This window comes from Roseibium sp. RKSG952 (assembly GCF_009711355.1).
This window is the reverse complement of sequence record NZ_SMMF01000952.1, coordinates 1-56,441: the sequence shown is the minus strand read 5'-3', so window position 1 is coordinate 56,441 and position 56,441 is coordinate 1. Positions and strand designations below refer to the sequence as shown.

The window sequence follows — 56,441 nt, the reverse complement described above, 5'->3', positions numbered from 1 at the left end:
CGGAGCCAATTCGGATGGCTACGACATGGTTGCTCCGTCAGGTGAAGGCGGCGAGCGGTGCATGCGTATCGCGCTGGAAACCCTTGGTGACCGCAAAGTCGACTACATCAACACACACGGCACTTCGACACCGGTTGGCGATGTCGGCGAAATCGAAGCTATCCGTCGTGTCTTTGGAGACAAGCAACCGCCGGTCTCCTCTACCAAGTCATTGACAGGACACAGCCTTGGCGCCACCGGCGTTCAGGAAGCCATTTATTGCCTCCTGATGCTGCAAAATGATTTTATCACCGCATCGGCCAATATTACCGATCTGGACCCGTCTCTTTCAAAGGAAGAGATCGTGACCGAGCGGATCGACAATGCTGGCCTCGACACCGTTCTGTCCAATAGCTTCGGCTTTGGCGGAACGAATGCAAGTCTGGCACTTTCGCGCTATCACGGTTGAGGAGACCAGAATGTCAGGAATTATGAGTGGCAAGCGCGGGCTTGTCATGGGGGTCGCAAATGACCACTCGATTGCCTGGGGCATCGCGAAAACCCTTTCAGATCATGGAGCGGAACTGGCCTTCACCTACCAGGGGGAGGCCTTTGGCCGCCGGGCCAAGCCGCTTGCCGATTCCGTTGGTTCCAAACTGCTGCTGCCGTGCGATGTGGAAGACATCTCATCTGTCGATTCGGTCTTCGACAAGCTGGAGCAGGAATGGGGGTCGATAGACTTTCTGGTGCATGCGATCGCTTTTTCCGACAAAACGGAACTGCGTGGTAAATATGCAGACACAACCCGGGAGAATTTCGCCCGGACAATGCTCATTTCCTGCTTCTCCTTCACCGAGATTTCCAAGCGCGCGGCCCGGCTGATGCCAAACGGCGGCTCGATGCTGACATTGACCTATGGCGGATCAACCAAGGTCATGCCGAACTACAACGTCATGGGCGTAGCCAAGGCCGCCCTTGAGTCCTCGGTTCGCTACCTTGCGGTTGACTATGGCGAGCAAAACATCCGCGTGAACGCGCTGTCGGCCGGTCCTGTGCGCACGCTCGCCGGATCCGGCGTCTCTGACGCCCGGCTGATGTTCAATTACCAGAAGCGGAACGCACCGCTTCACCGGACAGTGACCCTTGAGGAAATCGGCGGCAGCGGGCTCTACCTTCTGTCCGATTTATCCGGCGGGGTCACCGGTGAAGTCCACTTTGTAGACAGTGGCTATAACATCATGTCGATGCCGCGGCTGGATGAATTGAAAGTTCAGGAACAAAAAACGGAAGCGTAAAGCCGGTCTCCAGATCCGAAAAAGGCGGCCAGTGGCCGCCTTTTTTAATGCAAACTAGTCTACGTCTTCATCCGGATAGACCCCGAACAACCGGGTCTGGTCAAGCCAGCCGTCATATTCCGGTCCATTCACCCTGCACCAGCCGTCCGAACACTCCTGAACTGTTGCCAGAACTTGTGGCTCAAGCTCGGCGACAATCGCAGCGTCTGAAGATGCGCGTGTCCGCAGGGGCGTCCGGTTGTCCTGTTCCCATGGTGTTACGAGAGCGGTCCTGCGCCCGGAGAGCAAGGAATGAAAAACCCAGCCTTCATTGCCTTCCCAATCACGAATTCGCCTCCAATTGTCGAATTCCTGGACAATCTCGACCGGCAAGCCTGCAGCAACAAAGGTCCACGCTACGTCATGTTCGCGCGAGGGACCGATGCGGACATTTACCCTGTCGGATTTCAGACTGACAAATCGCGGGACAGGCAATCCTGTTGCACCGGTTTGCGTGCTTTGTGCCTGGGCATCCGGAAAGGCAAAAACCGATAATCCGAGGAGAAGGACGGCCGCGCCAAGACCGGTTATCCATTTCAGTTTTCTTGTCATATTATTCGGTTGTCCAATTGTGTACCCAACCCGTAATCATGCAAAGCTCTAACGAAATTGGCGCTGAAAAGCCAGATCGAAGGTGAGCTTCAATCTGGCTGGTTTCCCAAGGCACCTCCACTTGTTTCTCCCGATCCATCTGGTAAGGAGAAAGGGAAGTGGTGGTGCCTTGAACGGCAAACCGCGCTGAGGTGGAACCGTTGTGGTTATCGAAGCCCCAACACTGCACAAAAGGCAAAAGGCATGGCGAAAAAGAAGCCTGTTGTTGTTGTGACCCGGAAACTTCCGGAGGTTGTCGAAACCCGGATGCGGGAGTTGTTTGAAACACGCCTCAACGAAACGGACCGGCCCTTCAGCCAGGCGGAACTCGTTGAAGCGGTCAAGACCGCCGACGTTCTGGTTCCGACCGTTACAGACCGTATCGATTCCTCCGTCCTGTCCCAGGCTGGTGAGGATCTCAAGTTGATCGCGAACTTCGGGACGGGTGTCGACAATATCGACGTTGTCACGGCCAACAATCGGGGCATTAACGTCACCAACACGCCAGGTGTCCTAACCGAAGACACCGCCGACATGACAATGGCCCTGATCCTCAGCGTCCCACGGCGCCTGGCATCCGGCATCAAGGCGCTTGAAGACGGCAGCTGGGCAGGTTGGTCACCAACATGGATGCTCGGCCGCCGAATTTGGGGCAAACGCCTTGGAATTATCGGAATGGGCCGGATCGGACAGGCCGTTGCCCGGCGCGCACGCGCCTTCGGCATGTCGATCCATTACCACAACCGCCGAAGGGTCAGCCCGGGCATTGAGGAAGAACTCGAAGCGACATACTGGGAAAGCCTTGACCAGATGCTCGCGCGCATGGATGTGGTGTCCGTTCATTGCCCGCACACACCGGGCACTTTCCATTTGCTCTCGGCGCGCCGCCTGAAGCTGATGAAACCAGACGCCTATATTGTCAACACGGCACGTGGCGAAGTCATCGACGAAAATGCACTTGTGCGAATGCTTGAGACAGGCGACCTTGCTGGCGCGGGTCTTGATGTGTTCGAACACGAACCTGCGGTCAATCCGAAACTGGTCAAGCTGGAAAACGTCGTTCTTCTCCCGCATATGGGATCGGCGACCCTGGAAGGCCGGATCGAGATGGGCGAGAAAGTCATTATCAACATCAAGACTTTCATGGATGGTCACCGCCCGCCGGACCGCGTTTTGCCTTCCATGCTCTGAGGCGCTGTGGGCTTTAGACGTCCCACATAATTGACGTTCGATTCGAAACCGAAACGGCCGGTGCAAACTGGCCGTTTTTTGTTTGTCCCGCATAAACAACTGCAATTCTTCGATAGTTTTCCAGCTGCCTTTTTATGGTCACTTCGCCTGTGCTTCTAAAGGTTGCATTTTTCAGTCCTACAAAACCACCTCGCACAGCCTGCAGCGAAGAAACGGACGGTTGTTATTTCCAGCTGCGTCGGTCCATTGGACCGGTTGTGTGCCGGCACAACAAGGAACACGCATTCAATGGCTCGGCTGATTGTCAGAGGAAACAAGACCCTGTCCGGAACCCTGCAAGTTTCAGGAAACAAGAATGCCTTCCTGCCGATGATGTGTGCCAGCTTGCTCACGGACGAAAAGACGGTTCTGACAGGCTGCCCGCCAATCACCGATGCGAAGAAGATCGCCCGGTATTTTCTGGATCTCGGCTCATCGGTGGGCAGCTGCCCGAATTCCAAACTCATGGAGCTTCATCACGGCAATGCCGACGCCCACCTGAGACAGGCTGTTCTCCCGGCCGGCATACGATCGGCAGTGCTCCTGATCGCTCCGATGCTGCACCGGTTCGGGGAGATCTCGATTGATATCGGATCGAAAGGATGCGCCCTCGGGATCCGGGAAATCGACCCGCATGTCCATATCGCCGAGGCCTTTGGCTGCCGTGCCGAGGTTGAGGGTGGTCTGTGCCATCTCAGACGTCCGAAGACATTCCAGCCTGCGGACATCTGGCTCGATTATCAATCGGTCACCGCGACCGAAACCTTTGTAATGATGGCAGCTTTGACGCCCGGGCGATCACGGCTCAACAACGCTGCCTGCGAACCACATGTGCGCGACCTGTGCCTCATGCTGGAAAAAATGGGCGCCAAAATCAGTGGCATTGGCACCTCGGCCCTTGAAGTCGAGGGGGTAGGCAATCTCTCCGGTATCGAACATGCGGTACCCGAAGACCACCATGAGATCGCGACCTATGCGGCCATCGGCGCCGCAACCGGAAGCGACCTGAAGATAGAAACCCGGGTGTCGGACGACCTGCGGCTGATCGTCCGTCAGTTCCGCAAGGTCGGACTTAATGTTTGGATCGATAGCGAAACGATCCGGACCGGTGTGAGCGACCATATCGTTGCCGAGCCTTTCACTCCTGAAGGCGTAACCAAGGTCGAAGCGGCGCCCTGGCCGTATTTTCCTGCCGATATTCTGCCCCAGATCATTGCAGCCAGCATTCAGGCGCGCGGCGAAATCCTTTTCTGGAACAAGGTCTATGAAGGCGCATTGTTCTGGTCGCCGGAGCTCGCCAAATTCGGGGCCCGTACCTATCTGAGCGACCCTCACAGACTGGTTTTGTTGCCTGCATCTCGTTTGCGCCCTGCGGTCGTGGAAGCACCCTATATCATTCGAGTTGTCATCGGATTGGTTATTGCAGCCCTTCAGATCGACGGCACGTCCGAAATCCGACATGCCGATCCGATATCCCGCGCACATCCCGACTTCATCGAAAAGCTGACCGCCCTCGGCGCCGACCTTGAATGGGCTGACTGACCAGTAGAGACATCTATCGGACTACCGGGTTGGCGCAAAAATCCGGCAGTCATGCGATACGTCACCGCTCCCGGATGCTCAAGGCATAGAAACCGAGGGCAATCGAAATAGCTCCGCCAATGACGAAGGACACTCCGATCGTCGTTGCCTGTGCGATAAATGCTCCAATGAAGGGTGCCGTGAGCAAGGCGACCGTGTTTACGGCCTCGCTCAAGGACGAAACCCTGGCCATCTTGTTCGGATCGGTCTGATTTTGCATGACCGTCCGGATCGGAACTGTCGCCATGGCTGTAAACAGCCCGATCAGCAAGAAGATCATGAAAAACGGAATTGCGGATACAGACGTTTCGAACATATCGAATGCTCCGAGACAAGCAGTCAATGCACCCGAAAACACCAGTCCTGCCGCGACAAAGCGAAATGGCTTTTCCGTGGCCTTGCCCATTCCGAAGTAAAGCGACCCGGCCACTCCGCCGGCCCCGACTGCGGCGAGTGAATAGCCAAGGTCCGCTTCGGTAAACCCAAGCTGTTTAGTCAGCGGCGCAATCAACGTGTCATAGAAAAAGATTGCAAAATAGCCCCCGGCCATCAGCACAAGAGTGGACAACAGAACCGGTTTGCCGGCAACTTCCCGGTAACCTTCCTTCAAGCTCGAAAAGACCGAGCCGTCCCCATCCTCCTGTTGTCGAGGACGGGGAACCGGTTTGAGCGTCAAAAGCATGGCCGCAGCCAAAACGGATATGCCCGCGTTGAGCAGAAAAACATTTTCCGGATCAAACAGGATCATCAAGGATCCGCCAAGCGCCGGAGCGACAATTTTCGACGACTGATTGATGGCATGACTGATGCCATTCGCGGACAGGCGATTGCCCTCGTGTGTCAGTGCCTGAAGCGCCGATTGTTTCGCTGGCGAATAAAAGGCGTCGACGCAGCCACGAAGGAACACAAGGGCCAGAAGCATTTGCCAGTTGGCCGCGAAGGCCAGACCTGCCGTCATCGCGGCACGGCCCAAGTTGCTCAGGACCAACGTTGATTTGATACCGGTCCTGTCAACCAGAACACCCGCAAATGGCCCCACAACCAGATAGGGCAGGCCAAACGCAACCGCCAGCAAGGCAAACACATAAGGGTCAACGCCCCAGACGAATGCCAGCAAAACACCAATGGCAACAAAATCGAGCCAGTCAGAAAAATCTGCAGGGATCTGAGCCGCGAGCAGCTGGATCAGCGGTCCCTCAAAACGGGATATGGACACGGTAGACATGCGCGAACCGTAGTCATCGTACACGCGACACGCTAGTTATTTTTCACAATCTTCAATTGTGTTGAGATGCGCCCGTTTTCTCAATCCTCGGAAGGACCACCGACATATTTTCCCCAAAGTGCCTTGTCTCCCATGCCGTCGACAAAGGCCTTGTGGGCCGCGAACTCCTCAGCCGTGATCCGGGCTGCCAGAGGTTTCGGGCGCGGACGTGCGGAAAAGGGCCCGAGTTGTCCGAATTCGGCCGCCCCGTTTTCGCCCCCCCCACCCGATGCAAGCTCTTCATCCGGAACAAGGCTCAATGCGGTTTGCTTGCCACCGATCAGTTCCAGATAGACTTCCGCCAGAATTTCCGCATCCAGCAACGCGCCGTGCTTCACACGCCTTGAATTGTCGATCCCATAGCGATTGCAGAGTGCATCAAGCGAATTGGGCCCTGTCGGGTGTTTGCGCCGGGCGATTTCCAGAGTGTCGATGACTTGGGAGTTTGGAATGACTCGCTTTCCAGCACGCTCAAGCTCCATATTTATGAAGCCCATATCGAAGGCTGCGTTGTGGATTACCAGAGTGGCGTCGCCGACAAATTCCAGAAACGCGTCGGCCACTTGGGCAAATAGCGGTTTGTCACTCAGAAACTCTTCAGACAGGCCGTGGACGTTGAAGGCCTCGATCGGCATGTCCCGTTGCGGGTTGATATAGACATGGTAGGCATTGCCGGTTGGAACGTGATTGATCAGTTCCACACCGCCAATTTCGACCAGCCGGTCACCGCCGCGCGGATTCAGCCCCGTCGTTTCCGTATCAAATGAAATTTCGCGCATGTCTGTCCGTTCACATTCCTGATCTCATCAGGCCCCGCTGATGATATGCTTGACCTTAACAGTGAGACATTCCGGGGGAGGATTCAAATGCGCACCTGTTGGATAGTGGGGATTGCGGCCCTGCTCGGGTTTCCAGTGCCACATGCAAACGCTCAAAGCAACGAACCGGAAACCTGGTCTGCCACCTGCATGCGGCTCAAAGGGTCCGATATGCAGAAGGTCGGTCCCTGCGACATCACGGTAACGGCAAATGCGGTGGGTGCCACGGAAACGTGGCAATGGAGCGACGGCGTTCAAACGATCATCAAGACCGAAGCCGAAACGAAGGCGACAATCAACGGTCTTCCGGCTGTCGAAACCACCGTTCCCGGTGGCATCGACAAGAATGCGTCTTGCATGAGACTCGAGACGGAAGGGCTGCTTTACTGTTCGGTCCTGAAGCCTTGAATCGCGTTATCTTGCCGCGAGGGCTTTCAGGATCGCCGCGACCGAGCGCTTCGCCGGCTCCAGCCCGTGTCCGGTGTCGATCACAAAATGGGCCCGGCGGCGTTTTTCGGCATCCGGCATCTGTTTTGTCCGGATGGCAACAAACTTTTCGAGCGTCATCCCGGGCCGTTCCATCACTCGTTCTTGCTGAATGTCCGGCGATGCGGTGACAACCACATTCATGTCGGTCCGCTGACTTTCCCCGCTTTCAAACAGAAGCGGGATGTCCAGCACAACGATGCGATGTCCTTGCCGCCGGGCCGTTTCCAGAAAGACCGCCTCTTCCTCCTTCACCAGAGGATGGATGATTGCCTCCAGCTGCGCCATGGCCGGCGGTTTTCCAAAAACCAACGGCCCCAGCAGCGCACGATCAACCTTTCCATCGATCACGGTTCCGGGAAATGCCTGTTCAACAAGAGGAGCGGCCCGGCCTGCATAAAGCGCGTGGACAGCGGCATCCGCATCATAGACCGGAACGCCCTGCTCTGCGAAAAGCCTGGCTGTGGTCGATTTGCCCATGCCGATTGACCCTGTAAGGCCGAGCCGGATCATGATGCCAATCCAAGATCAGCCACAACAAGGTCCCGAAGCACTTCGTCGACGACAGGACGCACGCCGAACCATTTTTCGAATCCGGGCACCGCCTGATGCAACAACATCCCTAGCCCGTCCACAGTGGGGTGACCACGTTCCCGCGCCTGCCGGAGAAGGTCCGTTTCAAGCGGTGCGTAGACGATATCGGTCACAAACGCCCCTTCGGACAACGGAGACAGGTCGATCAGAAGCGGATCCTTTCCACTCATGCCCAGACTTGTCGTGTTTACCAACACACAGGCAGCCCCCAGAAGATCAGCAAGCTTGTCAAAGGTGTGTGCACTTGTTTTGGGACCGAATTCGGTGGCGAGTCTCTCAGCTTTTTCGAGGGTCCGGTTGACGATATGCACAGCCTCGAAGCCGCGATCAAGCAATGACCAGACAATGGCTCGCGATGCTCCGCCCGCCCCCAGAACAACCGCGGATCCTTTCTGCTTGTCCCATTGCGGAAATCCCTGATCAAGATTTGCGACGAAGCCCAGACCATCCGTATTGGCGCCGCACAATCTGCCGTCTTGATCCAGCCACAACGTGTTGGCCGCCCCCATTGCCCGGGCCGCTGGATCGAGCCAGTCACATGCGGAAGCTGCAACTTCCTTATGCGGAACCGTGACATTGCAACCAATTAATCCGGACTGCGCGAAGTTATTGTAAAACCCGGCAGCCTTTTCCGGTTCCACGGCTACGCGTTCGTAACTGCCTTCAAGACCATGTGTCTTCAACCAATACCCATGGATCGCCGGTGAACGGGAATGTGCCACCGGCCACCCGGTAATTGCGGCACGCGGAACCTTGCTCATGTTTCAATCACCTTCAGGTCGCGCAATTGCGCCAAAAGCGGCATCATCGGCAGACCCAAAACGGTAAAGTAGTCCCCTTCGATTTTCTCGAACAACTGAATCCCCGGACCTTCGAGCTGATACGCGCCGACACTTGTCAACGCTGCTTCGCCCACTCTTGCCAAATAATGACCTACAAACTCCGGCGTGAATTTCCGCATGGTCAGGCGTGCGATGGAAACAGTGCGCCAAATGGCCTCGCCGTCTCGGGAAATCACCACCGCAGACATCAGTTCATGGGTCCGGCCGGCGAATTCCAGAAGCTGGTGGCGGGCCGCATCCATATCTTCCGGTTTGGTATAACGCTCCCCGTTAAAGGCGAGAATCTGATCCGCGCCGATCACAAGATCGCCCGGCCGTCTTTCGCTGACATTGTCCGCCTTTGCCTCGGCCAGAACGCTCGCAAGATCCTCGGGCGGAAAGCCGCTTTTAAGCAGGGGCTCTTCGACAGCCCGTTCATCGATATTGGCCGGATCGACCTCAAAGGTCAGGCCGGCATTGAGCATCAGATCCGCCCGGATCCTGCTGCCACTGGCAAGCACGAGTTTCATGCTGTCTCCCGGTGTGTGAGGTGAATATCAGCCATTGGCGGCTGCCTGAGATTTGTGATCACGGTAAAGGGTCAGGATTTCCGCAGCCGTTTCTTCAACGGAACGACGGGTCACATCAATAATCGGCCAGCTGTTTTCCGCACACAAGCGCCGGGTCATGTTGATTTCCTGAGCGATTTCCTTCCGGTCCACATAGGTGTCATTGTAGGTTTCGGAAGCCAGAGAAAGAACCCGGTTGCGGCGGATCTGCTGAATGCGCTCCGCCGATGCAACGAGCCCGACGATCAGGGTTTCCTTCAATTCCAACAATTGATGCGGCACCGGAATGTTCGGAATAAGCGGCACATTTGCCGCTTTTATCCCGCGATTTGCCAGATAAATGCAGGTCGGTGTCTTGGATGTTCTCGATATGCCGACCAAGACGATATCAGCGGCCTTCAGTCCATCCCACAGCTGTCCGTCATCATGCATCATCGTGTAGTTGAGCGCTTCCATACGCCGGAAATACTCAGCATCCAGTTCATGCTGGCCTCCAACGCGATGGGTCTGGGTCACATTCAGATAGGACTGAAACACGTCAAACACCGGATCAAGAATGTTCACGAACGGAACACCCAATTCACGGCAGATCCGTTCCAGCCGTTGCGAAATGTCTTCATCCACCAGAGTGTAAAGCACAATTCCGGGTGCTGCCTCGATTTCCGAGACAACACGGTCCAGCTGCTTGTGGCTGCGGACAAGCGGATAGACGTGCTCGATTTCCTGGATGTTCTCATACTGTGCGGTTGCGGCACGCGCGACGGTCATCAACGTTTCGCCCGTTGAATCGGAAACGAGATGCAAATGAAAATAATGACGGGACTTACTCACGCTATCATCCCCATGGCTGTTGATGGATTGGGCAATCAAGGGGTTTTTGCTGCGCCAGGTCCGGTTTATCCGCGTTCACCGTCTTTTATGAACAATTCAAGATTCAAAATCGACTCTTACCGAAACGGATTTTGGTATCGGTGGATTAACATGATATCGGGATCTACCAACAGGGTCTCCACCGGAGTCGGCGGCATCAGCGTTCCATGAATCGGATTGGTAACCGCTTGTAACATCGTTATTTTTCTGGTTATCGACTCCTGTGGAGGGGATCATGTCCAAAACCCGGCTGGACTCTGTCCAACTGAAGCCTTTCGTGTGAGGGTTTGTGGAAGGACAATGATCCCTGTAGTTCACACACAATAAGAAAAAACAGATTCAAAATAAGAATCTTTTTTGGTTTGGAATGTGCGAAAGGGTCACCGCCTCATGAAATCCGAAGACAGAACCGTGATGAGAGTTTTAGCCGGTGAAAAGATCTGGCCACCGCCCGTCTGGATGATGCGGCAAGCGGGCCGTTATCTTCCGGAGTACAGGGAGGTTCGAGCCAAGGCTCCCAACTTTCTGAGCTTTTGTTATAATCCTGATCTTGCAACGGAAGTGACGCTTCAGCCCATTCGACGGTATGGCTTTGATGCATCCATTCTGTTCTCCGATATCTTTGTCGTCCCGGATGCCATCGGATATCCCGTCCGCTTTGAAGAGGGCAGAGGGCCGGTTCTGAAACCTCTTTCCCCGACACTGGTTGAAAACCTCGATCAGGACCGTGCTGAAGATCACTTAAAACCGGTTATAGAAACGGTTTCCCGTCTGCGGGCAGAGTTGCCTGAGGAAACGACATTGCTCGGCTTCTGTGGTGCTCCCTGGACCGTGGCATGTTATTCGGTTGCCGGTCACACCACGCAAGATCAGGTTGCCGCCCGTGTCGGAGCCTATCGGGACCCTGATCTGATGAATGCGTTCATCGAGAAACTGGTGACGGCCTCGATCCGTTATCTTGTCCGGCAGCTGGATGCAGGGGCGGACGCAGTCCAGATTTTTGACACCTGGGCTGGGGTTCTCGACGAAACCGGTTTTGAAACCTGGAGCATTCGCCCGACGAAGGCGATTGTTTCGGCAGTGAAGGCAGCGCGGCCCGGAGCCAAAATCATAGGCTTCCCGAAAGCCTCTTCCGCCCGGACTGCAAAGTATGTTGCTGAAACCGGCGTGGATGCTGTCGGCTTTGACTGGACGGCTCCGGATCAGGTCGCGCTCGAGATCCAGAAGAAAGTGCCGATCCAGGGGAACCTCGACCCGATGCGGCTGGTTGCAGGCGGCAAGGCTCTTGAGGATGGTGTGCGGCATATCCTGTCGACCTTCGACAAGGGCCCGCTGATCTTCAATCTCGGTCACGGCGTAACACCGGATGCGGATCCGGCAAACGTTGCCCGGATGGTCGAGCTGGTTCGAAAAGGGTAAGCGCGGTGGATCTCTATAGCTGGGTCAAGGCCCTTCACGTCATCTCGATCATCGCCTGGATGGCTGCCATCCTCTATTTGCCGCGTCTGTTCGTCTATCACGTCGCCGCCGAGACAGGATCTGTCCAGTCCGAGACCTTCAAGGTCATGGAACGGCGTTTGCTGAAAGCGATCATGACCCCCTCCATGATTGTCGCCTGGGCGACGGGGTTGTGGATGGCGACGCAGATTGATGCGTTCAGCCAGGGTTGGTTTCACGCCAAACTGACGCTGGTCGTGATCATGTCGGCAGTTCACGGATATCTGGCTGGCTGTACGCGCAAATTCGCAAATGACGCAAATACCAAGACGGCGCGCTTTTACCGGATCCTGAACGAGGTTCCGACGCTTTTGATGATCTTCATCGTGATCCTGGTGATTGTGAAGCCCTTCTGAGTGAGGGAAATTTTAAATCGGAGGGCGGATGCCTTGGTTTTCCGCCCTTCTGCATAAATTGCAGGCTTGCACTCTTTCCTGAAAAAGCTTATCGTCGCGCCAACTTCCAACTGGTGCTGTTGTCCTGAGTGTCGAAGTCAGCCGGCACCCGATCTCTTATGGACGATCAACGGTTCTTCCAGTTTTCTGAAAACCAGACTTTGTCGGGTTCGGAAATTCCTTCCAAATTTTCCCATCAACAATACGATCCCAATCGATTCGGGCAATGAAACTCAAAGACCTGAAAGAAAAAACACCAACCGAACTGCTCCAGTTTGCTGAGGAGCTCGAGGTTGAAAATGCCAGCACCATGCGCAAGCAGGAGCTGATGTTCGCAATTCTCAAGAACCTCGCAGCCCAGGACGTGGAAATCGTCGGTGAAGGTGTGGTTGAGGTTTTGCAGGATGGTTTCGGCTTTCTCCGGTCACCGGATGCGAACTATCTGCCCGGTCCGGATGACATCTATGTCTCGCCGTCGCAGATCAGGCGCTTTTCCCTGCGTACGGGGGACACCGTCGAGGGCCAGATCCGCAGCCCGAAAGAAGGCGAGCGCTACTTCGCACTCCTCAAGGTCAATACGATTAATTTCGAGGATCCGGAAAAGGCACGCCACAAGGTTCATTTCGACAATCTGACCCCGCTCTACCCGGATGAGCGGTTCAAGATGGAAATCGAGGACCCGACGCGCAAGGACCTGTCGTCTCGGGTGATTGATCTCGTGGCACCGTTGGGCAAGGGGCAACGCGCCTTGATCACCGCGCCACCGCGCACCGGTAAGACGGTCTTTCTTCAAAACATCGCGCAGTCGATCACCACAAATCACCCGGAATGCTATCTGATCGTTCTTCTGATCGACGAGCGGCCGGAAGAAGTGACAGACATGCAGCGGACGGTGAATGGCGAGGTCGTGTCTTCGACCTTCGACGAGCCCGCATCCCGCCATGTTCAGGTCGCGGAAATGGTGATCGAAAAGGCCAAGCGCCTGACCGAACATGGCCGTGACGTTGTCATTCTGCTCGATTCGATTACCCGTCTGGGCAGGGCCTACAACACGGTTGTCCCGTCATCAGGCAAGGTTTTGACCGGTGGTGTCGACGCCAATGCCCTGCAACGTCCGAAGCGTTTCTTTGGTGCGGCCCGAAACATTGAAGAGGGCGGGTCCCTGACCATCATCGCGACCGCTCTGATCGATACCGGGAGCCGCATGGACGAGGTTATCTTTGAAGAGTTCAAGGGAACGGGCAACTCCGAGATCATCCTTGATCGCAAGATCTCCGACAAGCGTGTTTATCCGGCCATTGATATTCAACGCTCCGGGACGCGGAAGGAAGAACTTCTGGTTCCGGCTGAAAGGCTCAAGAAAACCTTCGTTCTGCGCCGGATCCTCAATCCGATGGGGACCGTGGATGCTGTTGAGTTTCTGCTGGACAAGTTGAAGCAGACAAAGTCGAACGACGAGTTTTTCGACAGCATGAACACCTGATTTTATATCGGATCCGTTTCGATCGAGAAGGCGCAGCTTTGGGAACAATTGCTGCGCCTTTCTTTGTTCTGGTGTTGAATGGGCAGAACGTTTACCGATGCTGTCACGACGAGGTGCGGACAATGAACATTCCGACTGGGACCGAACGTTTGTCAATCCGGCCGTGGAACAAGGGATCGGATTTCCAGAATTTGTTCGATCTTTGTTCTAACCGGGACGTTATGCGTCATTTTCCGGCCATTCTATCGGAGGAGGAAACAAAGTCCTTTTTGGACAGACTGATTTCCAGTCATCAGGAAAATGGATTTTGTTTTCTTCCAATAGAGGATCGGAATACCGGTAAGTTTCTAGGGTTTGCCGGCTTGCATCGTCCCCGTTTCAGCAAGCCCTTGGCCTTTTCACCATGTGTTGAAATCGGTTGGCGGTTGTTGCCTGAAGCATGGGGGCAGGGACTTGCAAGTGAAGCGGCAAGAGCCTGGCTTGAATTTGGTTTCGAGAGTGCCGCTTTGGATGAAATCGTGTCTTTTACGGCAGTTCAGAACATTCCGTCACAGAAGGTGATGCAAAGAATTGGAATGCTGCGCGACCTGGATGGTGATTTCGATCACCCCTCAGTCCCGGATGGTCATCATCTCCAGCGGCATGTGCTCTATAGGTTGAAACGGAACCAGTTCTAGGAGATGTGTTTCACGTGAAACATCACGACGGTTTTTTGGACCGAGTCGAAACAGTTCTGATCTCTGATATCAACAAAGACGGCGATCCCGAGGCTTTGAGATAGAATCATGACCGAAACAATTTATGCATTGTCGAGCGGTTCTTTACCCGCAGGGGTTGCCGTCATTCGTTTGTCCGGTCCACAAACCCGTACTGTTCTTGTGAAACTTGCTGGTCTTTTGCCGGAGCCGAGACAGGCTGTGCTCAGGAGATTGAAAAATCCAGGTTCCGGTGACCTCCTTGATGAAGCCCTTGTTTTGTATTTCCAGGCTCCAAAAAGTTTCACTGGGGAAGACGTCGCCGAACTGCATTGTCATGGCGGGCGGGCTGTCGTTGCCGCTGTTTTGGAAACCTTGTCCGGCCAGACCGGCTGCCGCCCGGCAGAGCCGGGAGAGTTTACGCGCCGCGCATTTTACAACGGCCGGTTGGATTTGACGGAAGTTGAGGGCCTTTCTGATCTGATCGCATCCGAAACGGAAATGCAGCGCAAGCAGGCGCTACGCCAGATGAGCGGAGCGCTTGGTTCTCTTTATGAAGGGTGGCGCAAACGGTTGATCCAAATGCGGGCCATGATCGAGGCGGACTTCGATTTTGCCGATGAAGAAGATGTTCCGGGCAGCGTCGCCGATGAGGTATGGCGCGAAGCGGACGCATTGGCGTCGGAGATAAACATACACCTAAAAAAATCAAGGAATGCGGAACGCATCCGATCCGGAATTCAGGTGGTTCTCATGGGAGCCCCCAACGCCGGCAAGTCCAGTCTTATGAATGCCTTGGCAGGGCGTGATGTCGCGATTGTCACGGAAGAAGCCGGGACCACACGTGATATCATCGAAGTGCATTTGGATCTTTTTGGTTATCCTGTCACCTTGGTCGACACGGCCGGGCTTCGGGAAACGGAAGGTCTTGTGGAACGGGAAGGCATCCGGCGGGCGCTCGACCGGGGGAGGGGGGCTGATCTGGTTCTTTGGCTTGAAGAGCCGGGCGGTTTGGCGTTCACAGATGCTGATCCGGAATTGTTGGGTGGTGTCGAATCTGCAGGTGTTCCCATCTGGAACCTCAAAACCAAACAGGATCATTTAGGCATCGACATGCGCGATCTTGCGGAAGTGGATGCCGGCATCTTGGTATCCACGCAGGCTCAGGATGGTCTGGAAGCTTTGTTGAAGAAGCTCGCGGTGTTTGCAGAGCAATCGATTTCTATCGGGGAATCACCTTTGGCGACACGGGATCGCCACCGTTACCTGTTGGAAGAATGTGGAAAAGCACTGGCACAGGCTGTGGCCAACACGCATTTTCCACCGGAGCTGCGGGCCGAGGACCTTAGAAAGGCTGCGGTTTGCCTTGGAACGATCACCGGCCGGATTGATGTCGAAGATTTGTTGGATGTGATTTTTCGAGACTTTTGTATCGGTAAGTAAACTCTGCTGGCATTTGGGTGTTTCACGTGAAACATGGGGCCCTCAAATCGATGCCGGAACAGCGTTCCTATTCGCGTCACAATGGATCCGGATCAAGACTGTTTTGAAATGATCTTGTGACGGTGGATAAGCTTTGACCCTATGCGCCTTCGCGGGTATAAATTCTTAAGAACGCTGGGTCTGTTGCCCGGCAGAATAGATGTGTGTGCGATCCGGCTGTCAGCTGTTGATCCCCACTGATCATTCATCAAACGGTAAAATTCAGGTGCTGGGCACCGTAAAGGACCCGGGTGTGTCGGTTGTGACTGAAGAAACAAGATCTGATTTGGCATTTGACGTTGTCGTGATTGGCGGCGGTCATGCAGGCTGTGAAGCAGCTGCAGCAGCAGCTCGTACCGGTGCACGAACGGCATTGGTCACACATCGGTTTGAAACAATTGGCGTGATGTCGTGCAATCCCGCCATTGGCGGATTGGGGAAGGGCCACCTTGTTCGCGAGATTGACGCCCTTGACGGCCTGATGGGGCGTGTGGCGGACAAGGCCGGTATTCAGTTCCGTTTGCTGAACCGGCGTAAAGGGCCCGCCGTTCGGGGGCCCAGGGCGCAAGCGGACCGGAAGCTTTACCGTGAAGCAATGCAAACCGAAATCAAGACAGTCTCAAATTTGACTGTGGTCGAAGCGGAGGCCGATCATTTCATCCGCGGCGGAACCGGGGAGATCATCGGGCTTGGTCTTGTTGATGAGCGCCGGATTTCCTGTGGTGCTGTGGTGTTGACCACCGGGACATTTCTCCGGGGAATGATCCATATCGGGGACAAGAAATTCCCCGCAGGCCGCACGGGAGAGCAACCGGCACTTGGCCTGTCGAAGTCTCTGGAGGAAATTGGATTTGATCTTGGCCGGTTGAAAACCGGGACACCTGCCCGGCTGGATGGCCGGACCATCGATTGGGATCGGCTGGAGGTTCAGCCGGGGGATGAGAGCCCGGAACCGTTTTCAACTCTGACCGAGGAGATAACGACGCCGCAGGTGCCATGTCACATCACTCGGACAACACCCGAAACGCATGAGATCATCCGGGCCAATCTGGCCCGCTCGGCTATGTATTCTGGTGAAATACAGGGGAGGGGCCCTCGGTACTGTCCGTCGATCGAGGACAAGATCGTTCGTTTTGGCGACAGGGATGGCCACCAGATTTTTCTGGAACCGGAAGGTCTGGATGATCATACGGTCTATCCAAACGGGATCTCGACATCCTTGCCAGAAGACGCGCAAATTGCATTTCTGCGGTCTATCCCGGGATTGGAAAAGGTTGAAGTGTTTCAGCCGGGGTATGCCATCGAATATGACCATGTCGATCCACGCGAATTGAAAACCACCTTGGAAGCCAAACGGTGCCACGGACTGTTTCTTGCCGGCCAGATCAATGGCACGACGGGTTATGAGGAAGCAGGGGCTCAGGGGTTGGTTGCCGGGATCAATGCGGCCCTGTCGGTGCAAGGGAAACCGTCGTTTATCATTGATCGCTCACAAGGGTATATGGGCGTGATGATTGATGATCTGGTGACGAGAGGGATCACCGAGCCTTATCGCATGTTTACCTCCCGTGCCGAATATCGCTTGTCCTTGCGGGCGGATAATGCGGACCAGCGCTTAACGCCACTCGGGATTGAAGTTGGTTGTGTCTCGGAACAGCGGCGGTTGGCCTATGAAGGCAAGATGGCAGCGATCGTGGAGGCAACGCGGCTTCTGAAGGAATTGACACTGACACCGGCTGAGGCCAGCAAGAAAGGGATTCCTGTCAATCAGGATGGCATCCGCAGGTCGGCTTTTGACCTGTTGTCTTATCCGGATATGAGTTTTCGGCGCTTGTCCGAAGTTTGGCCGGAATTGCTGGCAGTTGATCCCAAGATCGCCGAGCAGGCTGCGACGGACGCGCTTTACGCGGTTTATCTCGAGCGGCAGGCGGCTGACATCGCTGCCCTGAAACGGGATGAAGCCCTGGAGATTCCTGCCGAGTTTGATTTTGAGGCTTTGGCGGGGTTATCGAATGAGCTGAAGCAGAAATTGGCAACAGCCCGGCCGGCGACCTTGGCACAGGCATCGCGTATGGACGGCATGACGCCGGCAGCCCTGACCTTGATCCTGTCGCATCTGAAGCGTCGGCAACTTGCGGGCAGGGGAGCTGCTTGATATGTCCTACGCAAACAAGCATTCGCTTCGGGATCTGGTGCAAGGGTCTGCTGCGATGGTCTCCAAGTATGGAGATGTTTCACGTGAAACACTCGACCGCCTCAAAGTCTTCGTCGATCTTGTTTTGAAATGGCAGCCCGCGCAAAACTTGATTGCACCCTCGACCATTCCCGACATCTGGATCCGCCATGTGGTCGACAGTCTGCAGACACAATGGTCTTTGCCCGATGCCCGCACCTGGGTCGATATCGGTAGCGGAGGAGGATTTCCCGGCATCATCACGGCAATTCTCCTTGCCGATGTCCCCGGTTCTCATGTCCACATGATTGAGAGCAACCAGAGGAAAGTCGCTTTTCTGAGAACGGCCCTGAGAGAAACCGGTTCAACAGGAACGGTTCATGCGGGCCGTATTGAGGCAGTAGCAGAGAATTGGCGCCATGGGGCACCAGACGCTGTCTCTGCCCGTGCCTTGGCGTCTCTCGATCTGCTGCTCAAGCTTTCTGAATCGTTTACGGCGGATGGTGCGACAGCTGTTTTCCACAAAGGGCAAGAATTTCAACGAGAAGTTAATGAAGCGTCTCACGCTTGGACGTTTGATCTGATACAACATAAGAGTATCGTCGATCCATCGAGCCGGATGCTTCTGTTATCCAATATATCTGCCCGGCCCGGAAGCTTGGAAGGTGTTACCGCATGAGCATGCTTCCCGATTCTCCTCGTGTCCTATGTCTCGCCAATCAAAAAGGCGGCGTTGGAAAAACCACCACAGCCATCAACCTTGGAACGGCCTTGGCCGCGATCGGGGAGAAGGTGCTGGTGATTGATCTGGATCCGCAAGGCAATGCTTCAACCGGACTTGGCATCGAGCGGAAAGACCGGAACCTGTCGACCTATGATGTGCTGAGTGGTGATTGCGCTCTTGCTGAAGCCGTGATGGAAACAGCTGTCCCCCGGCTCTGGGTGGCGCCCTCCACGATGGATTTGCTTGGGCTGGAGTTGGAGATCGCGTCGAGCAGTGATCGCGCCTACCGGCTTCGAAATGCAATTACCGGCCTGTCCCGGTCCTCCCTGGCTGAAGAACTCGGCATCACCTATGTTCTGGTCGATTGCCCGCCATCCTTGAATTTGCTGACAATCAATGCCCTGTCTGCAGCCCACAGCATTCTGGTGCCGTTGCAGTGCGAGTTCTTTGCGCTTGAGGGGCTGAGCCAGCTGCTGAGCACGGTGGAGCAGGTGCGTGGCGCCCTGAATTCCGAATTGACCATTCATGGCATTGTTCTGACCATGTATGATAGCCGCAATAACCTGTCGAGCCAGGTGGTTGCGGATGTCAGGGAAACCATGGGCGATGCGGTCTACGAGACGATTATTCCGCGCAATGTCCGTGTTTCTGAAGCACCGTCCTATGGTAAGCCGGCCTTGCTATATGATTTGAAATGCGCGGGCAGTCAGGCCTATTTGCGTCTGGCTTCCGAAATCATCCAGCGGGAACGGGATCTGCGGCCTGTGGCCGCGTGAGCCTGTTCATATTTCAAGTGCATATTGTGTCCGGTTAATCTATGTGGTTTCGGACAAGGCTTGGATTGTATCCAACAAACTGACAAATCGAACAATACCGGGTGCGTGGCATGGCAGAGGAAAAAGGCAAGAACAAACGACTGGGACGTGGCCTTGCTGCGCTTATTGGCGATTCCACGCTTCAACAGGAAACAGCCCCTGCACCGGCTCCAGAGCGCGAGAGTGCACCGCGAGACAGCCGCAAGGTTCCGATTGAGCATATTACGCCCAATCCCCGGAATCCACGCAAGACCTTTACCGAAATCGATCTGTCCGATCTTGCTGAGTCCCTGAAAGCGAAAGGGATTGTGCAGCCCATATTGGTCCGCCCGGCTGTGGGGCAGGTGGATCGCTTCGAGATCATTGCAGGGGAACGGCGGTGGCGCGCTGCACAAAAGGCGGGCTTGCATGAAGCGCCGGTCATTATTCGGGATGTGACCGATCAGGAAGCGCTCGAACTGGCGATTATCGAAAATGTCCAGCGTGCGGATCTGAATCCGATTGAAGAAGCCATGGGGTACGAGCAGCTCGTTGCGGAGTTTCAGTACAGCCAAGGCGAATTGGCGAAAGTGATCGGCAAAAGCCGAAGCCATGTGGCCAACACACTGCGACTTTTGAAATTGCCGAACTCGGTCAAGGATTACCTGGCTGAGGGACTGTTAACGGCAGGGCACGCCCGGGCGCTGATCACTGTGGAAGATCCGGCCGCGCTTGCCGAGTTGATTGTCGAGAAGGGCCTTACAGTTCGCGAGGCGGAAAAACTGGCTCAAGATCCGGTGGCCCTGGATCGTCTGATGAACGGCAAGAAAGACGCTGCGCCCAGGCCGGAAAAGGACGCAGATACCAAGTCCTTGGAAAAACGGTTGACCGACAGCTTGGGGCTCAAGGTTGTTGTTGGCCACAAGCCGGGCAAAGAAGCCGGGGATCTGAAAATCAAATATACTTCTCTCGATCAGTTGGACGAGCTGTGCCGAAAGTTGGGCGTCGAGGTTCGGTAAAGGTTTTTGTTTCGGAGGCGTTTCGGTTTTATATCAACGCCGCTGCTGGCCCCGGGCCCTTGCAACTCGTGCGAGGGTCAATAGAGCATCAGACAAGACCGGTGCGCCGAGCGCATCATTCAATCGGGATACACGTGTTGCATCCGACAGGATTTGCATGGCGCGCTCAAGGTCCCTGCAGGACCATGTTATCAGTTGGCGCGTGAAAGAAGCACGCCGGCTAAAGAAGATAGGCGGTCTCTGAGATTCGACAATCTGTTGGGCTGAACGGCCTGCCTCAACATCGGACCGCATCCGATGTAGCCCCTGGAAATGCTTTAAGGCCTGGTTGGCTATAATCGTTGCCTTGGAGCCTGCTGCAGTCAGACGCTCCAAGCCGTGATCCAAGGTGGTGATGTCGCCGGTTGCAGCCGCATCAATCAGTTCTGACGCTTCAAAAGAAGAGGCATCACCAATAATAGCCTCAATGTCACCGGTCTCAATACGGCCCTTGTGAAGCGCATAAAGACAGAGTTTCTTGAGTTCACCGCGGCTGGCCATCCGGTCTGCGCCTAAAAGTCCGTGCAGCGATGCGCGCGCTTCCCGTGAAATCGTGAGGCCAGCGCTACGTGTTTCCTGGTCAATCAGTTGATCGATGCCTCTGTCCCCATCCGTGTAGCAGGGGACGGCAATGGCATTCCTGTTGCTTTCGAAAAGCTTGCGAAGGCCGGTTCCCTTCTTGAGGTCACCGGCTTCCAGAACCACGAGTGAAGGGCACGGTTGCTGCTTGAGCACAGGCTCCATAGCCGGCGAAAGGTTTCTCCCACCAGCATCCTTCACCCAAATAATCCGGCGTCCTCCAAATAGAGGGATTGTGAGAACTTCGTCAATCAATCGATTCGAATCCGAAACAAGTTCCGATGCATCGATTTTGGCGAGGTTGAACGGATCGGAATCGCCTTCCGAGGCTTTGGAAACCAGTGCGCTTGCGCGCTCGGACACAAGTCCTGTATCCGGCCCGAAGATCAATACCGGAGGGCAGTCTTCGGGCGGATTGGAGAGGAAGCGATCAATTTCGGCGGCCTTCAGGAGGGTCACGGAAGCTCCTCCAAATCAGCTTTCGCCTTGTGTTACCTGTTCGGCAAAAAAGCCTGCCAAACGCGCTTGAATGTCGTCAGCAACGACCTTTGCCGCGCGTTCCTGCGCATTCCGGGACGCCCGCTTGTTTGCAAAACGCTGGTCGGAGAAGTCGTAGGATGCCGTTGCAAAGGATTTGCCTGTGTAGAGCGTTGTGTTGGTTTTCAATTCGCTCAGCACAAAGGTTGCTGTCAGCGTAGTCGCATAGGCGGCGGGCACATCCTGCAGTTCTTCCACACTGACTTCAGCGCTGATCAGGTTTACCAACACCTCAAGCCGGTACCGCTTCTCGGGGCGCTCCGCACCACGCTCGAAATTGTAGACAAGATCGTTGTAGAGGACCCGCACCGTATCGGTGTTTGCATATTTGCTGTTGATCGGCTCCACCCTGATCGCCGCCAGATCGGCTGACACGGTGCTCCCGCTGTACTGCGAATCGAGAGACCCGTAGAGCGGCCGGACCTGACAGCCGGAAAGGCCGAGAAGCACGGCCCCGGCCAGTAGCCACTTTGAAGCAGACGACCTTTTGCTCCGGGCCAGTTGATCAAGCGACAACATTCACGATCCTTTGCGGCACCACAATGATTTTCCGCGGCGCTTTGCCATCGAGCGCACGCTGAACAAAATCCGATTCCAGAGTAGCCGTTTCTATGTCCTCTTTGGAAGCCTCTCTTGGCACCGCAATTTCGCCGCGCCGTTTGCCGTTGATCTGAACGGGAAGGGTGATGGTATCATCAACGAGCAAGGACGCATCCGCAGCCGGCCATGCGGACATTGCGACCAGGCCATCCTTGCCCAGAACGGTCCAGCATTCTTCTGCCAAGTGCGGCATCATGGGTGCGAACATGTGAACCAGATACTCGGCTGCTTCGAACAAGGCCGCATCAAAAGCGAGATCTTGCCCGGCCTTCTGGGTAGCTTTGCCAATTGTATTGGCAAACTCGTAGAGGCGCGCGACCGAGCGGTTGAAGCCAAGTGTCTCCAGATCCTTGGAGACTGCATCCAGTGTCTTGTGTGTGGCCCTGCGCAGCTCCAAAGCATCACCTTCAGCGTCTGCCGCGGTGTGCGCACTGCGCTGAGCTGTTTCGGAGATGTCGTTGATGAGGCGCCAGACGCGCTGGACAAAGCGCCAGGACCCCTGAACGCCTTCTTCCGTCCAGATAACGTCCCGCTCGGGCGGCGAATCGGACAACATGAACCAGCGGGCCGTGTCCGCACCGTAGGTCTCGATGATATCAGTCGGATCCACGGTGTTCTTCTTCGACTTCGACATCTTTTCGATCGAGCCGATGCTCACAGGCGTTCCCGTCTGTGTGTGCACTGCAGTCCGGGTTCCGTCAGTCTCGGTAATCTGAATGTCTGCCGGGCTGAGCCATTCCCCACTTTCCGACTTGTAGGTCTCGTGGGTGACCATGCCTTGGGTGAACAGGCCCTTGAACGGTTCTTTCAGATTGACTGCTCCAACCTTTTCCATCGCCCTTGTGAAGAAACGGGAATAGAGCAGATGCAGGATCGCATGTTCGATGCCGCCGATATACTGATCGACCGGCAGCCAGCTGTTGGCTGCTTCAGGGTCCGTTGGCTGGTCGCAATCGGGCGCCGTGAACCTTGCAAAATACCAGGAGGAATCGACAAAGGTGTCCATGGTGTCGGTTTCGCGTCTGGCCGCCTTGCCGCAGTTCGGGCAGGTGGTGTTCCGCCAGGTCGGGTGACGGTCGAGCGGGTTGCCAGGCTTGTCGAAATTGATGTCGTTTGGCAGTTCGACGGGCAGGTTCTCGTCCTTTTCCGGAACGACACCGCAGTCGTCGCAGTGAATTACCGGGATCGGGCAGCCCCAATAGCGCTGGCGCGAGATGCCCCAGTCGCGCAGGCGGTAATTAACCTGCCGCTCTGCCTGAGGCGTTCCCTCAAGCGAGACCGCTTCCAGTTTCCGGGCGACCGCATCCTTGGCGTCGGCAATCGACATCCCGTTCAGGAACCCGGAATTGAAGATCTTGCCGTCGTCGGTGAATGCTTCCGTTCCGATTTCGAAGCTTTCCGGGTCCGCGCCGTCCGGCAGCACCACAGGGCGTACCGGGAGGTTGTATTTGCGGGCAAAATCAAGATCGCGCTGGTCATGAGCCGGGCAGGCAAAGATCGCGCCGGTTCCGTAGCCCATCAAAATGAAGTTTGCGATGTAGACCGGCAGTTCGATGGACGGATCCAGCGGATGCGTTACCCGCAAGCCGGTGTCGATGCCCTTTTTGTCGGCCTTCTCGATGGCCTCTTCCGAGGTCCCGACCCGGCGGCATTCCTCGATGAATGCCTTCACGTCCGGATTGGTTTCACCAAGGCTCACTGCAATCGGGTGATCGGGAGACAAGCCCATGAACGAGGCCCCGAACAGTGTATCCGGGCGTGTCGTGAAGATTTCGAGGACTTCGTCGCCGGTGGAAGCCGGACTTTTGAACGCGAAGCGGACGCGCAGGCCTTCGGACCGGCCGATCCAGTTCTTCTGCATCAGCCGGACTTTTTCCGGCCAGCGGTCGAGCGAGTCGATCGCTTCGAGAAGTTCTTCGGAGTAATCTGAAATCTTGAAGAACCACTGGGTCAGTTCACGCTGTTCGACCAGCGCGCCGGAGCGCCAGCCGCGCCCGTCAATGACCTGCTCATTGGCAAGCACGGTCATATCGACCGGATCCCAGTTGACCTTGGCATTCTTGCGGTAGACCAGACCGGCTTCCAGGAACTTCAGGAACAGGCGCTGCTGTTGTGTGTAATAGGCGACATCGCAGGTCGCAAACTCCCGGTTCCAGTCGAGCGACAGACCCATGATCTTGAGCTGGGCGCGCATGCTGGCAATGTTTTCATAGGTCCAGTCCTTCGGATGGAAATTGTTCTGCATTGCAGCGTTTTCGGCCGGCATGCCGAAGGCGTCCCACCCCATCGGATGCAGGACGTTGTAGCCTTTGGCCCGCTTGTAACGGGCGACAACATCTCCCATGGCGTAGTTGCGCACATGGCCCATGTGGATGCGGCCGGACGGGTAGGGGAACATCTCGAGGACGTAATACTTTTCCCTCGGATCGTCATTGTTCGTGACGAAGACGTCTTGTTCGTTCCAAGTCTCTTGCCAGCGCGCTTCAACTTCGCGCGCGTTATACCGTTCCGTTGCCATTAATCGTGCCGTTTTGCTGCGCCTGAAATCTTGCGCGGTTTTCGATTGCCAAGGTGCGGGAGCGTCACCAGTTAACCCGCTTCAGGTCAATATGCCACTTGCCCGGTCGCGTCTAGGCCGGGTGCCAAATTTTGCCTTGGCACCCCTGACAGGCTCGGGAGTTCTGTTGTGGCTTGGCGTATTTGAGTGGCTTGAATTCGGGGCCGAATGAACTCTATGTGAGGGTTCCATTTATGCAATTTCAGAGGCGAGACATGAACGAGGCAGCGGCAGAGCAGCTTTTCGCAGTTCAAGAGGCAATCCGGAAGGCCGAGCACGAACACGGCCGTACAGAGAATGCCGTGACGCTGGTTGCTGTCTCCAAGACGTTTGATGTGCCGGAGATCCGGCCGGTTATCGAAGCCGGTCAGCGGGTGTTTGGCGAAAACCGCGTGCAAGAGGCCATGAAAAAATGGCCGGAGCTTCGAAAGCATCATGACGGTATCGAACTGCACCTGATCGGTCCGTTACAGTCAAACAAGGCCAGGGAAGCGGTCGAAACATTCGACGTTATTCATTCTGTCGACCGGGAAAAAATCGCGAAGGCTTTGAAAGCGGAAATGGATCGGCAGGGGCGGCCGTTGCCGTGTTTCATACAGGTCAATACCGGCGAAGAGCCGCAAAAGGCAGGCATTCCGCCCAAGGAAACGGATGCATTCATCGCGTTTTGCAAGGAGGAAGTCGGTTTGGAAATCGTCGGACTGATGTGCATTCCGCCGGTGGAAGATGCCCCGGGGCCGCATTTTGCACTTCTTGAGAAAATTGCCAAGCGTAATGGCTTGAACCAATTGTCCATGGGGATGTCATCCGACTACGACGTAGCCGTCGGGTTTGGTGCGACCCATGTCCGTGTCGGCTCCGCGATCTTTGGAGCGCGTCCTGCCATTGCCTGATCATCGCTCCCAGAATTGGGGCGTGACCAGAATGATGCCGGCCAGAATTTCGAGACGCCCGAGGATCATCTGGACGGCAAGAAGCCACTTGACCGTGTCGGGGAGGGACTGGAATGTCCCGGATGGTCCGATGGTGTCACCGACCCCCGGGCCGACATTTGCAAGGGCAGTGATTGATGCGCTCAAGGCAGTTTCAAGGTCTAGGCCAAGCATGGCGTATAGCGTGGCGAAAAGGGCGAACACGCCGCCATACAGGATCGCGAAAACCATAACGCCTTCCAGAACCGACAAGGAGACCGGAGCATCATTGTATTTTGGTTCGACTATGCGATGGGGCCGAACCATCCCGCGCAGGGTGCATTTGATATGGTTGAACAGGATGATGATCCGGAACATCTTGAACCCGCCGGATGTTGATCCGCTGCAACTCCCGAAGAATGTCAGAAGGAAAAACGTGCAGGCAATGTAGGCCCCGTATTGCAGATAGTCGTTGGCAGCATAGCCGGTCGTCGTAATGACCGACACGACATTGAATGCAGCCAGCGTGAACATGTGAAACGGGGTGTCATGCACAACCCACCGTTCAGCCAGGAAAATTGAAACCGTTGCGAAAGCGATAATCGACAATAGTAGCGGAATTTGCGGTTCCGGGATCGGTGCCTTGCGCTCGATGGATCGCAGAATGAACAGGAACGGCACGCTCGCAGCCAGCATGTAAGCAATCGCGACCCAGTATATGGCGGTTCCCGGAAACTGGCCGAAGGAATTATCCGATGTCGAAAAACCGCCGGTCGAGATCGTGGTGAAGGCGTGGTTCAGCGCGACGAAGGGTGTCATGCCGAACAAAATGTAGAGAACGGTGCAGGACACTGTCAGAGCGGCGTAAAGAACAAGCAGTCGCACAACAAACGGTTCAACACGTCCATACGGCTTTGCCGTGCTTTCAGAGGATTCGAGCGCAAACAACTGGCTTCCGCCGATCCTGAGGCCGGGAAGCAGCCAGATGCCGATCGCCACAACGCCGATGCCGCCAATCCATTGCAAGAGGGACCGCCAGAGCAGTATGCCGGGGGGCATGGTGTCCAGCCCGGTCAGGACGGTTGAGCCTGTCGTGGTGAGGCCTGAAGCTGTTTCGAAAACGGCATCGACAAAGGAGATGTCGAGTCCGCTGAGATAAAAGGGGACCGCACCGGCGATCGAAAAGCCGAACCAGGCCAGATTGACGAATATGACCGCTTCCTTGAACCGTCTGGGAGGAGCTTCACCATGAAGCGACAGGTTTATGAAGACCCCAATTGCTACCAATAGGACGGCGGAAACTGAAAAGACCTTCCAGTCCGGATTTCCGGCGAAGAGATCCGCAATCGCAGGAAAACACATGAAGAGCGCGATCAGGATCAGCAGCCGCCCGAACGGCAGAGCGATGGCGCGAAAATTCATGGGCTGACATCCGGGTTGGTCGGCTGTCGGTACCGGCAGTCGATGTCGCGAGAGCAGGGCGGTTATTGCCCCGCATCCATCAAAACGCAAGCATGTTCAAATTGCCAGCGCCGTTTTACGGCTCAAACCCACGTGGTTTTCCTTGACTCCTGCAGATGTTTCGGGCAAACGGGCACAACTCCATATGAGTGACGAAAAATCTGATCTGCTGACCGGGACCCGAAAAGGTGTAAAGAGTTCCCGGAGGTGAACATCCGACAGCGCGTTGCGCCCTCGGGTGATATATCGCTTTGCATCAATCCATTCGTTGCCCATATGGTCGGGAGACTTCCCGAAACGCAGTTCCAAGGACCACTTGATGTTTGAAAGCCTGTCCGATCGATTAAGCGGCATTTTCGACAAGCTCACCGGACGCGGTGCCCTGTCGGAAAACGACGTCAATGAAGCGATGCGCGAAATTCGCCGCGCATTGATCGAGGCGGACGTGGCCTTGCCGATCGTGCGCTCCTTTACCGACAAGATACGCAACCGGGCAGTCGGTGCGGAAGTGGTCAAGTCCGTGACCCCGGGGCAGATGGTCGTGAAAATCGTTCACGATCAGCTGGTGGAAATGCTCGGGTCGGATTCACAGCCAATTGATCTGAATGCCCCCGCGCCTGTGCCGATCATGATGGTGGGTCTGCAGGGCTCCGGTAAGACCACCACGACGGCCAAGATTGCCCGCCGCCTGAGCCAGCGCGACAAGCGCAAGGTTCTGATGGCTTCGCTCGACACCCGGCGTCCAGCGGCTCAGGAGCAGTTGAAGGTACTTGGCGAGCAGAATGATATCGATACGCTCCCGATCGTCGCCGGGCAAGGGCCGGTCGAGATTGCCAAGCGGGCGATGTCTGCAGCCAAACTCGGTGGCTATGATGTGGTCCTGCTTGATACTGCGGGCCGGATTCACATTGACGAGCCCCTGATGGTGGAAATGGCAGAGGTCAAGTCTGCCGCTCAGCCCCATGAAATTCTTTTGGTCGCAGATTCCCTGACGGGTCAGGATGCGGTCAATCTGGCCAAAAGCTTTGACGAGCGTGTCGGGATTACCGGTATTGCGCTGACCCGTATGGATGGTGACGGCCGCGGCGGTGCAGCCCTTTCCATGCAGGCCGTTACCGGCAAGCCGGTCAAGCTCATCGGTACGGGTGAAAAATCCGACGCTCTGGAAGACTTCCATCCCAAGCGGATCGCGGATCGCATTCTGGGCATGGGCGATATCGTATCGCTCGTTGAGAAGGCATCCGAGGCCATTGACGCCGAACAGGCGGCCAAGATGGCCAAGAAGATGCAGAAAGGTCATTTCGACCTGGAAGATCTCGCCGAACAGCTGAAGCAGATGGAGAAGCTCGGCGGCATGTCCGGAATGATGGGCATGCTTCCCGGTGTCGGCAAGATGAAGAAGCAGATCGAGGCAGCGAACATCGACGACAAGGTGTTCAAGCGCCAGATCGCTATCATCCAGTCAATGACCCCGACCGAGCGCCGCAAGCCGGATCTGTTGAAGGCCAGCCGGAAAAAGCGCATTGCCGCCGGCTCCGGCGTGCAGGTGGCCGAGGTCAACAAGCTTCTGAAGATGCACCGGCAGATGTCCGACATGATGAAGGCCATGGGCAAGAAAAAAGGCATGCTCGGCAAGCTCATGGGCGGAATGGGCGGCGGCATGCCGGATGTCGATCCCAAGCAGCTCGAGGAAATGGCCAAGTCCGGACAGATGCCCGGCGGCATGGAGTTGCCGAAAGGGTTGCCCGGTGGCTTGGGCGGACTTGGTGGCGGCATGCCTCCCGGGATGCCGGGTCTGCCTGGCCTTGGCGGACCGAAGCTCCCAGGCCTTCCGGGCATGGGCAAAGGCAAGAAAAGATGAGCAATGCCGAACAGCGACTTGGTCAGAGTGATGCTCTGGAAGAGTTGAAGGCCCTGCGCGGGTCCATCGACAACATCGATGCAGCTCTGGTTCACATGCTTGCCGAACGGTTCAAGTGCACCCAGAAGGTCGGCATCTTGAAAGCCAATAACGACCTGCCGCCAGCTGATCCGGCGCGGGAGAAAATTCAGATCGAACGGCTGCGCAAGCTCGCCTCGGATGCCCATCTCGATCCTGACTTTGCCGAGAAATTCCTGAACTTCATCGTTCATGAAGTGATCCGGCACCATGAAGCCATTGCCGCTGATACCGGCAACTGAACAAACTGGAGAAGAAATATGGCTACGAAAATTCGCCTGGCACGTGGCGGTTCCAAGAAGCGCCCGTATTACCGCATCGTTGTTGCTGACATCCGCTCGCCGCGCGATGGCCGCTTCATCGAGAAAATCGGTTCCTACGATCCGATGCTGCCAAAGGATTCCGAAGACCGCGTCAAGCTGGACGTTGAGCGCGTTCAGTACTGGCTCGGCACCGGCGCGCAGCCGACCGACCGTGTGCACCGCTTCCTCGACGCTGCCGGTCTCTTGAAGCGCGAGCCGCGCAACAACCCGAAGAAGGCCCAGCTGGGTCAGAAGGCGCAGGAGCGTCTGGACGCCAAGCGTCAGGCGGAAGAAGATGCCGCTGCTGCAGCAGCCGAAGCATCTGCCGAATAAGTCTAATGCAGGACGGTACCACATCTGGCTATGAAATGGATTTGAGCCATGCCTGACAATGACAGGCCGAAAGTCCTCATGGCCCGGATCGGTGCCGCCCATGGTATTCGCGGGGAAGTGCGGGTCAAGCCGTTTGGTGACGACCTGCTTTCCTTCTCCGACTATGGTTCACTGATCACGGATGATGGCCGTGTCTTCGAAGTGGACCGTGCACGCGTTCAAAAAACCGTGGCGGTCACGAAATTCCGCGGTGTCGATGATCGCAATGCTGCGGAAACCCTGAACGGAACCGACCTTTATGTGTTCCGTGACCAGTTGCCGGAGCCCGATGAAGATGAATTCTATTACTCGGATCTGGTCGGCCTGGATGTGAAGCAGCCCGATGGTGCTTTGCTTGGCAAAATCGCGGCAGTGCAGGATTTCGGTGCCGGTGACCTTCTGGAAGTGCGCCCGAAGCGGGGGCGGACATTCTATGTGCCGTTCACTAAGGCATTTGTACCCGGTCTTGATTTTGAGACCCGATCGGTGACGGTTGATTTGCCCGAAGACTACTTATCGGAAGAAAAGCCGCCTGAAGTGGCGGATTGACCCTCAAGACTTCAGATCACGGCGGAATCCCATGGCTTTCAAGGCCACCATATTGACGCTTTATCCGGACATGTTTCCCGGCCCGTTGGGCCATAGCCTGTCGGGGCGGGCCTTGGACAATGGTTTGTGGTCTCACGAGACGGTCCAGATCAGGGATTTTGCGGCTGACAAACACAGATCGGTCGACGATACGCCTGCCGGCGGCGGGGCAGGAATGGTGCTGCGCGCCGATGTTTTGGCAAAGGCGATTGATGCGGCCGCAATTGGCAGCGATCCGCGCCCGCGTCTTCTCATGAGTCCGCGCGGAAAGCCGTTTGATCAGAAAATGGCGCATGAACTGGCAACCGGTCCGGGTGCTGTTATCGTCTGCGGCCGTTTCGAAGGCATTGATCAACGGGTGATCGATGCACGCGGTCTTCAGGAAGTCTCCATCGGCGACTATATTCTGTCGGGCGGCGAGATCGCTGCTCTGACAATGCTGGATTCGGTCATTCGGCTCATTCCCGGCGTCATGGGTAATATGGAAAGTGCCGATACCGAGAGCTTTGAGAACGGGCTTCTGGAGCATCCGCATTACACCCGTCCGGTGGACTTCGAAGGCATGACCATTCCAGACGTTCTGACTTCCGGAAACCACAAGCTTATCCATGAATGGCGGCTGGCCCAGGCTGAAAGATTGACCCGCGAACGCCGGCCGGACCTTTGGGATGCTTATGTCGGCGACCATGATATTGATGTCGACTAGAGGCCGGAACCGGGTCGCCTGGAACAGCCTACAAACCGCATGACAAGCGGCTGGAAATACTGTATCAACACCCGCGCGTGACGGGTGTTTTTTCGAACTCCGTGCGCAACCAATAAACATGGCCCAAAGCTGGTATCGGCCTGAGTTAAGAAGGCCGCGCTACCTGTTTTGTAATTGAAAAGGGAAATATGCCATGAACATCATCGAACAGCTCAATGCCGAGGAAATGGCTCGCATTGAAGAGAAGCGCAAGCTTCCTGAATTTTCTCCGGGTGATACGGTTCGCGTTAACGTGCGCGTGACGGAAGGCAACCGGACCCGTACCCAGGCTTACGAAGGTGTCTGCATCGCCCGTTCCGGCGGCGGCATTAACGAGAGCTTTACCGTTCGCAAGATCTCCTACGGTGAAGGTGTCGAACGTGTATTCCCGGTCTTCTCCCCGATGCTGGAAGGTGTAGAGGTTGTCCGCCGCGGTAAGGTCCGCCGTGCGAAACTCTACTACCTGCGTGACCGCCGCGGTAAGTCTGCACGTATCGTCGAAGCTACCAATGTCCGCGCCAAGCGCCTCAACGAAGCAGCGCGTGCCGAAGTTGCTGCTGCAAAGGCCGCCAAGGCTGCAGCGAAGGAAGCCGAAAAGGCTGCTGCAGCAGAGGCAGCTGCCGAATAAGCTCCGACACTTCAAACAATTTCAGGCGGCCCTTGCGGCCGCCTTTTTTGTGACCGCATCAACTGCACTTGACAAAAGCTCAACTGGATCTGCTTGACCCTTTGCCAGCGGTGAGTCATCACCATGTTAAGGGCGAAAAGCCCGTAAAAGATAAAGGCAATGGCTTTGACCTGACCGGCGGCAGCAGCTTCCTCCGGCCATTGGCAGGCACATTGCCCGGTTTCAGGAGATACCCATGGCAAGAGCACGGACGCTTTACGACAAGATCTGGGACGACCATTTGGTGGATCATCAGGAAGACGGTACGGCTCTTCTTTATATCGACCGCCATCTGGTTCACGAGGTGACCAGCCCGCAGGCTTTTGAAGGCCTGCGAATGACCAACCGAAAGGTGCGTCAGCCGCAAAAGACGCTCGCGGTCGTTGACCACAATGTCCCGACGACGGACCGCAGCCATGGCATTGATGATCCGGAATCGGCTCTGCAGGTTGAAACGCTGGCGAAGAATGCGGCCGAGTTCGGCGTGGAGTACTACTCCGAACTGGATATGCGCCAAGGCGTCGTTCATATTGTTGGTCCGGAGCAAGGCTTCACCCTGCCGGGCATGACAATTGTCTGTGGTGACAGCCACACCTCCACCCATGGCGCATTCGGGTCTCTGGCCCACGGCATCGGGACATCCGAGGTCGAACATGTTCTGGCGACCCAGACCCTTATTCAGAAAAAAGCCAAGAACATGCTGGTTCAGGTCGACGGCAAACTGCCCGACGGCGTGACCGCCAAGGACATCATCTTGGCGATTATCGGCGAAATCGGCACAGCCGGTGGCACCGGTTATGTGATCGAATATGCAGGCGAGGCAATCCGGAGCCTGTCCATGGAAGGCCGGATGACGGTCTGCAACATGTCGATTGAGGCGGGCGCGCGCGCCGGCCTGATTGCGCCGGACCAAACGACCTACGACTATATTGAGGGCCGTCCGAAGGCGCCCAAAGGCGAGGCATGGGATCGCGCAGTCGCTTATTGGGAAACCTTGAAGACAGACGAAGGCGCTGAGTTCGACAAGGTGGTCCGGCTGGATGCCGCAAACCTGCCGCCGATCGTCAGCTGGGGCTCGTCGCCGGAAGACGTGGTGTCGGTTGAAGGCGTCGTGCCAAATCCGGACGAAATCGACGAGGAAAACCGCCGCGCCTCGAAAAAGCGTGCGCTCGATTACATGGGGCTCGAGCCGGGCACCAAGATTACCGACATCAAGATCGACCGGGTTTTCATAGGGTCCTGCACCAACGGCCGGATCGAAGACCTGAGAGCGGCCGCTTCGGTGATCGGCAGCAAGAAGGTTCACCCCGAGGTCAATGCGATGATCGTTCCCGGGTCCGGTCTGGTCAAGGAGCAGGCGGAACAGGAAGGTCTCGACAAGGTGTTCAAGGACGCCGGTTTCGAGTGGCGGGAGCCGGGATGTTCCATGTGTCTCGCCATGAATGCGGACAAATTGAAGCCGGGTGAGCGATGCGCGTCGACGTCCAACCGGAACTTCGAAGGGCGGCAGGGCTTCAAGGGCCGCACTCATCTGGTGTCACCGGCCATGGCGGCGGCGGCCGCGATCGCGGGGCACTTTGTCGACATCCGGAACTGGCCAGAAAACTGATTCGGCTTGGGAATCCGGTCTTTGAAGGGCGCCGTTCGGCGCCCTTTTTTGCGCAGGCAACCAGTTCTCCAAGGAAATAAGTTAATCGGCAAATTATCAATAAAAATCAGAAGTTTAATTAAAATAGGCCCGGCAGATATGTGACAAATTGTCAATTTACGGGAGAGAATTATTTAGGCTTCACAAGACTGTCACTTGAGCACTACAATACTCGCGACACATGAGGACTACATTTGCTGTCCGACTGACCGGGCGGCAGGCTGTCCGATCAGGTGTAAGGAGCGGAAGGTGACGATTGCTGTTTCGTCGGGCGCCCATCCGGCGTTGGTACTCAATGCGGATTACCGGCCCTTGAGCTACTATCCATTATCGCTTTGGTCCTGGCAGGACACGATCAAGGCGGTGTTTCTGGACAGGGTCAACATAGTTTCTGAATACGACGCAACGGTCCGAAGTCCGAGCTTCGAATTCCGATTGCCCAGCGTCGTCTCTCTCAAAACCTATGTAAAGCCAAGCCGTTTTCCCGCCTTCACCCGCTTCAACGTTTTCCTCCGCGACAAATTTCAGTGCCAATATTGCGGTTCCAAGGACGAACTGACCTTTGACCATCTGATTCCACGCTCAAAGGGTGGTCTGACGACTTGGGACAATGTCATCACCGCATGTTCGCCCTGCAATTTGAGAAAAGCCAACAAGTCCTGCAAGCAGATCAACATGTGGCCAATGCACATGCCGTTCCAGCCGACAATTCAGGACCTGCACAATAACGGGCGCGGGTTTCCGCCCAACTATCTGCACGACAGTTGGCTCGACTTTCTTTACTGGGATACCGAACTCGAGCCGTGATGTCCCTCCTCCGGCGAGGTTGAAACTGCACAGTTTCTTGCGGCTCACAAAAAAGCGCGGCCCGGAGCCGCGCTTTTCGTGTTGATGTGGTGCTGGTCAGGGCCGGTTTTGCCGATTGTCGATGAGATCGTCGACGACTGTCGGATCGGCCAGGGTCGAGGTGTCGCCAAGACTGTCGAAGCTGTCCTCCGCGATTTTTCTCAAGATCCGGCGCATGATTTTACCGGAGCGGGTTTTGGGAAGACCGGGCGCGAACTGGATGAGATCGGGTGTTGCAATCGGTCCGATTTCCGAACGTACGTGCGTCACGAGCTCCTTTTTCAGGGTATCTGTCGGTTCCTCGCCCTCCATCAGGGTAACATAGGCATAGATGCCTTGCCCCTTGATGTCGTGCGGGTAGCCGACAACGGCGGCCTCAGAGACTTTCGGATGCGCGACCAGCGCGCTTTCCACCTCGGCCGTGCCCATCCGGTGGCCGGAGACGTTGATCACGTCATCCACCCGGCCTGTAATCCAGTAATAGCCGTCCTCATCGCGCCGGCAGCCATCACCGGTAAAATACAGGCCCTTGTAAGTGGCGAAGTATGTCTGCACGAACCGGTCGTGATCGCCATAGACGGTCCGCATCTGGCCTGGCCAACTGTCGGTGATGACGAGATTGCCTTCGGTTGCACCTTCCTGGAAATTGCCCTGCGCATCCACAATTGCTGGCTGGACGCCGAAGAACGGTCTTGTGGCCGAGCCGGGCTTCAGGTCGGTCGCGCCGGGCAGGGGCGTGATCAGGATACCGCCGGTTTCGGTTTGCCACCAGGTGTCGACAATGGGGCACCGGCCTTCGCCAACCACATTGTAGTACCAGCTCCAGGCTTCCGGATTGATAGGCTCGCCGACCGATCCCAGAAGGCGCAGGGATTTGCGGGAGGACTGGGTGACATATTCGTTTCCGCATCCCATCAGCGCCCGGATTGCGGTGGGGGCGGTATAAAAAATGTTGACGTTGTGCTTGTCACACACCTGCCAGAACCGGTCTGGTCCCGGATAACTTGGAACGCCTTCGAACATCAGGGTCGTGGCGCCGTTTGCCAGTGGTCCGTAGATGATATAGCTGTGTCCCGTGACCCAGCCGATATCGGCGGTGCACCAGTAAACGTCGCCTTCGTGATAGTCGAATATGTACTCGTGGGTCATGGACGCGTAGACGAGGTAACCGCCTGTCGTGTGCAGGACACCCTTGGGTTTTCCGGTTGATCCCGACGTGTAGAGGATGAACAGCGGATCTTCCGCATTCATCTCGACAGGTGCGCAGTGATCCGAGACGCGGTCTGCTTCCTCGTGGTACCAGACGTCCCGGTCTTCGACCATTGTGACATCGCCACCGGTGCGTTTGACCACGATGACACTCGACACCGGAGTTTTTTCGACGGCCCGGTCCACATTTGCCTTCAGCGGGATTATGCGGCCGCCGCGCAATCCTTCGTCAGCGGTAATGACACAGTCAGAACCGCAATCTTCAATGCGTTGCGCAAGGCTGTCTGGAGAAAAACCTCCGAAAACAATCGAATGAACAGCTCCTATTCTGGCGCATGCAAGCATCGCATAGGCAGCTTCGGGAATCATGGGAAGGTAAATCGTGACCCGGTCGCCCTTTTTGACACCTTGAGCATGGAGCACATTGGCGAACAGGTTCACTTCATGGTGAAGCTGCTTGTAGGTTATGACCTTGTGCTCTCCCGGATCGTCGCCTTCCCAGATGATGGCGGGCTGGTCTCCCCGTGTTTCCAGATGCCGGTCGACACAATTGGCCGATACGTTCAGCGTTCCATCCTCGAACCATTTGATGGAAACATTGTGGTAGTCGTAGGAGGTGTTTTTGACCTTGGTGTATGGCTTGATCCAGTCGAGCCGTTTGCCGTGTTCGCCCCAAAACGCATCCGGGTTGTCGACCGATTGGCGGTACATTTCCTCGTAGCTGGCATTGTCCACGTGAGCATGGGCTGCGATCTCAGCCGGCACGGGGAACACATTGTTTGACATTTCCATAACCTCCCAGACGACACATATGGTGCGTTTTGCAGTGTTTTTTGCGCGACGGCCGTGTTTAGTCGGCGGCATTATGCTGAGGACCTTCCCAAGCGTCCATATGGAATTCGCTGGTACTTTGGTATCCGTAGCCGTTTGTCGTAAGGGAATGTCCGGGTTTGGGCCGTGATTCAGGCGGGGAAATCGTCGATCAGGCCGATCAATATCCCCTGGACCAGCAGGACGCCGAGCCAGTGCCCCGAATCGATGGCAGTCAAGCTCCACGGTTTTCCCTGAAAACGGTGATTGACGATCTGAGCTGGCAGCATGAAGCCGATCCAGATCATGGCAGCGGAGATCAATCCGGACCGGACCGACGTACCAGCCACATGATAGATCACGCCGGCAAAGACGAAGGCCATTATGAACTGGCAAAGGAAAGTGAGCGCCATGATCCCTGGAGACGGTCTGGATTGGCCGGCACTCAGGCCGGCTGCCTGCATCCAGGCTTTGCCAAGCAATCCGTACCACAGGGCACCAAACAAAAATCCGCCAACTGCAGCGCCCAAAGCGCCCAACAGGTTTATTCCGTCATACATCATGAATTGCACCTCCTGCCTGTCTGCTTCCATAGGCCAAAAAACGGAGGAGCAACAGGTCCGGCAGGTGGTGGCTTCAAGACACCCGGTCCCGAAAGCAAAAAGGGGAGCCCTCGGCTCCCCAATCGCTCACTGAATTTGCTTCTAATCAGTTTTTCGGAACAATCACGCCGCCCTGATCGCCCCCGATATTGGTATAACCTTCGTCTGAAGAGGGGGTTTCCTGGAGGGCAGTTGGCGGGTTGTCTGCGGGTACGTCGGCCTTAAGCGGGCTGTCCTGATCGGCCTGAACTGCGGGCGTGTGCGGTTCAGCCGGCCCCACGACCGGAGCATCGATTGTACCGCCGTCCAGATTTTCGACCACGCCGCCCTGCTCTTCCTGAATATTGGTGAGGGGGTCCTGCGGTGCAGCCTCATGATTGTCGGCATGTGCCATGGAAACGGCGCCAAGAGCTACAAGAGTTGCACCAGCCACCTTAAGAATCAGCTTAGCCATCGTATAATATTCCCCAATTGAGATTGTATCAGACGGTTACCCTGCGTATCAGACTGTAATCCTTATCACTTCGCCTTCATGAATATACTAGATATCATTTTCTTTAATATCAACACAGTAATTTTGAGTTGCGTTTAAGTGAAGATATGAAATTAATACTAATGATAAATTTATCAATATTCATAAGGTGTTCTTGTTTGCGGTTTCAAATGTCCGGGGCATTGGGGAAGGTGCCGGGAAAACCGTCTTCAAAACGACGAAAGGGAGCCGTTCGGCTCCCCTGTCGTGCAACGCATGAATGCGCTGGTCAGGCGTTCGGAACAATCACTCCGCCATTATTTGTTCCGACATTCGTGTATCCGACATCCGAAGACGGCGAGACTTTCAAGGCCTGCGGGCCGTTATATTTCACGAGTTGTGTTTTCAAAGGGCTGCCGGTGTCGGCGTAAATGCGTGCATGGTGCGGTGTGCTCGGGCCGACAATCGGCGAGTTGATCGTCTGATGCCCCAGGTTTTCGACTGGACCGCCGTTGTTGCTCGCCATATTCGTCAGGGTTGCTGCATTCGCTGCGGAAACTGCGACAAGTACAGCCATGGCTGCACCGGCCACTTTATAAAGTAGCTTGGCCATCTTAAAATATTCCTCACTTAGATTTACCAGGAAAAGAAATCGTCTGGTACACGCTATGTGGGTATGCAAATTGAAGAGTCAAGAACACTGTTAAATATTACATGGCATGACGTGAATTCAGTACCTTACGTAGAGGGGCTGTGATTTTGATCTGGGCAGTGACATCGATAGGGAACTCGTAGGAGAGAACAAAAGCTAACCTACGGCTGCGTTCCAGCTGGGTGTCATTTCGTAAGTCTGATGTTACCTCAATTCAGCCCGTACTTGATGAAACCTCGATGGGTACATGCCAATGCACCGCGCTGGAGCGGAACAGGGCTTTTGGACGCCAGGAGATATGTCTCAGGCTTGGGCAATTGCGTAAGAAGACCGGGTTTGGTCTGTTATTGGGGGCGTCTAAAGAGTGCCGATCCAGGAGCCGAGAGAGCGGACAAGGAGGTAGCCTGAATAGCTGCAGCGGTGAACAGGCCCACCAGCACAACGCCGGTCATCTTGGTCATTTGGGCATTCAGGACTCTGGCTCTTCCTCTCTTCCTCTCTTCCTTGATTCAACAAGGGCGCCTTCCACTTGCTGTTCCTGATCTGGGAAGGGTTTCCATCCTACGCAAAACATACTTCTGATAGCTGGATCGGCATTTCGATATAAATTTTGTTCAATATCTATGGCCATGGTTGGTAAAGGATGACTGTGCCATATTTAAAAAAGGCATCAGGGTAACAGTATGCTTTTTCAAGTTGCTGCGTATGGCTTTCTAGGTCTCGCCATTGTAATTGCGGCGGTTCATCGAGGGCCTTGGTTGCCACTCGGGGTCTTCTTTGCCGCATGTGTTGCTGCATTGATCTCTGGAAACTTGGCCTGGACAGGAGCAGCGCTGGTCGGGGTCGTCGGGGCTACGAGTTATATGCTGTACCAAAGAGCACCGGGAACATGGTTGTCCGGGTCTCTTATTGTCGTGCTTTTGGCAAGTGGTATCGCCATCCTGCTTCATCTCGCTCCGGGCTTTCATAACCTGAAACTCCTGTCCGGAAGCAGGACAAGCGCAGATGCCGCTCCGTATTCACTCTATCTGAATTTCGACAAGGCGAGCCTCGGTTTTTGGCTTTTGCTGTTTGCGGCTGGTTCCGCTCCATCGATATATGAGTGGGGGCGGATTGCTAAGCTGAGCCTCGTTTACTTTGTTCCGGCGGCGGTCGTCCTTATCGGTACGACCTATTTGGCCGGTCTTGTAGCGTTCGACCCAAAGCTCGTGAGTTTCCTGCCTGTCTGGTTGTTTGCGAATCTGTTGTTTGTGTCCGCGGCCGAAGAGCTGTTTTTCAGACAATTCATTTTGGGGTGGTTGTTGAAATGGTTCGGCAGAAATGGTTTGGGCGGCGCCTGTGCGTTGATTCTGTCTTCGATCCTATTCGCAGCTTTTCACCTTCCAGGGGGAGTGTTCTTTGCCGGTTTCGCAGGCCTTGCCGGATTGTTCTACGGACTAGCCTTTTGGAAATCAGGGCGCGTCGAGGTTGCCATTCTGGTCCATTTCCTTGTGAACCTGACCCATATACTATTTTTCACCTATCCGTATATCGCTCGGGTGTCATAGTCGCTTTGGCCACGTCCGTCACCAGATTGGGAGCGGTGCAAGGGATATGAAACCGGCGGCTCGATAGTCCTCGATCACATCTGGTGTGGTTTCATGGCCAACAAGACAGGTACCAGAGGCGGGTTTGTTTGCTTCGTGGAGGATCTCGTCTTGGTTGCGCCTTGTGCGAAAGAGGTTTGTAATTTGGGATGGTCCGTTGTTCGGGATGGCATCTGCCGCATCATCGTATCCCGCCAGAGAAAACAGGCAACATCCTCGCGAGTGAAAAGGCTGGTGGTGAAATTGCCTCGATCTTTTGGGTTGCCGCCAAAGGCCTTTGTCCAGACCTTCAGATCATGATTCTCGTAAGTCCGGTGTGCTGGTCCGTCAGGCGCTGGAGTTCCCCTAAGGTTCGCGACCCAAATGAGGCAACGGGCTGCAAAGGGTTTTGTAAAACCGAAAGGTTCCAGATCCGGATAATCAAATCTGTTCTTGGTAGCCGTATCGGGGGCGAGCCGGCGAACGCATCCAATCGGTGCGCGATGGTAGTATCCTGCAGGGTGACCAGATTGGGATAAAGCGGCTTGCGTCCGGTTTTACAAACCCCGGAAAGCGGGCTCGAAACGACTGAACCGTTCCAAGTGCACTTAACACCGCATCGTACCAAAACGCATTGCTTCAGGCGCAGCTGTTCTGCCATTCCGACGATTTCAAACGGTAAGCCCGCCTTTTTCGACGATGAAATCGACGACTGTCTCCACGCCGGTCCCGGCCCTGGTGTTGGCGAAGACGAAGGGGCGTTGCTTGCGCATGACTTTTGCGTCGCGGTCCATGACCTGAAGATCGGCCCCGACATGGGGGGCAAGGTCGGTCTTGTTGATCACAAGCAGGTCGGAGCGGGTGATGCCAGGCCCGCCTTTGCGGGGGATTTCCTCACCGGCGGCGACATCAATCACGTAAATCGTGAGGTCGGCCAGCTCCGGAGAAAAGGTCGCAGCCAGATTGTCACCGCCGGATTCGATCAGGATCACATCCAGATCCGGAAAAGCTTCGGTCAGGTCGTGAACGGCTGCGAGATTGATGGAGGCATCTTCCCGGATCGCTGTGTGGGGACAGCCGCCGGTTTCGACGCCACGAATGCGGGCACTCGGCAGTGCCTGCGACCGGACAAGCGCCTCCGCGTCTTCACTGGTATAGATGTCATTGGTGATGACGGCCATGGAATAGCGCTCGCGCATGGCCTTGCAAAGGCGGTCGGTGAGGGTGGTTTTGCCAGCCCCTACCGGCCCGCCGATACCAACGCGAAGGGGACCATTTCCGGAAGTCATGAGCGGAACAGCCTCGTGTACTGGGTTTCATGGTCCATTGACGCGATATCGGTCAAAAAGGTCGCCGATCCAAGATCGTCAAGGGACAGGGTTTCGATTGTAGCCGCGGTCTTGAGGATCACCGGCTCAAGCCGGGCAAGGACTTTCTGGCCGTCCGTCTGTCCGAGCGGCACAAGCCGGATAGCAGCTGAAATCAGGTTGGAGACGAATGCCTGAAGGCTTGCGGCAAGGACTGCATGCCTTGAAATGCCGTGGCAGGCGCTGGCCGTGCCGATTGCGACAGGAAGCGGCCAGCTTTTTACGCAAGTGTCCGACGCTTCGTCGGTGAGCTGTGCAAGGATGTCAAGCGCGGGCGTTTCTTCCCCCGGTGCCCACGCGGCTGCAACCGTCTGAATAAATGCCGTTCCCTGAGCGCTTGCCTCCAGATGCCGTTCCCTGGAGGGTTGGAGGGCGAGCCCGAGCTCGATCAGCTCTTTCACTGCGCCAACATCACCGGCGCTGGTGGCGTTAAAACTTTCTTTCAGCAAGATGCCGTCATTACGGCCTGCACCGTAATTCAAGATGCCCTCGATCCAGTCTTGCAAGCTTTGCGGATCGTGGACGGTCCCGTCCTCGACAAGTTTTTCAAGCCCGTGGCTGTAGCTGAAACCGCCAATCGGAAAGGCCGGAGACAGGAAGGCCAACAGTTTGATCAGGGCCGATTGGGAGGCGTGCTCAGTCATGAGAATGGGAATGATCGTGGCCATGGGTTTGACCATGGCCATATGCCCCGCCTTCGGGATCGAATGGAGCGGTAACCGGCAGTAGTTTGCCACCCAGTTTCGCGACCATGTCCTCAATCACGTGGTCACGGCGGATTCTGAGTGTCGTGCCCATCAGCTGGGTCGGCAGATGCCGGTTGCCCAGATGCCAGGCGATCTTGACAAGATGGGCAGTGTCTTCGGCATGGATTTCCACCAGGGCCTCCGGTTCGGCACACACCTCAATGATGGACCCGTCTTCCAGTACGAGCCCGTCGCCATGGTGCAAATGCACGGCCTTGGGCTGATCGAGCAGAAAACTCACGCCGTTTTCGGCGGTCAGGGCCGCCCGTCTCCGGTGGCGGTCCTCCCGGTCGAGTGTGATGGTGCTGGCCGGTTGACCCGGCCAGCACCCTGATGACTTGATTTCGATGACCCTGATCATGCGGGTTCTGCGATCCTTTCGATCATTGCCAGATAGGCCGGGCGTTGCCGCAGGCGCTTGAAATAGTCATAGACCGGACCTTCCTTCGGCAGGTCGAACTTGGCATTGGCTGCCCAGCTACCACAGTGACCGGCGATGATATCCGCGATCGTGAATTGGGCGCCTGCGAGGTATTCATTGTCACCAAGCCGCTTTTCGAGGTGCTTCAGGCCCCGCGCAAACTCTGCCTGACAGGTTTCCTTCACGTCCGGCACACGGAGCTTCTCCGGCAGAACAAAACTGTGTTTGGCAGCCATCCAGAGCGGTGTCTCCAGTTCGTCCACCACGAATTGGGTCATGCTGTCCTGTCTGGCCCGTTCAAAGGTGCCCGCCGGATAGGTAAACTTGCCCGACTTGTCGGCAAGATAGGTGCAAATGGCGACACTGTCGGTGAGCAAATTGTCGCCGTCGCGCAGGATCGGCACCTTGCCGCTCGGATTGACTTCCCTTGCTTCGGGCGACTGTGGCATGACCGGCGTCACCTTGTAGGGTGCGCCGAGTTCTTCCAGGATCCACATCACCCGCATGGCGCGGGTCTTGGCAAAGCCTATGACTTCATACATTTCCACTGACCTCCCGTAAAAATTGCGTACTTGCTTAAAACAGAAAGTAGCGTTGTGCCATAGGCAATACGTCTGCGGGTTCGCAGGTCAGAAGCTCGCCGTTGGCGCGAACCTCATAAGTCTCCGGATGGACTTCGATTTCGGGTGTCGCGTCGTTCAGGACCATTGATTTCTTGGAAATGCCGCTTCGGACATTCTTGACCGGCAAGACAAGACTCTGAAGTCCGGCCTTGTCCTTCACACCGTTTTCATGGGCGGCCTTGGAGACAAAGGTCACCCGGCTTTCGGTCATGGTCTTGCCGAAGGAGCCGAACATCGGCCGGTAGTGCACCGGTTGCGGTGTCGGGATAGATGCATTCGGGTCGCCCATGGGGGCTGTGGCGATGGTGCCGAGCTTCAGGACCATATCGGGTTTTACGCCGAAAAAGGCCGGGCTCCACAGGCACAGATCCGCGAGCTTGCCGACTTCGACCGAACCGATGTGCTCGTCCAGACCATGCGCGATGGCCGGGTTGATCGTGATTTTCGAAATATAGCGTTTGACGCGCAGATTGTCGTTTTCGCCGGTCTCGCCGTCCAGCCGGCCGCGTTGGACCTTCATCTTGTGCGCGGTCTGGAAGGTGCGGATCACGACTTCTCCGACACGTCCCATGGCCTGACTGTCGGATGCGATGATCGACATGGCGCCCATGTCATGCAGGATGTCTTCGGCGGCGATGGTTTCGCGCCGGATGCGGCTTTCGGCAAAGGCGACATCTTCCGGGATGGTGCTGTCGAGGTGGTGACAGACCATCAGCATGTCGAGATGTTCGTCGATCGTATTGACCGTGTAGGGGCGTGTCGGGTTGGTGGAACTCGGCAAGACATTGGTTGCGCCGCAGACCTTGATGATGTCGGGCGCATGACCGCCTCCGGCGCCTTCGGTGTGGAAGGCGTGGATGGTCCGGCCCTTGAAGGCCGCCAGAGTGTTTTCGACGAAACCGGATTCATTCAGCGTGTCCGTATGGATCATCACCTGAATGTCGTATTCGTCGGCAACCGACAGGCAGGTGTCGATGGTGGAGGGCGTCGTGCCCCAGTCCTCGTGCAGTTTCAAAGCGGATGCACCGGCCAGCACCTGTTCTTCCAGCGCAGCGGGCAGGGAGGCATTGCCCTTGCCCGAAAAGGCCAGGTTCATCGGAAAACTGTCGGCCGATTGCAGCATCCGGGTGATGTGCCAGGGACCTGGCGTGCAGGTTGTGGCGTTGGTTCCGGTTGCGGGGCCGGTGCCGCCGCCAAGCATGGTCGTGACACCGGATGTCAGGGCCTCTTCGATCTGCTGCGGGCAAATGAAATGGATGTGAACGTCCAGCGCGCCTGCGGTCAGGATCTTGCCTTCACCGGCGATCACTTCGGTTCCGGGACCGACAACGATATCGACACCGGGTTGAACGTCCGGGTTTCCGGCCTTGCCGATCCCGTCAATCCGGCCGTCGCGCAAGCCCACATCCGCCTTGACGATCCCCCAATGATCTACAATCAGCGCATTGGTGATCACGGTGTCGACGGCACCTGAAGAGCGCGGCTGCTGGGATTGGCCCATCCCGTCGCGGATGACCTTGCCGCCGCCGAACTTGACCTCTTCGCCATAGGTGGTGAAGTCCTTTTCGACTTCGATGATCAAATCGGTATCTGCAAGGCGTAGCCTGTCACCCGTGGTCGGGCCGAACATGTCGGCATAGGCAGCGCGGGACATATTGAAGGGCATTCACTACTCCGGTCGGCGCGTGGCAAGGTGTTTGGCGGAAAACGTCAGTTTCCGAGACCTTGAACCAGCTCTTTCAATTCTTCGGTTCTTTGTTTTGTCAGGGTGGTCCGGCAGCCATAGACAAGCATGGGCTCCATGCTGCCGCCTCTGGCAAGAAATCCATAAGATGTGCAGGCCTTGTCGCGGAACGGGATCCACGCACGCTGAGCGTCTTTCAGCGCATCAGCTGCCCCCTTAAGGCTCTGCGGAAGCATGCTGTCCATTTGTGTCATGTGTTCAAGAGCTTCGCCGTAAACCTCGTTCAATTGCCTGTCGGCTTGCTCCCAGCTCTGCTGGGCGCAAAATGTCATTTCCATTTGCGTGAGCGGATAACCGCAGTCGATTTTCTCGTTTGCCTTGGCAGCGCTCGCGAGACAGGCCAGAACAAGAGCGGGCAGGAACGTCAGGACCGTTTTTGCCGTGAGCGGAAGTTTCGTAACACAGCTGCGCATCATCCAATCCTTTCATGAAACGAACCAATTGAATCAGTGAGATTCCGCTTCTTCGATGCCGGATCGTGCCATCCCTTGTCGGAGACGACGACATTGAACATCCGGTAGCGTTGGCAAGGCTTGACCTGACCGGTGGTCTGTACCGCCTACAATTCGCCCATGACCTTTTGATTGAAGCCGTAGACTGTCCGGCCCCCTTGAAAGGGAACCAGAACCACTTCCCGGGTCTGGCCCGGTTCGAAGCGCACGGCTGTCCCGGAGGGAATGTCGAGCCGCATGCCGCGCGCTGCTTCGCGATCGAACGCAAGGCCCTCGTTGGTCTCGGCAAAATGATAATGGCTGCCGACCTGCACAGGCCGGTCTCCGGTGTTGGCAACTTCCAGTTTCAACGAGTTGAGCCCGGCGTTGAGTTCGATTTCGCCGTCGGCGGGCAGGAGTTCGCCAGGGGTCATTTTCGGTCTCCCTTGCGGCGCTTGTACCATGCAAAGGTTCCGCCAATGCTGAGGCCGATTGCAAAGATCACAAGCGTTTCAATCGTGAAATAGCTGGAGGCATCGGTGTGCGGATGGGCGTGCTCCTGAACGCTTGGATGCGCCAGTGCCTGACTTGCTGGCAAGCCGAAAAACAGGGCGGCGGAAATCAGTTTCTTCATCGCTTACAGCTCCCGGACTAGCGAATGGGCTCATGGACGGTGACCAGCTTGGTCCCGTCGGGAAAGGTTGCTTCCACCTGAACATCATGGATCATCTCGCTGACCCCTTCCATCACCTGGTCACGTGTCAGCACCTTGCCGCCAGCTTCCATCAGGTCCGCGACACTGCGGCCGTCACGTGCGCCTTCGACCACAAAGTCGGTAATCAATGCGATGGCTTCGGGATGATTGAGCCGGACACCGCGCTCAAGGCGGCGCCGAGCGACCACGGCGGCCATGGAAATCAGCAGTTTGTCTTTTTCTCTCGGGGTCAGGTTCAAGTTTGAGTCTCCAGAGGGGTGGACGTCTAGCAGTACCAGACGCGCGGCAATGGCCGGTTCCGGTAGCGTTCAAGAAACGCCATCAATGCGGATTTGAGATGGCGGCTGTCATGGGCGATGAAACGCGCCACCAGAATGTCATTCCAGGCGCTGGCCGCAGCCGTGATCTTGCAGTCTTTGGTGGCCGCCTGAAGCGCACTGCGCGCAGATTGCAGATGGTCCTCGGCATCGGGGCGGCAATCCAGAAGTGTTGCAAAACAATGGGCTCCGGATGCAGTTGCTGTTCCCTTCAGAATGCGGGCCGGATCGCCGTTTAGCCGGATGTCGTCGGCAAAGACCAGCCTGCCATTGCGCCTGATGCGCCAGCGGTCGGCAAAGGACAGTTGACGAACGGTTTCACGCATGGCGGTCCGGCCGATAACGACGCTTTCAATTGCCAGAAGACGGGCATCTTCGGCAAGGTCTGCGGAAAGGGTCCGGGTCAGGCTGGAATGATCGAACAGAATGGCTTCTTGCGGCAACCATTCCAGAAAAGCGCCCTTTTCGACGGTGAGCCGGGACGCGATCTCGCCGGATCCGCCAGGTGACCGGTAGGCGCGCTCCGCTGTCTGGCTGGCGACGATGGCGTGCGTCTGCTCACGCGCCCGGGCCTCGTAGACCAACCGGTCGCCGCCGGTTACGCCGCCCGAGGTGTTGATGATCACACCAACCGGTATTTGATCGTAAACTCTCGGGAGCCTGATTTTGGCTGAGCCGCTTTGATAAAGCTCGTCGAGTGCGGCGCGTCCGTTTACGTTCTTGAAAACAACGCGGGCATGCGCGCGTGTGCGCTGGAGCCGAGGCGGCTTGGCGAATGAAATGCTCGCATTTCCAGCCTGATACATATGTACGCATACCCCCGACCGACAATCACCCGAAAACGCCTTCTAGTTGAAAATTATCATGTTTCCAACTTTTGTGACGGCGGGTAGTGGAAAATTTAGCAAACCCCGGGCCAACTGAAAAAACTGAGCGGCGTGAACGGTTTGTTCTTTAATCAGAGTGCGATTGATCGTCTGTAGTGATCATGAATTGTGCATCTGCTTCGAAATCAGGCGGATTTAATCTGTCCTTACGTAAGGTTGTTTTTGCAATATGAACGGTAAATCGGTTATGACTACCGCGTCTGTGGGGGCAGGTCGGCAAGCGTTCCGGGGAAAACAGTGACCTGCGAACTGTAAGAGGAAAGAGTATCCGTGGCATTGAAACGTGGTCAGGTCGGCTTCCTTTTCATACCGCTTTTCCTTTCAGTCCTGATCGCGTCGCTTGTGTCTGCGCGTGCGGAGATCGGAACTCACATCCTGATCGATGCGCGCTCTGGTGAAGTGTTGTCGCAGAAAGACCCGACGCGTCTTTGGTATCCGGCGTCCCTTACAAAAATCATGACCGCCTATGTCACGTTCAAGGCAATCCGTGAGGGGCGGGCCAGCCTCGATTCCGTGGTTGTGCAATCGAAGAACTCCCTGTCTGAGCCGCCGAGCAAGATGGGGTTCAAGGCCGGGACCAAAATCACCGTAGATGCGGCGCTCAAGATCATTCTGATCAAGTCGGCCAATGATGTTGCTGTCGCATTGGGGGAAGCGATTGCAGGTTCCGAGCCCGCGTTCATTGCGATGATGAATGCTGAGGCCAAACGGCTCGGAATGGTCGATACGCGCTTTGTGAACCCGCACGGGCTGCCGGATAACCGCCAGGTGACGACCGCACGGGACATGGCCATTCTGGCTCAGGCGTTCTGGCGCGATTTTCCCGAAGCGCGCGACTATTACCGGCATCCGGGAATCAAGTTCGGCAATAAAACACTGCGCTCCGCCAACCGGGAATATCTGCTTCGAGTCCAGGGTGCCAACGGCATGAAGACCGGTTACATCTGCAATTCCGGATTTAATGTTGCAGCAACCGCAACGCGCGGACGGCGGACATTGATTGCCGTTGTGATGGGTGCAGCGTCCGGTCTGGAGCGGATTGCGCATACTCGTCAGCTTATGGATGACGGGTTCAGGAAACGGTCGGGCCGGTTCACCCTGGCGACTTTGCCGCGTTCCGGGGGGCGTCCACCCGCAGACGGTTATTGCCGGCGCAACCCGAAACCGGGCGCAAAAGGCATCATGGCCCGGTACGACCTGGAAAAGTCCAAACCGAAAAGCAGCGCCTTGTCGTTCACCAATCAGAACCGCAAGGAAGGCAGTGTTCTGATCCCCGGCCTTTTCACGAACAAGCAAGCGCCGGAAAGTGCGGAGAGCACTGCGAGCGGCGATTTCAAGCTTCCGAACGGAAAAACCGACTGGGGATTGATCCTGGACAGGAGCATCGGCCCCCGGCGTTTGGCATTTCGGACGATCCCTGTGTCAACGGGCGTACCGAACGGGGCGCGAGCCCCCTCTGTAGCGACGTCTGAAGCAATTGAAATCATAGAAGTTCCACTTCCTGTGCCCAACCCCCGGCGGCAGCTTGCAGCTGCTGTCGCGCGGGCTGCGGCAAAAGCGGCCGGGGATGGCGGGGAAGTGCAGCTTCCCGTGGCAACCACGCCAGCCCCGGGATCCCTGTTTCGTCCAGGAACAGCCTTTGCGGTGCCAGTCCCGTCGCCACGGCCCGGCAACTGATATAAGCCAGTATAATCTTTGGTCCTGTCAGATTTGAGCGCAATAACGCTGGCCGGAGAAAGATTTTTTGCAGTTTATTGGCAACTCTACCTAGATTTGAGGGGTTGCGCCTCATAGTCGTTTACCGTGTGTTAACCGACTTTCGAAACCATGGAAACATCACATCCCGGTCATGTGTCTTGCGTCCGGGAGCGGAAAGACATAACCGCGGAATTGGAGCTGGCGTCAAAGCGCTGGTGAAAAGAATGAGACAGAGCCATGCGTGAATCAAAATCCTCGGCAACATTGCGTGCACTGGCGGATCTTGCGGACCTCTCCGCCACCCAACTGCAGGAGGGCCGCTCGGTCGATGAAGTGATCGATGTGCTGCGCAAGGCCGCCACGGCTGTCCGTGCTGTTGTTCAGGAGCAAGCCGACAACGACCGTATCCGGCGGCGGCCGGTCGTTCTGTCTATCGTTGAAAAAAATTCCGCGTGAGCGTTTACCGCTTCAGTCAGGCTTGGCCATGGTGGTAATTGAAAGCGCTGTCCGCTAGGTGTAGCTCCAAAGGAGTTGCCCACCCATGAGCGCAGACCAAGACCGTCCGGCTTCTGCTCCCAAAGGACCAAAGCCCCCTATTCCCCTGTCCGTCATTACCGGATTTCTCGGTGCCGGCAAGACGACCTTGCTCAATCGGATCCTGAAGGATCCGGAGATGGCAGACACGGCCGTGATCATTAATGAATTCGGCGAGATCGGCCTTGATCACCTGCTGGTCGATCAGGCGAGTGACGGCGTTCTTGAACTGTCGTCCGGTTGCCTGTGCTGTACCATCCGTGGTGATCTCGTGACGACGCTGGAAGATCTTCTGCGCCGTCTGGACAATGGACGCATGGACCGGCTCGCGCGTGTCGTGATCGAAACCACGGGTCTGGCAGATCCGGCGCCGATTCTGCATACGATCATGTTGCATCCTTATCTGATGATGCGTTACCGGCTGGAAAGTGTGGTGACCCTCGTCGATGCGGTCAACGGGCTGGAAACGATCAACACGCATGAAGAAGCCCGCCGCCAGGCTGCCGTTGCCGACCGGCTTGTGCTGACAAAGACAGACCTGATCGGCAAGGAAGGATCAAGTGCCGGCTATGCGTCCCTGATCGACCGGTTGGCAGGGCTGAACCCGGGCGCAGTCAGACTGACCGCTCAGGCAGGCGAAGCGGTTCCAGCCCGCCTGTTTGATGCCGGACTTTACGATCCCAGGACGAAAATACCGGATGTGGCAAAGTGGCTGAATGCGGAAGCCTATGAAGGTCACGACCATTCACACGCGCACGGACATGACCATCTCCATCATCATCACGGTCATGAACACAGCCCTGACCACGACCATGGCCATGCGCATGATGTGAACCGCCACAGCGACAAGATCCGGGCATTCACGCTTGCCACGGACCGGCCGGTCTCTGCGTCGGCGCTCGAAATGTTCCTGGATCTTCTGCGCTCGGCCCACGGACCGAAACTACTGAGGGTCAAGGGGATCGTTCAGATTGCCGAAGACCCGGACCGTCCGGTGGTGATTCACGGCGTCCAGCATGTGTTCCATCCGCCTGCGACCCTCGAAGGATGGCCGGACGAGGACCGGCGCACCCGGATGGTCTTCATCACCAACAATCTGCCGGAAGGGTTTGTCCGCAAGATGTTCGAAGCGTTTTCCGGAGCGCTTCTGCCGGACACTCCGGACCCGAAAGTCCTCGTCGACAACCCGCTGGCGATTTCAGGCTTCAAGAGCCACTAGCGGCTTGCAAGGGCATCTTTTGATACGTTCGGTGATTGCTTCGACACAAAAGGATCCCTGCCTTGTGAAAGGATCCTTTGGCGCAGATTGCGAAAAGTAACCTTACTTCTCGCTCTCCTTGAGCCGGATCAGGCCTTCCTGTGCGGTGGAGGCGATCAGCTCGCCCGAACGGGTATAGATGATCCCCTTGTTCATGCCGCGAGATCCGGAGGTCGACATCGTTTCGGTGGCATAGAGAAGCCATTCATCTGCGCGGAATGGCCGGTGAAACCACATCGCGTGGTCGAGGCTGGCGGCCTGAATGTCCTTGTTGAACACGGAGCGGCCATGCGGGAACAGCGATGTGTCCAGCAAGGTCATGTCGGAGGCATAGGCCAGAACGCATTGGTGAATGCGCGGATCATCCGGAAGGGCGCCGGTGGCACGGACCCAGACATATTGCTGGGGCGGGAGTTTCTTCTGGCTGAAATAATGGGTCAGGTCGACAGGACGCAGTTCGATCGGCCTCTCACGTTCCCAGTAGTTGCGCACGCTTTCCGGCGCGACACTGAGGTATTTCTCGCTCAGTTCCTTTTCGCTCGGCAGGTCCTCGGGCATGGGCACATCGGGCATGGTCAGCTGATGCTCCAGGCCGTCCTCTGCGACCTGAAAAGAGGCCGACATGGAGAAGATCGCCTTGCCATGCTGAATGGCGACAACACGCCGCGTGGTGAAACTGCCGCCGTCGCGGATCCGGTCCACTTCATAGATGATCGGGACCGACGGATCGCCCGGCCGCATGAAATAGCAATGCAGCGAGTGCACGTGCCGGTCTTCGACAACCGTCCGGGAGGCTGCCACAAGCGCCTGGCCGATCACCTGACCGCCGAAAACCCGTTGCCAGCCAACCTGGGGGCTGCGACCACGAAACAGGTTGTGTTCCAGCTGTTCGAGGTCAAGTATTTGCAAAAGCGTATCAATGGCCGTGTTCATCGGCGCGTTCCCTGCTACATAAAACAGTGATTGTACGAATTGGGTGCCATGTTCATATGGCGTAAGCCACACTTGGACGACCCCTTACGTTAAAGTCAAGGCGCGTCGGGAGATTGGCAAGTGGCTCGGGAGAAAAAAATGGCAGAAGCCAAATCAGGTCGGGATGTGTTTGATGTTGCCATCGCCGGGGGCGGCTATGTCGGGTTGTCCCTTTCGCTTGCGCTGAAAAAATCCGACCCGACGCTGAAGATAGCGGTCATCGATCCCAAACCTATGGATAGTCTTGCGGGAGATCCGCGCGCCTCCGCGATTGCCGCTGCCGCCAGCCGCATGCTTGATCAGCTTGGCATCTGGCAGGATCTTCTGCCAACGGCGCAGCCGATCAACGAAATGATCGTCACCGATAGCAAGCTGCGCGATGTTGTCCGGCCGGTATACCTGACCTTTGATGGCGAGGTGACCGAAGGCGAGCCGTTTGCGCATATGGTGCCCAATGGCGAGATGATGCCGGCCCTCTACAATGCCGCCAGCGATCTTGGCGTGACGTTCCTGGCACCAGACAGCGCCAGAACCTTTCGCTCCGAGCCGAGCAAGGTGGAACTGCAGCTCGCCAGCGGCGATGCAATTGAGGCACGCCTTCTGGTTGCCGCGGACGGTGTCCGGTCGAAACTTCGCGACCTTGCGGGCATCAAGACCGTTCACTGGGACTACGGCCAGTCCGGTATCGTGACGACGATCAGGCATGAACGTCCGCATCAGGGACGGGCCGAGGAGCATTTTCTGCCCGCTGGTCCGTTTGCCATTCTTCCGCTTCCGGGCAACCGGTCTTCGCTGGTCTGGACCGAAAAAACGCGCGACGCAGAGCGTTTGGTGAAAGGGGACGAGTTCACCTTCGAGCTGGAGCTGGAGCGCCGCTTTGGCCATCACCTGGGTAAACTCGAGCTGGCCGGGCCCCGAAACGCCTATCCGCTTGGTCTGACCCTGGCGCGTGATTTTGTGCGGTCGCGTTTCGCCCTGATTGGTGATGCGGCTCACGGCATTCACCCGATCGCGGGGCAGGGGCTGAACATGGGCTTCAAGGATGTCGCCGCGCTGGCGGAAGTCATCGTCGATGCCCGCAGGCTCGGGCAGGACATCGGAGGTCTCGATGTGCTTGAGCGCTATCAGCGCTGGCGGCGGTTCGATGCGCTTCAGATGGGCATCGTAACCGATGTTCTGAACCGGCTGTTTTCGAATGACATCGACATCGTGCGCGCGGCGCGGGACTTCGGCCTCGGACTGGTTGACCGGATGCCGCGTTTGAAGTCCCGTTTCATAAATGAAGCTTCCGGATTTGCCGGACCCGCCCCGAAACTGCTATCAGGCGATCCGATCTGATCAGTCAAACTACGTACGGGGTCGCGCAAGCCTTTCATGTCCCAGGACCAGACACTTCATCCGCAGCGCACGGTGCTCATGACCGGCTGCTCTACCGGGATTGGTGCGGCTGCCGCGCGATCCATGCGCGCGCGGGGTTGGCGTGTCTTTCCCGCTGCCCGCCAGCAGGCCGATGTCGATGCGCTCAAGGCCGACGGTTTTGAAGCGTTTCGTCTCGATTACGAGGACGCGGAAAGCATCAAGGCTGCGGTCGAGGACGTGTTGTTGCTGACTGGCGGCAAACTCGACGCGGTGTTCAACAACGGTGCCTATGCGATCCCGGGGGCTCTGGAGGATCTGCCGGCCGACGGATTGCGCGCCTTGTTTGAAGCCAATTTCATTGGTTGGCACGATCTGACACGGCAGGTCCTTCCCGTGATGCGGGCGCAAGGGTCCGGTCGCATCGTTCAGTGTTCGTCGGTGCTCGGTTTTATCGCGATGAAGTATCGCGGAGCCTACACGGCGTCAAAATTCGCACTTGAAGCCTATTCAGATACGCTGCGACAGGAGCTGAAGGGCTCGGGCATTCACGTCAGCCTGATCGAACCGGGGCCGATCGAAACAAATTTCACCAAGAATGCGCTTGCGAATTTCGATAAGTGGATCGGTGACGCCGGAACGAACGCATCGGTTCACCGCGAGACCTACCGGAAGCGGCGGATCCGCATGGAAGACGGAGAACGGGGCCGTTTCAAGCTTCCCCCAGACGCTGTTGTAAAACGGCTGATCCATGCGCTGGAAGCACAGCGGCCGAAGTCGCATTATCACGTCACTGTCCCGACCCACCTGTTGGCCGTATTGAAGCGGATCCTGCCGGTAAGCCTGCTGGATCGGTTTCTGATTTCGGCTGCCGACGCCGAAGAATAGAAAATGCGGGCTTGCATGTTCGTCAAGACGCGTGCGCCCTGAAGGAAAACATGATGTCGCAGATATTCAATGCACTCGTTCCAATAGGTTTGGCTGCCGTGGCCATTGTCCTGCTGTTGGGAATATGGAACATGATGCGGGGCGGGCCATCCAGCCGGAGCCAGATGCTGATGCGCTGGCGCGTTGGGTTGCAGTTCCTGGTGGTTGTTCTGGTCATGGCCGGGCTCTACTTTTTCGGACAACACCGCTAGAACTTCGGGAGCAGAACGACGTGGTTGTACTCAACAAGATCTATACGAAAACCGGTGACGACGGCACAACGGCGCTCGGCACCGGGGAGCGGCGTCCCAAAAGCGACCTTCGGATCGAAACCTACGGCACGGTGGACGAAACCAACTCGGTCGTGGGACTGGTACGTTTGCATACCTCGAAAATTGCTCCGGAAGTCGATGCGGTCCTGGGGCGGATCCAGAATGATCTGTTCGATCTGGGCGCAGACCTTGCGACGCCTGAATCGGATCAGGATCTCGGTTATGAACCCTTGCGGATCACGCCAGCGCAGGTCACCGCAATTGAAGAGGCCATCGATCAGTTCAACGCGGAACTCTCTCCCTTGAGGTCGTTTGTTCTTCCTGGCGGGAGCGAAGCATCGGCCTATTTGCATTTGGCCCGGACGGTTTCGCGGCGCTGCGAGCGGCTTTTGGTCAAGCTTCAGTCTGTCGAGAAGATCAACGCGTCGGCCGTCTTGTACATGAACCGGTTGTCGGACTTCTTCTTTGTTGCCTCGCGCTTCCTCAATGCCAAGGGCGAAGCGGATGTGTTGTGGGTGCCAGGCAAGAACCGTTGATGGTGCCTGGAAACGCGGCTTCGGTGTCGGCTTGCTGTCTTTTCACGAGATCATAGGCAAGCATGTTCATTCCGCTCCATGACCACAACAGCTGGGAGCATGTGGTCAGTCCCGTTGTGACATGGGGACTGATCCTTGCCAATGTTGCGATTTTCTTGATGGTCCAGGGGGCAGGGCTCGGCGATGCCGGTCATGCATCCGTCTACTCCTATGGCCTGATCCCCAGCGTTTTCTTCGATCAGAAAGACTTGCCGTTTGCACTGGACGCTGTTCCGGCGGGCTGGTCGGTCGTGACTTACGCTTTCCTGCATGCCGATTTCATGCATCTGATTGGCAACATGCTGTTTCTCTGGGTGTTTGGCGACAATGTCGAAGACGCTATGGGCCATGTCCGGTTTCTTGTCTTCTATCTCTTGTGTGCGGCTGCGGGCGGTCTGGCCTATGCGGTCAGCGCCTATGGATCCGATGTGCCCTTGATCGGCGCGTCGGGCGCGGTATCTGGAGTGGTGGCGGCGTATTTGATGCTGCATCCAAAGGTCAAAGTCTGGGTTTTGGCTTTGGGGCGTATCCCTTTGAGACTGTCTGCACAGTGGCTCCTGGGCGCCTGGGTCGCTTATCAGATTTTCAATGCCGTTTTCGCACAGGAAAGCCGGGTCGCTTGGTCGGCACATATTGGAGGCTTGGCCGCAGGAGCGGTGCTCGTTGTGTTCCTTAGAAGGTCCGGCGTTAGACTATTTGACAGGGGATTGTGAGCGGCGAATTGTCGCGATTCCGGTGGGCGGTTACCAGAAGCGGGCAAGCTTCCCTAAGGCGATCGTTGACACATGCCGTGCAGGTCAGTACCGTCCCGCGTCACGCGTTCAAGATGGCTGAAAACTGCCATTTTTGCGCAGTGGTAGCTGCGGCGGCCAGGTCAAAATAATGCGGTGCGGCAAACATGCCGGTCCAGTAAGAGGTGGAGACCAGATGAAGATCCTAGTGCCCGTGAAGCGGGTCATTGACTACAACGTAAAAGTCCGTGTGAAGCCCGATGGTTCGGGTGTCGATCTTGCCAATGTCAAGATGTCGATGAATCCGTTCGACGAAATCGCCGTCGAAGAAGCCCTGCGGCTGAAGGAAGCCGGCAAGGCAACGGAAGTTGTTGTGGTGTCCGTTGGTCCTCAACAGGCGACCGAAACGCTCCGCACCGGTCTTGCCATGGGTGCCGACCGCGGCATTCTTGTGAAGACCGACGAGACGACCGAGCCGCTCGCCGTCGCCAAGATCCTGAAGGAAATCGTGGCACAGGAAGAGCCTGGCCTCGTGATCCTCGGCAAGCAGGCAATCGATGACGACTGCAACCAGACCGGCCAGATGCTGGCAGCCCTTCTCGGCTGGGCTCAGGGGACATTCGCGTCCAAGGTTGATCTCGGGGACGATTCTGCCGACGTCACGCGCGAAATCGACGGCGGCCTGCAGACCATCAAGGTCAAGCTCCCGGCGATCGTCACGACTGACCTGCGTCTCAACGAGCCGCGCTATGCCTCTTTGCCGAACATCATGAAGGCGAAGAAAAAGCCGATCGACGAGAAGTCTCCGGCCGACTTCGGTGTTGATGCGGCCCCGCGTCTGACCGTTGTGTCGACGGCTGAACCGGCAGCACGCAAGGCCGGCGTCAAGGTTGGCTCGGTGCCCGAGCTCATCGAAAAGCTGAAGAATGAGGCAGGCGTCCTTTAAGGGCACGCCTCAGGAGGAAACAGACATGACTACTCTTCTTGTAGCAGAACATGGCGGCGGCGCTCTCAGTGATGCGACGGCAAAAGCCCTGACCGCAGCCTCTGCACTGGGCGGCGACGTCCACATTCTGGTTGCCGGCAAGGACGTCAAGGCAGTTGCCGACGAGGCAGCGAAACTCGCCGGTGTTGCCAAGGTACTTGTGGCCGACTCCGATGTGCTTGAGCATCAGCTTGCCGAACCGATGGCTGACCTGATCGTCGCCATGGCAGGCGGTTATGATGCTGTTGTTGCTGCGGCAACATCCAACGGCAAGAACATTCTGCCGCGCGTTGCAGCACTCCTCGACGTGATGCAGATCTCCGACATCACCGCCGTTGTCGATGCGGACACTTTCGAGCGTCCGATCTACGCAGGCAACGCG

At 56.5% G+C, this 56,441-nt stretch carries 59 protein-coding genes and 1 pseudogene (1 of these 60 running past the window's edge); 34 read left to right on the top strand and 26 right to left on the bottom strand.

Features of this window, described 5'->3' with window-relative positions; translation table 11 throughout:
• Positions 1-448 carry the end of a beta-ketoacyl-ACP synthase I gene (gene fabB, locus E1297_RS34370; protein ID WP_155146111.1) on the top strand. It extends 776 nt beyond the left edge of the window, so only the last 448 of its 1,224 coding nucleotides appear in the window; its start codon lies beyond the left edge, outside the window; it ends in the stop codon at positions 446-448.
• Between the two features lie 10 nt (positions 449-458).
• Positions 459-1,274, top strand: a complete 816-nt coding sequence (gene fabI, locus E1297_RS34365) for an enoyl-ACP reductase FabI (RefSeq protein ID WP_155146109.1) — start codon at positions 459-461, stop codon at positions 1,272-1,274.
• Between the two features lie 54 nt (positions 1,275-1,328).
• Here fabI and E1297_RS34360 read toward each other — a convergent pair whose 3' ends face one another.
• A complete protein-coding gene (locus E1297_RS34360) occupies positions 1,329-1,865 on the bottom strand; it encodes an SH3 domain-containing protein (RefSeq protein WP_155146107.1) in 537 nt (178 codons plus the stop codon).
• Positions 1,866-2,108: 243 nt separating this feature from the next.
• Between E1297_RS34360 and E1297_RS34355 the strand changes: the two genes are divergently transcribed.
• Positions 2,109-3,095 carry a D-glycerate dehydrogenase gene (locus E1297_RS34355; protein WP_155146105.1) on the top strand — a complete coding sequence of 329 codons (987 nt, stop codon included), beginning with the start codon at positions 2,109-2,111 and terminating at the stop codon, positions 3,093-3,095.
• 288 nt (positions 3,096-3,383) lie between these two features.
• Positions 3,384-4,676 (top strand): UDP-N-acetylglucosamine 1-carboxyvinyltransferase, encoded by a 1,293-nt coding sequence (locus E1297_RS34350; RefSeq protein ID WP_155146103.1) that lies wholly within the window; start codon positions 3,384-3,386, stop codon positions 4,674-4,676.
• A 61-nt stretch (positions 4,677-4,737) separates the two neighbouring features.
• Here the strand turns inward: E1297_RS34350 and E1297_RS34345 are convergent, their stop codons facing one another.
• Positions 4,738-5,940, bottom strand: a complete 1,203-nt coding sequence (locus tag E1297_RS34345) for an MFS transporter (RefSeq protein WP_155146101.1) — start codon at positions 5,938-5,940, stop codon at positions 4,738-4,740.
• An 80-nt stretch (positions 5,941-6,020) separates the two neighbouring features.
• The gene (gene dnaQ, locus E1297_RS34340; RefSeq protein WP_155146099.1) at positions 6,021-6,758 is read right to left on the bottom strand and encodes a DNA polymerase III subunit epsilon; all 738 of its coding nucleotides are present in this window, start codon (positions 6,756-6,758) and stop codon (positions 6,021-6,023) included.
• Between the two features lie 87 nt (positions 6,759-6,845).
• Between dnaQ and E1297_RS34335 the strand changes: the two genes are divergently transcribed.
• On the top strand, positions 6,846-7,205 hold the full coding sequence (locus E1297_RS34335) for a hypothetical protein (RefSeq protein ID WP_155146097.1): 360 nt from the start codon (positions 6,846-6,848) through the stop codon (positions 7,203-7,205).
• A 6-nt stretch (positions 7,206-7,211) separates the two neighbouring features.
• On the opposite strand, the gene coaE is transcribed toward E1297_RS34335, so the two are convergent.
• The 4 genes from coaE to E1297_RS34315 are packed head-to-tail and all read right to left on the bottom strand — an operon-like array spanning position 7,212 to position 10,098.
• Entirely contained in the window at positions 7,212-7,796 is a 585-nt protein-coding gene (gene coaE, locus E1297_RS34330) for a dephospho-CoA kinase (protein WP_155146095.1), read from the bottom strand.
• Positions 7,793-8,638, bottom strand: coding sequence for a shikimate dehydrogenase (locus tag E1297_RS34325; protein ID WP_155146093.1), 846 nt, complete (start codon positions 8,636-8,638; stop codon positions 7,793-7,795). The genes coaE and E1297_RS34325 overlap by 4 nt, the downstream gene beginning before the upstream one ends.
• Entirely contained in the window at positions 8,635-9,228 is a 594-nt protein-coding gene (locus tag E1297_RS34320; RefSeq protein ID WP_155146092.1) for a Maf-like protein, read from the bottom strand. The genes E1297_RS34325 and E1297_RS34320 overlap by 4 nt, the downstream gene beginning before the upstream one ends.
• A 27-nt stretch (positions 9,229-9,255) precedes the next feature.
• A complete protein-coding gene (locus E1297_RS34315) occupies positions 9,256-10,098 on the bottom strand; it encodes a pyruvate, water dikinase regulatory protein (protein ID WP_368669783.1) in 843 nt (280 codons plus the stop codon).
• Positions 10,099-10,527: 429 nt separating this feature from the next.
• Here E1297_RS34315 and hemE point away from each other — a divergent pair, with 429 nt between their 5' ends.
• The 9 genes from hemE (at position 10,528) to E1297_RS34270 (ending at position 20,399) form a co-directional block, all read left to right on the top strand.
• Positions 10,528-11,556, top strand: coding sequence for a uroporphyrinogen decarboxylase (hemE, locus tag E1297_RS34310; RefSeq protein ID WP_155146090.1), 1,029 nt, complete (start codon positions 10,528-10,530; stop codon positions 11,554-11,556).
• 5 nt (positions 11,557-11,561) lie between these two features.
• On the top strand, positions 11,562-11,990 hold the full coding sequence (gene hemJ, locus E1297_RS34305) for a protoporphyrinogen oxidase HemJ (protein WP_368669782.1): 429 nt from the start codon (positions 11,562-11,564) through the stop codon (positions 11,988-11,990).
• A 256-nt stretch (positions 11,991-12,246) separates the two neighbouring features.
• The gene (gene rho / locus E1297_RS34300; protein ID WP_368669791.1) at positions 12,247-13,512 is read left to right on the top strand and encodes a transcription termination factor Rho; all 1,266 of its coding nucleotides are present in this window, start codon (positions 12,247-12,249) and stop codon (positions 13,510-13,512) included.
• Positions 13,513-13,634: 122 nt separating this feature from the next.
• Positions 13,635-14,189 carry a GNAT family N-acetyltransferase gene (locus E1297_RS34295; RefSeq protein WP_155146085.1) on the top strand — a complete coding sequence of 185 codons (555 nt, stop codon included), beginning with the start codon at positions 13,635-13,637 and terminating at the stop codon, positions 14,187-14,189.
• 108 nt (positions 14,190-14,297) lie between these two features.
• Entirely contained in the window at positions 14,298-15,650 is a 1,353-nt protein-coding gene (mnmE, locus tag E1297_RS34290) for a tRNA uridine-5-carboxymethylaminomethyl(34) synthesis GTPase MnmE (RefSeq protein WP_155146083.1), read from the top strand.
• Positions 15,651-15,951: 301 nt separating this feature from the next.
• Entirely contained in the window at positions 15,952-17,844 is a 1,893-nt protein-coding gene (gene mnmG / locus E1297_RS34285) for a tRNA uridine-5-carboxymethylaminomethyl(34) synthesis enzyme MnmG (RefSeq protein WP_368669790.1), read from the top strand.
• 55 nt (positions 17,845-17,899) lie between these two features.
• A complete protein-coding gene (gene rsmG, locus E1297_RS34280) occupies positions 17,900-18,541 on the top strand; it encodes a 16S rRNA (guanine(527)-N(7))-methyltransferase RsmG (protein WP_155146079.1) in 642 nt (213 codons plus the stop codon).
• Positions 18,538-19,362, top strand: a complete 825-nt coding sequence (locus E1297_RS34275; RefSeq protein WP_155146077.1) for a ParA family protein — start codon at positions 18,538-18,540, stop codon at positions 19,360-19,362. The genes rsmG and E1297_RS34275 overlap by 4 nt, the downstream gene beginning before the upstream one ends.
• A gap of 110 nt (positions 19,363-19,472) precedes the next feature.
• Positions 19,473-20,399, top strand: coding sequence for a ParB/RepB/Spo0J family partition protein (locus E1297_RS34270; RefSeq protein ID WP_155146075.1), 927 nt, complete (start codon positions 19,473-19,475; stop codon positions 20,397-20,399).
• Positions 20,400-20,432: 33 nt separating this feature from the next.
• Here the strand turns inward: E1297_RS34270 and holA are convergent, their stop codons facing one another.
• From holA to leuS, 3 genes are read right to left on the bottom strand one after another with little or no spacing between them, the layout of a single operon-like run.
• The gene (gene holA, locus E1297_RS34265; RefSeq protein ID WP_209016177.1) at positions 20,433-21,476 is read right to left on the bottom strand and encodes a DNA polymerase III subunit delta; all 1,044 of its coding nucleotides are present in this window, start codon (positions 21,474-21,476) and stop codon (positions 20,433-20,435) included.
• 15 nt (positions 21,477-21,491) lie between these two features.
• Positions 21,492-22,073: a hypothetical protein gene (locus tag E1297_RS34260; protein ID WP_155146073.1), complete on the bottom strand. Its 582-nt coding sequence runs from the start codon at positions 22,071-22,073 to the stop codon at positions 21,492-21,494.
• Positions 22,060-24,672: a leucine--tRNA ligase gene (gene leuS, locus E1297_RS34255; RefSeq protein WP_155146071.1), complete on the bottom strand. Its 2,613-nt coding sequence runs from the start codon at positions 24,670-24,672 to the stop codon at positions 22,060-22,062. Before leuS ends, E1297_RS34260 begins: the two co-directional genes overlap by 14 nt.
• Before the next feature lie 254 nt (positions 24,673-24,926).
• Here leuS and E1297_RS34250 point away from each other — a divergent pair, with 254 nt between their 5' ends.
• A complete protein-coding gene (locus E1297_RS34250) occupies positions 24,927-25,604 on the top strand; it encodes a YggS family pyridoxal phosphate-dependent enzyme (RefSeq protein ID WP_155146069.1) in 678 nt (225 codons plus the stop codon).
• Here E1297_RS34250 and E1297_RS34245 read toward each other — a convergent pair whose 3' ends face one another.
• Positions 25,605-27,044 (bottom strand): TrkH family potassium uptake protein, encoded by a 1,440-nt coding sequence (locus E1297_RS34245; protein WP_209016176.1) that lies wholly within the window; start codon positions 27,042-27,044, stop codon positions 25,605-25,607.
• 358 nt (positions 27,045-27,402) lie between these two features.
• Here E1297_RS34245 and ffh point away from each other — a divergent pair, with 358 nt between their 5' ends.
• From ffh to E1297_RS34205, 8 genes are all read left to right on the top strand, one after another.
• On the top strand, positions 27,403-28,944 hold the full coding sequence (gene ffh, locus E1297_RS34240; RefSeq protein WP_155146067.1) for a signal recognition particle protein: 1,542 nt from the start codon (positions 27,403-27,405) through the stop codon (positions 28,942-28,944).
• Entirely contained in the window at positions 28,941-29,264 is a 324-nt protein-coding gene (locus E1297_RS34235) for a chorismate mutase (protein ID WP_155146065.1), read from the top strand. Before ffh ends, E1297_RS34235 begins: the two co-directional genes overlap by 4 nt.
• Before the next feature lie 18 nt (positions 29,265-29,282).
• Entirely contained in the window at positions 29,283-29,657 is a 375-nt protein-coding gene (rpsP, locus tag E1297_RS34230; protein ID WP_155146063.1) for a 30S ribosomal protein S16, read from the top strand.
• Between the two features lie 48 nt (positions 29,658-29,705).
• Complete coding sequence (gene rimM / locus E1297_RS34225) at positions 29,706-30,245, top strand: ribosome maturation factor RimM (RefSeq protein ID WP_155146061.1); 540 nt, start codon at positions 29,706-29,708, stop codon at positions 30,243-30,245.
• Between the two features lie 31 nt (positions 30,246-30,276).
• Entirely contained in the window at positions 30,277-30,990 is a 714-nt protein-coding gene (gene trmD, locus E1297_RS34220; protein WP_155146059.1) for a tRNA (guanosine(37)-N1)-methyltransferase TrmD, read from the top strand.
• Between the two features lie 193 nt (positions 30,991-31,183).
• Positions 31,184-31,657: a 50S ribosomal protein L19 gene (rplS, locus tag E1297_RS34215; protein WP_155146058.1), complete on the top strand. Its 474-nt coding sequence runs from the start codon at positions 31,184-31,186 to the stop codon at positions 31,655-31,657.
• Positions 31,658-31,892: 235 nt separating this feature from the next.
• Positions 31,893-33,305, top strand: a complete 1,413-nt coding sequence (gene leuC / locus E1297_RS34210; protein WP_155146056.1) for a 3-isopropylmalate dehydratase large subunit — start codon at positions 31,893-31,895, stop codon at positions 33,303-33,305.
• Positions 33,306-33,593: 288 nt separating this feature from the next.
• Complete coding sequence (locus tag E1297_RS34205) at positions 33,594-34,151, top strand: HNH endonuclease (protein WP_368669781.1); 558 nt, start codon at positions 33,594-33,596, stop codon at positions 34,149-34,151.
• Between the two features lie 96 nt (positions 34,152-34,247).
• Here E1297_RS34205 and acs read toward each other — a convergent pair whose 3' ends face one another.
• The 4 genes from acs to E1297_RS34185 all read right to left on the bottom strand — a co-directional run bounded on the left by acs (position 34,248) and on the right by E1297_RS34185 (position 37,896).
• A complete protein-coding gene (gene acs / locus E1297_RS34200; protein ID WP_155146054.1) occupies positions 34,248-36,185 on the bottom strand; it encodes an acetate--CoA ligase in 1,938 nt (645 codons plus the stop codon).
• Between the two features lie 176 nt (positions 36,186-36,361).
• Positions 36,362-36,772, bottom strand: coding sequence for a DUF1761 domain-containing protein (locus E1297_RS34195; protein WP_155146051.1), 411 nt, complete (start codon positions 36,770-36,772; stop codon positions 36,362-36,364).
• 145 nt (positions 36,773-36,917) lie between these two features.
• Entirely contained in the window at positions 36,918-37,265 is a 348-nt protein-coding gene (locus E1297_RS34190) for a hypothetical protein (RefSeq protein ID WP_155146049.1), read from the bottom strand.
• Between the two features lie 307 nt (positions 37,266-37,572).
• On the bottom strand, positions 37,573-37,896 hold the full coding sequence (locus E1297_RS34185) for a hypothetical protein (RefSeq protein WP_155146047.1): 324 nt from the start codon (positions 37,894-37,896) through the stop codon (positions 37,573-37,575).
• Between the two features lie 722 nt (positions 37,897-38,618).
• Here E1297_RS34185 and E1297_RS34180 point away from each other — a divergent pair.
• Complete coding sequence (locus E1297_RS34180; RefSeq protein ID WP_155146045.1) at positions 38,619-39,482, top strand: CPBP family intramembrane glutamic endopeptidase; 864 nt, start codon at positions 38,619-38,621, stop codon at positions 39,480-39,482.
• Positions 39,483-40,171: 689 nt separating this feature from the next.
• Here E1297_RS34180 and ureG read toward each other — a convergent pair.
• The 10 genes from ureG to E1297_RS34130 all read right to left on the bottom strand — a co-directional run bounded on the left by ureG (position 40,172) and on the right by E1297_RS34130 (position 46,670).
• A complete protein-coding gene (gene ureG, locus E1297_RS34175) occupies positions 40,172-40,789 on the bottom strand; it encodes an urease accessory protein UreG (RefSeq protein ID WP_155146043.1) in 618 nt (205 codons plus the stop codon).
• Positions 40,786-41,553 carry an urease accessory protein UreF gene (locus tag E1297_RS34170; protein WP_368669779.1) on the bottom strand — a complete coding sequence of 256 codons (768 nt, stop codon included), beginning with the start codon at positions 41,551-41,553 and terminating at the stop codon, positions 40,786-40,788. The genes ureG and E1297_RS34170 overlap by 4 nt, the downstream gene beginning before the upstream one ends.
• Positions 41,504-41,974 (bottom strand): urease accessory protein UreE, encoded by a 471-nt coding sequence (locus E1297_RS34165; RefSeq protein WP_155146041.1) that lies wholly within the window; start codon positions 41,972-41,974, stop codon positions 41,504-41,506. Before E1297_RS34165 ends, E1297_RS34170 begins: the two co-directional genes overlap by 50 nt.
• Positions 41,971-42,576, bottom strand: coding sequence for a glutathione S-transferase family protein (locus E1297_RS34160; protein WP_155146039.1), 606 nt, complete (start codon positions 42,574-42,576; stop codon positions 41,971-41,973). Before E1297_RS34160 ends, E1297_RS34165 begins: the two co-directional genes overlap by 4 nt.
• 34 nt (positions 42,577-42,610) lie before the next feature.
• The gene (ureC, locus tag E1297_RS34155; RefSeq protein WP_155146038.1) at positions 42,611-44,323 is read right to left on the bottom strand and encodes an urease subunit alpha; all 1,713 of its coding nucleotides are present in this window, start codon (positions 44,321-44,323) and stop codon (positions 42,611-42,613) included.
• Between the two features lie 44 nt (positions 44,324-44,367).
• A complete protein-coding gene (locus E1297_RS34150) occupies positions 44,368-44,814 on the bottom strand; it encodes a lysozyme inhibitor LprI family protein (RefSeq protein WP_155146232.1) in 447 nt (148 codons plus the stop codon).
• A gap of 146 nt (positions 44,815-44,960) precedes the next feature.
• Positions 44,961-45,266 (bottom strand): urease subunit beta, encoded by a 306-nt coding sequence (locus E1297_RS34145; RefSeq protein ID WP_155146036.1) that lies wholly within the window; start codon positions 45,264-45,266, stop codon positions 44,961-44,963.
• Complete coding sequence (locus E1297_RS34140) at positions 45,263-45,466, bottom strand: hypothetical protein (RefSeq protein ID WP_155146034.1); 204 nt, start codon at positions 45,464-45,466, stop codon at positions 45,263-45,265. Before E1297_RS34140 ends, E1297_RS34145 begins: the two co-directional genes overlap by 4 nt.
• 17 nt (positions 45,467-45,483) lie before the next feature.
• Positions 45,484-45,786, bottom strand: coding sequence for an urease subunit gamma (locus E1297_RS34135; protein ID WP_155146032.1), 303 nt, complete (start codon positions 45,784-45,786; stop codon positions 45,484-45,486).
• 26 nt (positions 45,787-45,812) lie between these two features.
• The gene (locus E1297_RS34130) at positions 45,813-46,670 is read right to left on the bottom strand and encodes an urease accessory protein UreD (protein ID WP_155146030.1); all 858 of its coding nucleotides are present in this window, start codon (positions 46,668-46,670) and stop codon (positions 45,813-45,815) included.
• A gap of 351 nt (positions 46,671-47,021) precedes the next feature.
• Here E1297_RS34130 and E1297_RS34125 point away from each other — a divergent pair, with 351 nt between their 5' ends.
• The 3 genes from E1297_RS34125 (at position 47,022) to E1297_RS34115 (ending at position 50,202) form a co-directional block, all read left to right on the top strand.
• Positions 47,022-48,428, top strand: coding sequence for a D-alanyl-D-alanine carboxypeptidase family protein (locus E1297_RS34125; RefSeq protein ID WP_209016175.1), 1,407 nt, complete (start codon positions 47,022-47,024; stop codon positions 48,426-48,428).
• Positions 48,429-48,686: 258 nt separating this feature from the next.
• Complete coding sequence (locus tag E1297_RS34120) at positions 48,687-48,905, top strand: hypothetical protein (protein WP_155146028.1); 219 nt, start codon at positions 48,687-48,689, stop codon at positions 48,903-48,905.
• A gap of 85 nt (positions 48,906-48,990) precedes the next feature.
• Positions 48,991-50,202 (top strand): GTP-binding protein, encoded by a 1,212-nt coding sequence (locus E1297_RS34115; RefSeq protein ID WP_155146026.1) that lies wholly within the window; start codon positions 48,991-48,993, stop codon positions 50,200-50,202.
• Positions 50,203-50,304: 102 nt separating this feature from the next.
• Here the strand turns inward: E1297_RS34115 and tesB are convergent, their stop codons facing one another.
• Positions 50,305-51,174, bottom strand: coding sequence for an acyl-CoA thioesterase II (gene tesB, locus E1297_RS34110; RefSeq protein WP_155146024.1), 870 nt, complete (start codon positions 51,172-51,174; stop codon positions 50,305-50,307).
• 138 nt (positions 51,175-51,312) lie between these two features.
• Between tesB and E1297_RS34105 the strand changes: the two genes are divergently transcribed.
• The 7 genes and pseudogenes from E1297_RS34105 to E1297_RS34075 all read left to right on the top strand — a co-directional run.
• Complete coding sequence (locus E1297_RS34105) at positions 51,313-52,551, top strand: ubiquinone biosynthesis hydroxylase (protein ID WP_155146022.1); 1,239 nt, start codon at positions 51,313-51,315, stop codon at positions 52,549-52,551.
• Positions 52,552-52,587: 36 nt separating this feature from the next.
• A complete protein-coding gene (locus E1297_RS34100) occupies positions 52,588-53,457 on the top strand; it encodes an SDR family oxidoreductase (RefSeq protein WP_155146020.1) in 870 nt (289 codons plus the stop codon).
• Positions 53,458-53,510: 53 nt separating this feature from the next.
• Complete coding sequence (locus E1297_RS34095) at positions 53,511-53,708, top strand: twin transmembrane helix small protein (protein WP_155146228.1); 198 nt, start codon at positions 53,511-53,513, stop codon at positions 53,706-53,708.
• A gap of 20 nt (positions 53,709-53,728) precedes the next feature.
• The gene (locus tag E1297_RS34090) at positions 53,729-54,304 is read left to right on the top strand and encodes a cob(I)yrinic acid a,c-diamide adenosyltransferase (RefSeq protein WP_196223472.1); all 576 of its coding nucleotides are present in this window, start codon (positions 53,729-53,731) and stop codon (positions 54,302-54,304) included.
• 62 nt (positions 54,305-54,366) lie between these two features.
• Positions 54,367-55,056 (top strand): rhomboid family intramembrane serine protease, encoded by a 690-nt coding sequence (locus E1297_RS34085; protein ID WP_155146015.1) that lies wholly within the window; start codon positions 54,367-54,369, stop codon positions 55,054-55,056.
• A gap of 214 nt (positions 55,057-55,270) precedes the next feature.
• On the top strand, positions 55,271-56,020 hold the full coding sequence (locus E1297_RS34080; protein ID WP_155146013.1) for an electron transfer flavoprotein subunit beta/FixA family protein: 750 nt from the start codon (positions 55,271-55,273) through the stop codon (positions 56,018-56,020).
• A 25-nt stretch (positions 56,021-56,045) separates the two neighbouring features.
• Positions 56,046-56,441, top strand: a pseudogene (locus E1297_RS34075) (electron transfer flavoprotein subunit alpha/FixB family protein); the annotation flags it as partial.

Bases quoted from the DNA above. Each gene is read 5' to 3' on its own strand.
- E1297_RS34180 (WP_155146045.1), top strand. From the start codon at position 38,619: ATGCTTTTTCAAGTTGCTGCGTATGGCTTTCTAGGTCTCGCCATTGTA.
- E1297_RS34335 (WP_155146097.1), top strand. From the start codon at position 6,846: ATGCGCACCTGTTGGATAGTGGGGATTGCGGCCCTGCTCGGGTTTCCA.
- rpsP (WP_155146063.1), top strand. From the start codon at position 29,283: ATGGCTACGAAAATTCGCCTGGCACGTGGCGGTTCCAAGAAGCGCCCG.
- E1297_RS34145 (WP_155146036.1), bottom strand. From the start codon at position 45,266: ATGACCCCTGGCGAACTCCTGCCCGCCGACGGCGAAATCGAACTCAAC.
- E1297_RS34100 (WP_155146020.1), top strand. From the start codon at position 52,588: ATGTCCCAGGACCAGACACTTCATCCGCAGCGCACGGTGCTCATGACC.
- ureG (WP_155146043.1), bottom strand. From the start codon at position 40,789: ATGACTTCCGGAAATGGTCCCCTTCGCGTTGGTATCGGCGGGCCGGTA.
- E1297_RS34170 (WP_368669779.1), bottom strand. From the start codon at position 41,553: ATGGCCATGGTCAAACCCATGGCCACGATCATTCCCATTCTCATGACT.
- E1297_RS34120 (WP_155146028.1), top strand. From the start codon at position 48,687: ATGCGTGAATCAAAATCCTCGGCAACATTGCGTGCACTGGCGGATCTT.
- hemE (WP_155146090.1), top strand. From the start codon at position 10,528: ATGAAATCCGAAGACAGAACCGTGATGAGAGTTTTAGCCGGTGAAAAG.
- rplS (WP_155146058.1), top strand. From the start codon at position 31,184: ATGAACATCATCGAACAGCTCAATGCCGAGGAAATGGCTCGCATTGAA.
- E1297_RS34270 (WP_155146075.1), top strand. From the start codon at position 19,473: ATGGCAGAGGAAAAAGGCAAGAACAAACGACTGGGACGTGGCCTTGCT.
- E1297_RS34245 (WP_209016176.1), bottom strand. From the start codon at position 27,044: ATGAATTTTCGCGCCATCGCTCTGCCGTTCGGGCGGCTGCTGATCCTG.
- E1297_RS34115 (WP_155146026.1), top strand. From the start codon at position 48,991: ATGAGCGCAGACCAAGACCGTCCGGCTTCTGCTCCCAAAGGACCAAAG.
- E1297_RS34105 (WP_155146022.1), top strand. From the start codon at position 51,313: ATGGCAGAAGCCAAATCAGGTCGGGATGTGTTTGATGTTGCCATCGCC.
- tesB (WP_155146024.1), bottom strand. From the start codon at position 51,174: ATGAACACGGCCATTGATACGCTTTTGCAAATACTTGACCTCGAACAG.
- E1297_RS34195 (WP_155146051.1), bottom strand. From the start codon at position 36,772: ATGATGTATGACGGAATAAACCTGTTGGGCGCTTTGGGCGCTGCAGTT.
- E1297_RS34320 (WP_155146092.1), bottom strand. From the start codon at position 9,228: ATGAAACTCGTGCTTGCCAGTGGCAGCAGGATCCGGGCGGATCTGATG.
- E1297_RS34260 (WP_155146073.1), bottom strand. From the start codon at position 22,073: ATGTTGTCGCTTGATCAACTGGCCCGGAGCAAAAGGTCGTCTGCTTCA.
- E1297_RS34130 (WP_155146030.1), bottom strand. From the start codon at position 46,670: ATGTATCAGGCTGGAAATGCGAGCATTTCATTCGCCAAGCCGCCTCGG.
- E1297_RS34250 (WP_155146069.1), top strand. From the start codon at position 24,927: ATGAACGAGGCAGCGGCAGAGCAGCTTTTCGCAGTTCAAGAGGCAATC.
- leuS (WP_155146071.1), bottom strand. From the start codon at position 24,672: ATGGCAACGGAACGGTATAACGCGCGCGAAGTTGAAGCGCGCTGGCAA.
- mnmE (WP_155146083.1), top strand. From the start codon at position 14,298: ATGACCGAAACAATTTATGCATTGTCGAGCGGTTCTTTACCCGCAGGG.
- E1297_RS34275 (WP_155146077.1), top strand. From the start codon at position 18,538: ATGAGCATGCTTCCCGATTCTCCTCGTGTCCTATGTCTCGCCAATCAA.
- E1297_RS34235 (WP_155146065.1), top strand. From the start codon at position 28,941: ATGAGCAATGCCGAACAGCGACTTGGTCAGAGTGATGCTCTGGAAGAG.
- dnaQ (WP_155146099.1), bottom strand. From the start codon at position 6,758: ATGCGCGAAATTTCATTTGATACGGAAACGACGGGGCTGAATCCGCGC.
- E1297_RS34150 (WP_155146232.1), bottom strand. From the start codon at position 44,814: ATGCGCAGCTGTGTTACGAAACTTCCGCTCACGGCAAAAACGGTCCTG.
- E1297_RS34160 (WP_155146039.1), bottom strand. From the start codon at position 42,576: ATGTATGAAGTCATAGGCTTTGCCAAGACCCGCGCCATGCGGGTGATG.
- E1297_RS34360 (WP_155146107.1), bottom strand. From the start codon at position 1,865: ATGACAAGAAAACTGAAATGGATAACCGGTCTTGGCGCGGCCGTCCTT.
- rimM (WP_155146061.1), top strand. From the start codon at position 29,706: ATGCCTGACAATGACAGGCCGAAAGTCCTCATGGCCCGGATCGGTGCC.
- ffh (WP_155146067.1), top strand. From the start codon at position 27,403: ATGTTTGAAAGCCTGTCCGATCGATTAAGCGGCATTTTCGACAAGCTC.
- E1297_RS34165 (WP_155146041.1), bottom strand. From the start codon at position 41,974: ATGATCAGGGTCATCGAAATCAAGTCATCAGGGTGCTGGCCGGGTCAA.
- E1297_RS34095 (WP_155146228.1), top strand. From the start codon at position 53,511: ATGTCGCAGATATTCAATGCACTCGTTCCAATAGGTTTGGCTGCCGTG.
- E1297_RS34085 (WP_155146015.1), top strand. From the start codon at position 54,367: ATGTTCATTCCGCTCCATGACCACAACAGCTGGGAGCATGTGGTCAGT.
- E1297_RS34295 (WP_155146085.1), top strand. From the start codon at position 13,635: ATGAACATTCCGACTGGGACCGAACGTTTGTCAATCCGGCCGTGGAAC.
- E1297_RS34345 (WP_155146101.1), bottom strand. From the start codon at position 5,940: ATGTCTACCGTGTCCATATCCCGTTTTGAGGGACCGCTGATCCAGCTG.
- rsmG (WP_155146079.1), top strand. From the start codon at position 17,900: ATGGTCTCCAAGTATGGAGATGTTTCACGTGAAACACTCGACCGCCTC.
- E1297_RS34190 (WP_155146049.1), bottom strand. From the start codon at position 37,265: ATGGCTAAGCTGATTCTTAAGGTGGCTGGTGCAACTCTTGTAGCTCTT.
- E1297_RS34080 (WP_155146013.1), top strand. From the start codon at position 55,271: ATGAAGATCCTAGTGCCCGTGAAGCGGGTCATTGACTACAACGTAAAA.
- coaE (WP_155146095.1), bottom strand. From the start codon at position 7,796: ATGATCCGGCTCGGCCTTACAGGGTCAATCGGCATGGGCAAATCGACC.
- E1297_RS34140 (WP_155146034.1), bottom strand. From the start codon at position 45,466: ATGAAGAAACTGATTTCCGCCGCCCTGTTTTTCGGCTTGCCAGCAAGT.
- leuC (WP_155146056.1), top strand. From the start codon at position 31,893: ATGGCAAGAGCACGGACGCTTTACGACAAGATCTGGGACGACCATTTG.
- E1297_RS34350 (WP_155146103.1), top strand. From the start codon at position 3,384: ATGGCTCGGCTGATTGTCAGAGGAAACAAGACCCTGTCCGGAACCCTG.
- acs (WP_155146054.1), bottom strand. From the start codon at position 36,185: ATGTCAAACAATGTGTTCCCCGTGCCGGCTGAGATCGCAGCCCATGCT.
- E1297_RS34325 (WP_155146093.1), bottom strand. From the start codon at position 8,638: ATGAGCAAGGTTCCGCGTGCCGCAATTACCGGGTGGCCGGTGGCACAT.
- fabI (WP_155146109.1), top strand. From the start codon at position 459: ATGTCAGGAATTATGAGTGGCAAGCGCGGGCTTGTCATGGGGGTCGCA.
- E1297_RS34185 (WP_155146047.1), bottom strand. From the start codon at position 37,896: ATGGCCAAGCTACTTTATAAAGTGGCCGGTGCAGCCATGGCTGTACTT.
- E1297_RS34355 (WP_155146105.1), top strand. From the start codon at position 2,109: ATGGCGAAAAAGAAGCCTGTTGTTGTTGTGACCCGGAAACTTCCGGAG.
- trmD (WP_155146059.1), top strand. From the start codon at position 30,277: ATGGCTTTCAAGGCCACCATATTGACGCTTTATCCGGACATGTTTCCC.
- ureC (WP_155146038.1), bottom strand. From the start codon at position 44,323: ATGCCCTTCAATATGTCCCGCGCTGCCTATGCCGACATGTTCGGCCCG.